This window comes from Streptomyces sp. NPDC044921, assembly GCF_056432865.1.
This window is the reverse complement of record NZ_JBWKIF010000019.1, coordinates 1-57,671: the sequence shown is the minus strand read 5'-3', so window position 1 is coordinate 57,671 and position 57,671 is coordinate 1. Positions and strand designations below refer to the sequence as shown.

At 72.5% G+C, this 57,671-nt stretch carries 46 protein-coding genes, 2 tRNA genes and 2 pseudogenes (1 of these 50 running past the window's edge); 44 read left to right on the top strand and 6 right to left on the bottom strand.

Going from position 1 to position 57,671, the window contains the following annotated elements; genetic code table 11:
• The 7 genes from AC07DA_RS26880 to AC07DA_RS26850 form a co-directional block, all read left to right on the top strand.
• On the top strand, nucleotides 1–469 hold the final stretch of the coding sequence (locus tag AC07DA_RS26880; RefSeq protein WP_006133575.1) for a rod shape-determining protein. 551 nt of this gene lie to the left of the window's left edge; only the last 469 of its 1,020 coding nucleotides appear in the window; the start codon falls outside the window, past its left edge; it ends in the stop codon at nucleotides 467–469.
• Between the two features lie 144 nt (nucleotides 470–613).
• Complete coding sequence (gene mreC / locus AC07DA_RS26875) at nucleotides 614–1,561, top strand: rod shape-determining protein MreC (RefSeq protein ID WP_479130765.1); 948 nt, start codon at nucleotides 614–616, stop codon at nucleotides 1,559–1,561.
• Nucleotides 1,562–1,574: 13 nt separating this feature from the next.
• Nucleotides 1,575–2,249, top strand: coding sequence for a rod shape-determining protein MreD (gene mreD / locus AC07DA_RS26870; protein WP_479130764.1), 675 nt, complete (start codon nucleotides 1,575–1,577; stop codon nucleotides 2,247–2,249).
• A gap of 148 nt (nucleotides 2,250–2,397) precedes the next feature.
• A complete protein-coding gene (gene mrdA, locus AC07DA_RS26865) occupies nucleotides 2,398–4,644 on the top strand; it encodes a penicillin-binding protein 2 (RefSeq protein ID WP_479130763.1) in 2,247 nt (748 codons plus the stop codon).
• Nucleotides 4,641–5,843, top strand: coding sequence for a rod shape-determining protein RodA (rodA, locus tag AC07DA_RS26860; RefSeq protein ID WP_479130762.1), 1,203 nt, complete (start codon nucleotides 4,641–4,643; stop codon nucleotides 5,841–5,843). Before mrdA ends, rodA begins: the two co-directional genes overlap by 4 nt.
• Nucleotides 5,844–5,898: 55 nt before the next feature.
• A complete protein-coding gene (locus tag AC07DA_RS26855; RefSeq protein ID WP_479130761.1) occupies nucleotides 5,899–7,407 on the top strand; it encodes a CYTH and CHAD domain-containing protein in 1,509 nt (502 codons plus the stop codon).
• 88 nt (nucleotides 7,408–7,495) lie between these two features.
• Nucleotides 7,496–9,460, top strand: coding sequence for a TIGR03960 family B12-binding radical SAM protein (locus tag AC07DA_RS26850; protein ID WP_479130760.1), 1,965 nt, complete (start codon nucleotides 7,496–7,498; stop codon nucleotides 9,458–9,460).
• Between the two features lie 139 nt (nucleotides 9,461–9,599).
• Here the strand turns inward: AC07DA_RS26850 and AC07DA_RS26845 are convergent, their stop codons facing one another.
• Complete coding sequence (locus AC07DA_RS26845; RefSeq protein WP_479130759.1) at nucleotides 9,600–10,289, bottom strand: GAF and ANTAR domain-containing protein; 690 nt, start codon at nucleotides 10,287–10,289, stop codon at nucleotides 9,600–9,602.
• Between the two features lie 148 nt (nucleotides 10,290–10,437).
• On the opposite strand from AC07DA_RS26845, the gene AC07DA_RS26840 reads away from it, so the two are divergent.
• The 13 genes from AC07DA_RS26840 (at nucleotide 10,438) to AC07DA_RS26780 (ending at nucleotide 28,092) form a co-directional block, all read left to right on the top strand.
• Nucleotides 10,438–10,935, top strand: a complete 498-nt coding sequence (locus tag AC07DA_RS26840; protein ID WP_479130757.1) for a DUF2975 domain-containing protein — start codon at nucleotides 10,438–10,440, stop codon at nucleotides 10,933–10,935.
• Entirely contained in the window at nucleotides 10,935–11,165 is a 231-nt protein-coding gene (locus AC07DA_RS26835; protein WP_479130756.1) for a helix-turn-helix domain-containing protein, read from the top strand. The genes AC07DA_RS26840 and AC07DA_RS26835 overlap by 1 nt, the downstream gene beginning before the upstream one ends.
• Nucleotides 11,165–11,641, top strand: a complete 477-nt coding sequence (locus tag AC07DA_RS26830) for a GNAT family N-acetyltransferase (RefSeq protein WP_479130755.1) — start codon at nucleotides 11,165–11,167, stop codon at nucleotides 11,639–11,641. The genes AC07DA_RS26835 and AC07DA_RS26830 overlap by 1 nt, the downstream gene beginning before the upstream one ends.
• Nucleotides 11,642–11,731: 90 nt before the next feature.
• The gene (locus AC07DA_RS26825; protein WP_479130754.1) at nucleotides 11,732–12,907 is read left to right on the top strand and encodes a hypothetical protein; all 1,176 of its coding nucleotides are present in this window, start codon (nucleotides 11,732–11,734) and stop codon (nucleotides 12,905–12,907) included.
• Between the two features lie 48 nt (nucleotides 12,908–12,955).
• Complete coding sequence (locus AC07DA_RS26820; protein WP_479130753.1) at nucleotides 12,956–13,738, top strand: TIGR03936 family radical SAM-associated protein; 783 nt, start codon at nucleotides 12,956–12,958, stop codon at nucleotides 13,736–13,738.
• Between the two features lie 259 nt (nucleotides 13,739–13,997).
• On the top strand, nucleotides 13,998–18,362 hold the full coding sequence (locus tag AC07DA_RS26815) for an Rne/Rng family ribonuclease (RefSeq protein WP_479130752.1): 4,365 nt from the start codon (nucleotides 13,998–14,000) through the stop codon (nucleotides 18,360–18,362).
• Between the two features lie 267 nt (nucleotides 18,363–18,629).
• A complete protein-coding gene (rplU, locus tag AC07DA_RS26810) occupies nucleotides 18,630–18,950 on the top strand; it encodes a 50S ribosomal protein L21 (RefSeq protein ID WP_003990208.1) in 321 nt (106 codons plus the stop codon).
• A 14-nt stretch (nucleotides 18,951–18,964) separates the two neighbouring features.
• Nucleotides 18,965–19,219 (top strand): 50S ribosomal protein L27, encoded by a 255-nt coding sequence (gene rpmA, locus AC07DA_RS26805; RefSeq protein WP_010041940.1) that lies wholly within the window; start codon nucleotides 18,965–18,967, stop codon nucleotides 19,217–19,219.
• 124 nt (nucleotides 19,220–19,343) lie between these two features.
• Nucleotides 19,344–20,777: a GTPase ObgE gene (obgE, locus tag AC07DA_RS26800; RefSeq protein ID WP_479130751.1), complete on the top strand. Its 1,434-nt coding sequence runs from the start codon at nucleotides 19,344–19,346 to the stop codon at nucleotides 20,775–20,777.
• Nucleotides 20,778–21,052: 275 nt separating this feature from the next.
• A complete protein-coding gene (locus AC07DA_RS26795) occupies nucleotides 21,053–22,603 on the top strand; it encodes an alkaline phosphatase D family protein (protein ID WP_479130750.1) in 1,551 nt (516 codons plus the stop codon).
• A 331-nt stretch (nucleotides 22,604–22,934) separates the two neighbouring features.
• Entirely contained in the window at nucleotides 22,935–24,431 is a 1,497-nt protein-coding gene (locus tag AC07DA_RS26790; RefSeq protein WP_479130749.1) for a D-ribitol-5-phosphate cytidylyltransferase, read from the top strand.
• Nucleotides 24,432–24,635: 204 nt separating this feature from the next.
• Nucleotides 24,636–26,720, top strand: a complete 2,085-nt coding sequence (locus AC07DA_RS26785; RefSeq protein ID WP_479130844.1) for a hypothetical protein — start codon at nucleotides 24,636–24,638, stop codon at nucleotides 26,718–26,720.
• A 163-nt stretch (nucleotides 26,721–26,883) separates the two neighbouring features.
• The gene (locus AC07DA_RS26780; RefSeq protein ID WP_479130748.1) at nucleotides 26,884–28,092 is read left to right on the top strand and encodes a glycosyltransferase family 2 protein; all 1,209 of its coding nucleotides are present in this window, start codon (nucleotides 26,884–26,886) and stop codon (nucleotides 28,090–28,092) included.
• Nucleotides 28,093–28,210: 118 nt separating this feature from the next.
• Here the strand turns inward: AC07DA_RS26780 and AC07DA_RS26775 are convergent, their stop codons facing one another.
• Nucleotides 28,211–30,247, bottom strand: a complete 2,037-nt coding sequence (locus tag AC07DA_RS26775) for a hypothetical protein (RefSeq protein ID WP_479130843.1) — start codon at nucleotides 30,245–30,247, stop codon at nucleotides 28,211–28,213.
• Between the two features lie 294 nt (nucleotides 30,248–30,541).
• On the opposite strand from AC07DA_RS26775, the gene proB reads away from it, so the two are divergent.
• The 5 genes from proB to AC07DA_RS26750 all read left to right on the top strand — a co-directional run bounded on the left by proB (nucleotide 30,542) and on the right by AC07DA_RS26750 (nucleotide 35,631).
• The gene (gene proB, locus AC07DA_RS26770) at nucleotides 30,542–31,723 is read left to right on the top strand and encodes a glutamate 5-kinase (protein ID WP_479130747.1); all 1,182 of its coding nucleotides are present in this window, start codon (nucleotides 30,542–30,544) and stop codon (nucleotides 31,721–31,723) included.
• 147 nt (nucleotides 31,724–31,870) lie between these two features.
• Nucleotides 31,871–32,329, top strand: a complete 459-nt coding sequence (locus AC07DA_RS26765; RefSeq protein WP_479130842.1) for a hypothetical protein — start codon at nucleotides 31,871–31,873, stop codon at nucleotides 32,327–32,329.
• Between the two features lie 106 nt (nucleotides 32,330–32,435).
• Nucleotides 32,436–33,722: a glutamate-5-semialdehyde dehydrogenase gene (locus AC07DA_RS26760; protein ID WP_479130746.1), complete on the top strand. Its 1,287-nt coding sequence runs from the start codon at nucleotides 32,436–32,438 to the stop codon at nucleotides 33,720–33,722.
• A gap of 171 nt (nucleotides 33,723–33,893) precedes the next feature.
• On the top strand, nucleotides 33,894–34,472 hold the full coding sequence (locus AC07DA_RS26755; protein WP_479130745.1) for an SCO2584 family spore wall biosynthesis protein: 579 nt from the start codon (nucleotides 33,894–33,896) through the stop codon (nucleotides 34,470–34,472).
• An 88-nt stretch (nucleotides 34,473–34,560) separates the two neighbouring features.
• Nucleotides 34,561–35,631 carry an SCO2583 family membrane protein gene (locus AC07DA_RS26750; RefSeq protein ID WP_479130744.1) on the top strand — a complete coding sequence of 357 codons (1,071 nt, stop codon included), beginning with the start codon at nucleotides 34,561–34,563 and terminating at the stop codon, nucleotides 35,629–35,631.
• A gap of 97 nt (nucleotides 35,632–35,728) precedes the next feature.
• On the opposite strand, the gene AC07DA_RS26745 is transcribed toward AC07DA_RS26750, so the two are convergent.
• Nucleotides 35,729–36,865, bottom strand: coding sequence for a M48 family metallopeptidase (locus tag AC07DA_RS26745; RefSeq protein ID WP_479130743.1), 1,137 nt, complete (start codon nucleotides 36,863–36,865; stop codon nucleotides 35,729–35,731).
• Nucleotides 36,866–36,978: 113 nt separating this feature from the next.
• Between AC07DA_RS26745 and AC07DA_RS26740 the strand changes: the two genes are divergently transcribed.
• The 10 genes from AC07DA_RS26740 (at nucleotide 36,979) to AC07DA_RS26695 (ending at nucleotide 42,178) form a co-directional block, all read left to right on the top strand.
• Nucleotides 36,979–37,137, top strand: coding sequence for a hypothetical protein (locus tag AC07DA_RS26740; protein WP_094057639.1), 159 nt, complete (start codon nucleotides 36,979–36,981; stop codon nucleotides 37,135–37,137).
• Nucleotides 37,138–37,286: 149 nt separating this feature from the next.
• A complete protein-coding gene (locus AC07DA_RS26735) occupies nucleotides 37,287–37,451 on the top strand; it encodes a hypothetical protein (RefSeq protein WP_479130742.1) in 165 nt (54 codons plus the stop codon).
• Between the two features lie 85 nt (nucleotides 37,452–37,536).
• On the top strand, nucleotides 37,537–38,274 hold the full coding sequence (gene nadD, locus AC07DA_RS26730; RefSeq protein ID WP_479130741.1) for a nicotinate-nucleotide adenylyltransferase: 738 nt from the start codon (nucleotides 37,537–37,539) through the stop codon (nucleotides 38,272–38,274).
• A gap of 16 nt (nucleotides 38,275–38,290) precedes the next feature.
• Nucleotides 38,291–40,018: an LCP family protein gene (locus AC07DA_RS26725; RefSeq protein WP_479130740.1), complete on the top strand. Its 1,728-nt coding sequence runs from the start codon at nucleotides 38,291–38,293 to the stop codon at nucleotides 40,016–40,018.
• Between the two features lie 104 nt (nucleotides 40,019–40,122).
• Nucleotides 40,123–40,569: a ribosome silencing factor gene (gene rsfS / locus AC07DA_RS26720; RefSeq protein ID WP_094057635.1), complete on the top strand. Its 447-nt coding sequence runs from the start codon at nucleotides 40,123–40,125 to the stop codon at nucleotides 40,567–40,569.
• Nucleotides 40,560–41,231 (top strand): histidine phosphatase family protein, encoded by a 672-nt coding sequence (locus AC07DA_RS26715; RefSeq protein WP_479130841.1) that lies wholly within the window; start codon nucleotides 40,560–40,562, stop codon nucleotides 41,229–41,231. Before rsfS ends, AC07DA_RS26715 begins: the two co-directional genes overlap by 10 nt.
• A gap of 75 nt (nucleotides 41,232–41,306) precedes the next feature.
• Nucleotides 41,307–41,379, top strand: a tRNA-Ala gene (locus AC07DA_RS26710).
• A 198-nt stretch (nucleotides 41,380–41,577) separates the two neighbouring features.
• A complete protein-coding gene (locus tag AC07DA_RS26705; protein WP_479130739.1) occupies nucleotides 41,578–41,751 on the top strand; it encodes a hypothetical protein in 174 nt (57 codons plus the stop codon).
• 3 nt (nucleotides 41,752–41,754) lie between these two features.
• A complete protein-coding gene (locus AC07DA_RS26700; protein ID WP_006136074.1) occupies nucleotides 41,755–41,988 on the top strand; it encodes a hypothetical protein in 234 nt (77 codons plus the stop codon).
• A 117-nt stretch (nucleotides 41,989–42,105) separates the two neighbouring features.
• Nucleotides 42,106–42,178 (top strand) — tRNA-Ala (locus AC07DA_RS26695).
• A gap of 106 nt (nucleotides 42,179–42,284) precedes the next feature.
• On the opposite strand, the gene AC07DA_RS26690 is transcribed toward AC07DA_RS26695, so the two are convergent.
• Together AC07DA_RS26690 and AC07DA_RS26685 are read right to left on the bottom strand one after the other, a co-directional pair.
• Nucleotides 42,285–43,898, bottom strand: a complete 1,614-nt coding sequence (locus AC07DA_RS26690) for an NADH-ubiquinone oxidoreductase-F iron-sulfur binding region domain-containing protein (RefSeq protein ID WP_479130737.1) — start codon at nucleotides 43,896–43,898, stop codon at nucleotides 42,285–42,287.
• On the bottom strand, nucleotides 43,895–45,157 hold the full coding sequence (locus AC07DA_RS26685; RefSeq protein ID WP_479130736.1) for a ferric reductase-like transmembrane domain-containing protein: 1,263 nt from the start codon (nucleotides 45,155–45,157) through the stop codon (nucleotides 43,895–43,897). Before AC07DA_RS26685 ends, AC07DA_RS26690 begins: the two co-directional genes overlap by 4 nt.
• A 485-nt stretch (nucleotides 45,158–45,642) precedes the next feature.
• Here AC07DA_RS26685 and leuS point away from each other — a divergent pair, with 485 nt between their 5' ends.
• The 8 genes from leuS (at nucleotide 45,643) to holA (ending at nucleotide 56,994) form a co-directional block, all read left to right on the top strand.
• Complete coding sequence (leuS, locus tag AC07DA_RS26680; RefSeq protein WP_479130734.1) at nucleotides 45,643–48,516, top strand: leucine--tRNA ligase; 2,874 nt, start codon at nucleotides 45,643–45,645, stop codon at nucleotides 48,514–48,516.
• Nucleotides 48,517–48,775: 259 nt separating this feature from the next.
• A complete protein-coding gene (locus tag AC07DA_RS26675) occupies nucleotides 48,776–49,522 on the top strand; it encodes a hypothetical protein (protein ID WP_479130733.1) in 747 nt (248 codons plus the stop codon).
• A gap of 72 nt (nucleotides 49,523–49,594) precedes the next feature.
• Nucleotides 49,595–50,440, top strand: coding sequence for a DegV family protein (locus tag AC07DA_RS26670; RefSeq protein WP_479130732.1), 846 nt, complete (start codon nucleotides 49,595–49,597; stop codon nucleotides 50,438–50,440).
• A 143-nt stretch (nucleotides 50,441–50,583) separates the two neighbouring features.
• Nucleotides 50,584–51,786: a ComEA family DNA-binding protein gene (locus AC07DA_RS26665; protein WP_479130731.1), complete on the top strand. Its 1,203-nt coding sequence runs from the start codon at nucleotides 50,584–50,586 to the stop codon at nucleotides 51,784–51,786.
• Nucleotides 51,787–52,010: 224 nt separating this feature from the next.
• Nucleotides 52,011–54,590 carry a ComEC/Rec2 family competence protein gene (locus tag AC07DA_RS26660; RefSeq protein ID WP_479130729.1) on the top strand — a complete coding sequence of 860 codons (2,580 nt, stop codon included), beginning with the start codon at nucleotides 52,011–52,013 and terminating at the stop codon, nucleotides 54,588–54,590.
• 4 nt (nucleotides 54,591–54,594) lie between these two features.
• Entirely contained in the window at nucleotides 54,595–55,437 is an 843-nt protein-coding gene (locus AC07DA_RS26655) for an arylamine N-acetyltransferase family protein (protein WP_479130727.1), read from the top strand.
• 179 nt (nucleotides 55,438–55,616) lie between these two features.
• A complete protein-coding gene (locus AC07DA_RS26650) occupies nucleotides 55,617–55,862 on the top strand; it encodes a hypothetical protein (protein WP_479130726.1) in 246 nt (81 codons plus the stop codon).
• Between the two features lie 142 nt (nucleotides 55,863–56,004).
• Nucleotides 56,005–56,994 (top strand): DNA polymerase III subunit delta, encoded by a 990-nt coding sequence (gene holA, locus AC07DA_RS26645; RefSeq protein WP_479130725.1) that lies wholly within the window; start codon nucleotides 56,005–56,007, stop codon nucleotides 56,992–56,994.
• A gap of 86 nt (nucleotides 56,995–57,080) precedes the next feature.
• Here holA and AC07DA_RS26640 read toward each other — a convergent pair.
• A pseudogene (locus AC07DA_RS26640) lies at nucleotides 57,081–57,353 on the bottom strand (VOC family protein); the annotation flags it as partial.
• 139 nt (nucleotides 57,354–57,492) lie between these two features.
• Between AC07DA_RS26640 and AC07DA_RS26635 the strand changes: the two are divergent.
• Nucleotides 57,493–57,576: pseudogene (locus tag AC07DA_RS26635) on the top strand (nuclear transport factor 2 family protein); the annotation flags it as partial.
• Between the last annotated feature and the right edge of the window lie 95 nt (nucleotides 57,577–57,671).

Genomic DNA, 57,671 nt, shown 5'->3' with positions numbered 1-57,671 from the left:
GGACAACGCGATCATCCAGCACATCAAGAAGGAGTACTCCCTCCTGCTGGGTGAGCGGACGGCCGAACAGATCAAGATCACGATCGGTTCGGCGTACGACCTCGACACCGACGAGCACACCGAAATCCGCGGCCGGGACCTGGTCTCCGGCCTGCCGAAGACCGTCGTCATCTCCGCAGCGGAGGTCCGCAAGGCGATCGAGGAACCGGTCAACGCCATCGTCGACGCCGTCAAGACGACCCTCGACAAGTGCCCGCCGGAGCTGTCCGGCGACATCATGGACCGAGGAATCGTTCTGACCGGCGGCGGAGCGCTGCTGCGGGGCCTGGACGAGCGGCTGCGCCGCGAGACCGGCATGCCGATCCACATCGCCGAGGACCCGCTGGACAGCGTGGCGCTCGGATCCGGAAAGTGCGTCGAGGAGTTCGAGGCACTGCAGCAGGTGCTGGACGCCCAGCCGCGCAGATGACATAACTCTTCGATTCCGCCGTACGGGACGATCTCCTCTCGTACGGCGGATCGTTGATATAGAGGCATAAGCTCCCACAAAGCAGCCCCTCGGTATTCCCTGGGGCTTCCCGAATTCCTATGAGGAAGGGCACGGCCGCCGCACGTGAGGGACACACGAGAGAGCCGGCTGCTCCTGGTGCTGCTGATCGCCGTCGCGTTCGCGTTGATCACGGTGGACATCCGCGGTGGGGAGGACTCGCCCGTCGACGGTGCCCGGCAGGCCGCGGCGACGGTGTTCGGCCCGATCGAGAGCGGCGTGTCGTCCGCGGTCGACCCGGTCGGCAACGCGGTCTCCGCCATCCGCGACTCCGGCGAACGGCACGACCGGCTCGCCATGCTGGAGAAGGAGAACGCGGCCCTGAAGGCGCGCCTCGGCAGCGACGACCGCGCCCGCAGCCGCCTCAAGCAGCTCGACAAGATGCTGAAGGTCGCCGGTCAGGGCCAGTACGGCATCAAGGGCGCCGAGGTCATCGCCATCGGGGCGGCGCAGGGCTTCTCCTGGACCATCACCATCGACATCGGCGCCGACGACGGCATCAAGCGCGACATGACCGTCCTCAACGGCGACGGGCTCGTCGGCCGCGTCACAACCGTCGGGCCGAACACCGCCACGGTCCTGCTCGCCAGCGACCCCGACTTCACCGTCGGCACCCGCATGGAGTCCGGCGACGAGCTCGGCTTCGCCTCCGGGCAGGGCGACCGCCCGCTGCGCGTGGAACTCCTCAACGGCAAGGCCGAGGTGAAGAAGGGCGACCGCCTCGTCACCTTCGGCTCGCAGGCCGACCGGCCGTTCGTGCCCGGCGTCCCGGTCGGCGTGGTCTCCCGCGTCGACCCCTCCGGCGGCGGCCTGACCCGCACGCTGTACGTCACGCCGTACGCCAGCTTCACCAAGCTCGACATCGTCGGTGTCGTGGTCGAGGCCCCGAAGAAGGACCCGCGTGACACGGTGCTCCCGCCCAAGCCCAAGCCGACCCCGAGGCCGACGGTGACGGTGACCGTGACGCCGTCCCCCGAGGCCCCCGTGGACGGCCAGAACCAGCAAGAGCAGTAGGAGCTGTCACCCCATGCGCGTCAACCGGATCCTGCTCTCCTCCGCCCTGGTCGTCGTCGCCCTGGTCATCCAGGTGAGCGTCCTCGCCCGCCTCCACCTGCCGGGGGCGGTGCCCGACCTGATGCTGCTCACCGTCCTGGGCCTGGCGCTGGTGTACGGGCACGTCGGCGGCGCCCTCGTCGGCTTCGGCGCGGGCCTGCTCGCCGACCTGGCCCCGCCCGCCGACCACGCCGCCGGGCGGTACGCCCTGGTGCTGTGCGTCATCGGCTACCTGGCGGGCCTGGTGAAGCCCGAGACGGGCCAGCTGAAGTCCGCGACCGGCCCGATGGTCGTGGTGGTCGCCGCCGCGGTCGGCTCGACCCTGCTGTACGCCGGGGTCGGGGCCCTCGTCGGGGACACCGCCGCCCGCCACGTGGGCCTCGGCAGCCTGCTGTTCACGGCCGCCCTGTACGACCTGCTGCTCGCCCCGTTCGTGGTGCCGGGGGTGATGGCCCTGGCCCGGCGCGCCGAGAACGATCCGCTCGCCGAGTCCACCTCGGCCGCCGCCAAGGCCACGGACATCTCCTCCGGCTGGCTCTCCGGCGGGACGGGCCTGCGGATCGGCAGCCAGCGCAACGGACTGCGGGTGAAGGCGGCCCGGGCCCGCATGGCGCGGGCCGGACGCATCAAGGGGGTCAAGCGGCTGTGACCCGGGGGAAGTTCACCCGAACGGTGCGGTCCGGTAGGAACGCCGGGGCCTGGGCCCGTCGTTCCCCACTCGACACCGCGCACACCTGTCCGGACAGACCGTCGTACTCGCACACCCGTACACGCAGGGAGAGGGGGAGGCAGCCGCAGTGACCAACATTCCCGAGACCGGGCGCAACCCACGGGTCCAGATCCGGCTCGTCGTCATCCAGGTCCTGGTCCTCTCCCTCCTGCTCACCCTCGGCGGACGCCTGTGGTACCTGCAGATCCGTGAGGGCGCGGCCTACGCCAAGGAGGCGTCCGGCAACCACGTCCAGCAGGTGGTCCAGCCCGCCGTCCGCGGCTCCATCCTGGACGCCCGCGGCGTGGCCCTCGCCGACAACGAGACGCGCCTGGTGGTCTCCGCCTCCCGCACGGACCTGCTGAAGATGAAGGACGACGGCAAGGAGGTCCTCACCAAGCTCGCCGGTGTCCTCGGCATGACCCCCAAGGAGGTCATGGAGAAGGTCCGGCTGTGCGACGCCAAGACGCCCCAGCCCTGCTGGAACGGCTCGCCGTACCAGCCCATCCCCATCACCGACGAGGCCACCCCCAAGCAGGCCCTGCAGATCCGCGAGCGCGCCGAGGACTTCCCCGGCATCACCGCCGAGCCGCAGGCCGTGCGCCGCTACCCGAGCCCCGGCAAGGCCAACACCGCCCAGGTCCTCGGCTACCTCTCCCCGGTCACCGACGAGGAGATCAAGAAGGCACAGAACACCAACTCGCCCTATCTGCGCTCCGACCAGGTCGGCCGCTCCGGACTGGAGCGCCAGTACGACAAGCAGCTGCGCGGCAAGGCCGGCGTCACGCGCTACGAGGTCGACAACCTCGGCCGCGTCATCGGCCAGGCCGAGGCCGACCCCGCCCAGCCCGGGGACAACCTCGTCACCAGCATCGACGCCCGCGTCCAGCGGATCGCCGAGTACGAGCTGAACGAGGCCATGAAGCAGGCCCGCAAGGAGCACGACCGCAACACGGGCACGAACTACAAGGCCGACTCCGGCGCCGTCGTCGTCATGGAGGCCAAGACCGGCCGCGTCGTCGCGATGGCGTCCAACCCGACCTACGACCCGAACGCCTGGGTGGGCGGCATCTCCGCCAAGGACTACGCCCGCCTCACCGGCAAGAAGTCCAACTACCCGCTGCTCAACCGCGCGATCCAGGGCCAGTCGGCGCCCGGCTCCATCTTCAAGGTCATCCCGACGGCCGCCGCGGTCAACGCCGGCTACTCCTTCAACGGCCCCTACGAGTGCTCCAGCTCGTACTCCATCGGCGGCCAGGTCTTCAAGAACTTCGAGTCCAAGGGCTACGGGGCGATCAGCCTCGGCCGCGCCCTGGAGGTCTCCTGCGACACGGTCTTCTACCGCCTCTCCCACGAGGAGTGGAAGCGCGACGGCGGCACCAAGCCGAAGAAGAACGCCAACGACTGGTTCTACAAGACCGCCCACCAGTTCGGCCTCGGCAAGGAGACCGGCATCGACCTGCCCAACGAGGTCACCGGCCGCGTCCCCGACCGCCAGTGGAAGCTCGACTACTGGAAGGCCAACAAGGACGTCTGGTGCCGCACCGGCAAGCGCGACGGCAGCTACGCCGAGAAGATCGCCTACGAGAACTGCCTCGAGGGCAACCGCCTGCGCGCCGGTGACTCCGTCAACTACTCCATCGGACAGGGCGACACGCTCGTCACTCCCATCCAGATGGCCACCATCTACGCCGCCATCTCCAACGGCGGCACGATGTACACGCCGTCCGTCGGCAAGGCCGTCATCAGCGCCGACGGCAAGACCGTCACGCCGATCAAGCCGAAGGCCCACGGCAAGCTGCCGATGACGCAGAAGCTGCGCAGCGAGATAAGCGATGCCCTCGCGGGAGTCGCCACCCGCGGTACGGCCGCCTGGCGGTTCGGCGGCTGGCCGCAGGACAAGATCCCGATGCACGCCAAGACGGGTACGGCGGAGGTCTACGGCAAGCAGACGACCTCCTGGTTCGCCACGTACACCAAGGACTACTCGATCGTCATGACGATCTCCCAGGGCGGTACGGGCTCCGGCGCCTCCGGTCCGGCCGTGCGCAACATCTACAACGCGCTCTACGGCGTCTCCCCGGACGGCGACATCGACCGCGAGAAGGCGCTGCTGCCCTCCCCGGAGAAGACCCTCCCGAAGGTCAAGACGGACGGCACCATCGCCTCCCCGAAGATCTCCAAGGACCCGGCCAAGGACCAGCAGGCGAACAAGAAGGACCCGAACGCCCCGGCCGACCCGCTCCAGCCGGCGACGGCGGCCCCGCCGACGCCGGAGAACCGTGACACGCGAAGGCGCCGGCGCCGGCGGGGAAGCCGGAGGTTGCCGACATGACCGGCGGTGTGAACAGCTTCCAGGTCTCCGGATACGGGCCCGAGCGCTCCGGCTGGACGCGGCTGCTGGCCCGTGACTCGGTGGCGCGGCGGCTCGACTGGCCGATCCTGCTGTCGGCGCTGGTCCTGTCGCTGCTCGGCACGCTGCTGGTGTACTCGGCCACCCGCAACCGCACGGAGCTCAACCAGGGCGACCCGTACTACTTCCTCGTCCGCCACCTGCTGAACACCGGCATCGGCCTCGCCCTGATGGCCGGCACGATCTGGCTCGGCCACCGCGCCCTGCGCACGGCCGTACCGATCCTGTACGGCGTCTCGGTCCTGCTGATCCTGCTGGTGCTCACCCCGCTCGGCTCGACGATCAACGGCGCCCACTCCTGGATCAAGCTCCCCGGCGGCTTCTCGCTCCAGCCCTCGGAGTTCGTGAAGGTCACGATCATCCTGGGCATGGCGATGCTGCTGGCGGCCCGGGTCGACGCGGGCGACAAGCAGTACCCCGACCACCGCACGGTCGTGCAGGCCCTCGGCCTGGCCGCCGTGCCCATGCTGATCGTGATGCTCATGCCCGACCTCGGGTCGGTCATGGTCATGGTCATCATCGTGCTCGGCGTCCTGCTGGCCTCCGGCGCGACCAACCGGTGGGTGTTCGGCCTGCTGGGCGCGGGCGCCGCCGGCGCGATCACCGTCTGGCAGCTCGGCGTGCTCGACGACTACCAGATCGCCCGCTTCGCCGCCTTCGCCAACCCCGAGCTCGACCCGGCCGGCGTCGGCTACAACACCAACCAGGCCCGCATCGCCATCGGCTCCGGCGGACTGACCGGCTCCGGCCTCTTCCACGGCTCGCAGACCACCGGCCAGTTCGTGCCCGAGCAGCAGACCGACTTCGTCTTCACGGTGGCGGGGGAGGAGCTGGGCTTCCTCGGCGGCGGCCTGATCATCCTGCTGCTCGGCATCGTGCTGTGGCGGGCCTGCCGCATCGCCCGGGAGACGACCGACCTGTACGGCACGATCGTGGCCGCCGGCATCGTCGCCTGGTTCGCCTTCCAGACGTTCGAGAACATCGGCATGACCCTCGGCATCATGCCCGTCACCGGCCTGCCGCTGCCGTTCGTGTCGTACGGCGGCTCCTCGATGTTCGCCGTGTGGATAGCGGTGGGACTGCTGCAGTCGATCCGGGTGCAGCGGCCGATGTCGGCATGACCCCGCGCGGGGTGGCCCTCTGCCGCCCCGCGCCCGAGCCCACTAGATTCAATGCATGACGGACACCAAGCGTGAGATCGAGCGGAAGTACGAGGCCGAGGACGGCGCACCGCTGCCGGACCTGACCGGCGTGGCCGGGGTCGCGAACGTGGTCGACCAGGGGGTCGCCCACCTCGACGCGACCTACTACGACACCGCCGACGAGCGCCTCGCCGCGACGTCCGTCACCCTGCGCCGACGCACCGGCGGCTCGGACGCGGGCTGGCACCTGAAGTTCCCGGTCGGCCCGGACACCCGGGATGAGATCCACGCCCCCCTCTCCGACACCCTCCCCGGCGAACTCGCCGGGCTCGTCCGCTCCCGCGTCCGCGACGGCGAGCTGCTCCCGCTGGTCCGGCTGCGCTCCGAACGGGACGTACGGCACCTCGTCGACGCCGGGGGCCGGCTCCTCGCCGAGGTCAGCGTGGACGCCGTGCACGCCGAGCGGCTCACGGCCGGCGGGGGCGAGGCGCGGTGGACCGAGATGGAGGTCGAGCTCGCCGACGGGTGCGACCCGGCCTTCCTCGACAAGGTGGACAAGCGGCTGCGCAAGGCGGGCGCGCGGCCGTCGACGTCGGCGTCCAAGCTGGCGCGGGCGCTGACCGAGACGGCACCGCGCAAGCGGCACCCGTCGGCGGACGCCGCGGAGCCGGTGACCGCGGCGGACCACGTGCTCGCCTACGTACGCACCCAGCGTGACGCGATCGTCGAGCTCGACCCGGCCGTCCGCCGGGACGCCGAGGACGCCGTGCACAGCATGCGCGTGGCCACCCGGCGGCTGCGCAGCACCTTCAAGTCCTTCGGGGACATCCTCGACCGGGCCGTCACCGACCCGGTCGGCGACGAGCTGAAGTGGCTGGCCGGGGAGCTGGGCCTGGACCGCGACCGCGAGGTCCTGGCCGCACGGCTGACGGCGGACCTCGACGAGGTCCCCGACGACCTGGTCCGCGGCCCCGTGGCCCAGCGCCTGCGCGGCTGGTCGGACGCCGAGCACCACACGGCCCGCGGCCGGCTCCTGGGGATCCTCGACTCCCGCCGCTACCTCAAGCTGCTCGACACCCTGGACGCGCTGATCACCGACCCGCCGCTGCTCAAGGCGGCCGGGAAGAAGCCGGGCAAACCGCTCGCCAAGGCCGTGAAGAAGGACTTCCGCAAGGTGTCCCGGCTGGTCGAGCGGGCGCTGGAGCTGGAGCCGGGCACCGAGCGGGACGTCGCCGTGCACGAGGCCCGCAAGAAGGCCAAGCGCGCCCGCTACGCCGCGGAGGCGGCCGAGCCGGCCCTCGGCAAGCCCGCCAGGACCCTGCTCAAGTCCATGAAGTCGCTGCAGAAACTGCTCGGCGAGCACCAGGACAGCGTGATGGCCCGGCGGACCCTGCGCGAGCTGTCGGCGGTCGCCCACGCCGCGGGGGAGAGCGCCTTCACCTACGGCCTGCTCCACGAGCGCGAGGAGCGGCGGGCCCTGCGCACGGAGGCCGAGCTGCCCGGCCTGTGGAAGGAGATCAAGGGGGCCGCCGCGGGCCTGTGAGGCGCACGGCGTACGGAGGCACCCCGCGGTCGCGTTAGGCTGGATGGTCACCCCTGTCCGTTCAGTCCAGCTCACGAAGGTGCGCGACATGCCTGCCGAAGTCGCTGCGTCGGTGTTCCCGCAGCTCGAAGCTCTGCTCCCGCATGTGCAGAAGCCGATCCAGTACGTCGGCGGAGAACTCAACTCCACGGTCAAGGACTGGGAGTCCTGCGACGTCCGCTGGGCGCTGATGTACCCGGACGCCTACGAGGTCGGCCTGCCCAACCAGGGCGTCCAGATCCTCTACGAGGTCCTGAACGAGCAGCAGGGCGTCCTCGCCGAGCGCACGTACAGCGTGTGGCCGGACCTGGAGGAGCTGATGCGCGAGCACGGCGTCCCGCAGTTCACGGTCGACAGCCACCGGCCGGTGAAGGCGTTCGACGTGCTCGGCCTGTCCTTCTCCACCGAGCTCGGATACACGAACATGCTGGCCGCCCTGGACCTGGCGGGCATCCCGCTGGAGTCGAAGGACCGCGGCCTGGACGACCCGGTCGTCCTGGCCGGCGGCCACGCCGCGTTCAACCCCGAGCCGATCGCCGACTTCATCGACTGCGCCGTGATCGGCGACGGCGAGCAGGCCGTCCTGGAGATCACCGCGATCGTCCGCGCCTGGAAGGCCGAGGGCCGCCCCGGCGGCCGCGAGGAGCTGCTGTTCCGCCTGGCCAGGACGGGCGGGGTGTACGTGCCCGGCTTCTACGACGTCGAGTACCTGCCCGACGGCCGTATCGCCCGGGTCGTGCCCAACCGCAGCGGTGTCCCGTGGCGCGTGTCCAAGCACACCGTCATGGACCTCGACGAGTGGCCCTACCCCAAGCAGCCCCTGGTCCCGCTGGCCGAGACGGTGCACGAGCGCATGTCCGTGGAGATCTTCCGCGGCTGCACCCGGGGCTGCCGCTTCTGCCAGGCCGGCATGATCACGCGCCCGGTCCGGGAGCGTTCCATCACCGGCATCGGCGACATGGTCGAGCAGGGCCTGAAGGCGACCGGCTTCGAGGAGGTCGGCCTGCTGTCGCTGTCCTCGGCCGACCACAGCGAGATCGGCGACATCGCCAAGGGCCTCGCCGACCGCTACGAGGACGACAAGATCGGCCTGTCGCTGCCGTCGACCCGCGTGGACGCGTTCAACATCGACCTGGCGAACGAACTGACCAGGAACGGCCGCCGCTCGGGTCTCACCTTCGCCCCGGAGGGCGGCTCGGAGCGCATCCGCAAGGTCATCAACAAGATGGTCTCGGAAGAGGACCTGATCCGCACGGTCGCGACGGCGTACGGCAACGGCTGGCGCCAGGTGAAGCTGTACTTCATGTGCGGCCTGCCCACCGAGACCGACGACGACGTCCTGCAGATCGCCGACATGGCGACGAAGGTCATCGCCAAGGGCCGCGAGGTCTCCCGCTCGAACGACATCCGCTGCACGGTCTCGATCGGCGGCTTCGTCCCCAAGCCGCACACGCCCTTCCAGTGGGCCCCGCAGCTGTCCGCCGAGGAGACCGACGCCCGCCTGGCCAAGCTCCGCGACAAGATCCGCGCCGACAAGAAGTACGGCCGCTCCATCGGCTTCCGCTACCACGACGGCAAGCCCGGCATCGTCGAGGGCCTGCTCTCCCGCGGCGACCGCCGCATCGGCGCGGTCATCCGCGCGGTGTACGACGACGGCGGCCGCTTCGACGGCTGGCGCGAGCACTTCTCCTACGACCGCTGGATGGCGTGCGCGGACAAGGCGCTGGAGCCGTTCGGCGTGGACGTCGACTGGTACACCACCCGCGAGCGCACCTACGAGGAGGTCCTCCCCTGGGACCACCTCGACTCGGGCCTGGACAAGGACTGGCTCTGGGAGGACTGGCAGGACGCCCTCGACGAGACGGAGGTCGAGGACTGCCGCTGGACGCCGTGCTTCGACTGCGGGGTGTGCCCGCAGATGGACACCCACATCCAGATCGGCCCCACGGGCAAGAAGCTGCTGCCCCTGACGGTCAAGAACGCGGCTCCCGCCCCGAGCGGGCACGCCCACTGAGGTGGGGGCCGGGTGCGCGGAAGCGAGGGGTGAGACACCGGTCCTGGGGGACCCGCTGAAGAAGCGGGGTCGGTGACGCTCCCCCGGGGGACCGGTCCCGCCAGGTTCCCCCAGTTCAGAATGTGTGCTGGGGGAGCCGTCAGTTCAGCCCGCCGTGCTCGCAGACGCGGCGCGCGACCTCCCGGAGTTTGAGGTTGTTCTCCTGGGAGAAGCGGCGCAGGACGTCGAAGGCCTGCTCCTCGGTGAGGCGGTGGCTGCCCATGAGGATGCCCATCGCCTCGCCGATGAGGTGGCGGGTGGCGATGGCCTCCTCCAGCTGGGCGTGGCTGCGGGCGCTGGAGAAGGCGACGGCGGCGTGCGAGGCCAGCAGCCAGCCGGCGGTCTCGCTGTCCGCCGAGAAGGCCCCGGGGCGGCGGCCGTACAGGTTGAGGGCGCTCAGCTCCTCGTCGTCGGTGTAGAGCACGAAGCCCATCAGGCTGCCGATGCCCAGCTCACCGGCTCGTTCGGCGTAGGCCGGCCAGCGGGACCGCCCGTCGGTGAGGTCGCCGATGCGGAACACGCGCTCATGCGTGTCGGCGCGGGCCGCGTCGAAGCACGGGCCCTCGGCGAGGCGCTCCTGGAGCCGGTCGCTCTCCACCACCAGGTCGTGCGTCGGGGCGAGCGACTCGACGCTCTTGCCGTGCAGCAGCAGGACGCCGGCCGCGTCGCACCCCGGGACCAGGTCGACGGCCGCGCGGGTGATGTGCCCGAGCGTGTCCTCGACCGTCCGCTGCGCGAGCAGGTCCCGCGCCATGGAGGCCATCTCCTGTGCGAACGCGCGCCAGTCCACCGTCGTCCTCCTCGGTCGGGTCTCGGCCTTGGATGCCTTGTGCCACGGTGCCACGAGTGGCACGCCCCGCAGGGCGCTTCCGCTTGCCGTCTCTATCGAATTTCGATAGATTTCCATCGTGGTTCGATCGAAGGAATGGGGAGTGGGCATGGGGAAGCTGGCCGTGGCCGCGTTGCGCGCGGTGCTCGTGGTGCTGCTCGCCGGGTCGTTGTTCGTGCAGGGCGTGATGGTCCCGCTGCTGGCCGTCGACATGAACGGGCTCAAGCCCGAGTACGCCCACCTGCGCACGCCGATCCTGGTGATCCTGGTGCTGGGTGTCCTGACGGCTCAGGTCGTGCTGGTCTGCGTGTGGCGGCTGGGGACCATGGTGCGGCGCGGGACGGTGTTCTCCACGGGTGCCTTCCGGTACGTGCACATCGTGATCGGCGCCTTCGTGGCGGCCGCCTGTCTGGTGTTCGCGCTGGGGGTCGTGCTCGCGCCGGGCGAGGCCGTCGCCCCGGGCGTGGTGCTCCTGCTGGGCGGGGTCGGTCTGGCGGTGCTCGGTGTCGCGCTGGTCGTGCTGGTGCTGCGGATGCTGCTGGCGCAGGCGGTCGCCCGCGACATCGAGGCGGCCCGGATGCGGGCCGAGCTGGAAGAGGTCATCTGATGCCGATCGCCGTCGACATCGACGTGATGCTGGCCAAGCGGAAGATGTCCGTGGGCGAACTCGCGGAACGCGTCGGCATCACCCCGGCCAACCTGGCCGTCCTCAAGAACGGCCGCGCCAAGGCGGTCCGCTTCTCCACCCTCGCCGCGCTCTGCGAGGTGCTGGAGTGCCAGCCGGGCGACCTGCTGCGCTTCGAGGCGGACGGGGACGCCTCCGGGACAATGCCCTGATGGAGAACACCGAGATCCGCCCGGCCCGCCCCGGGGACCTGACCGCGGTGGCCGCACTGCGGTGGCAGTGGCTCGTCGAGAACGGCGACGAGGCCGCCGTCGCGCGCGAGGACTTCCTGCGGCACTTCGCCGCCTGGGCGCGGGACAACGCCGCGACGCACCACTGCACGGTGCTCGTCCGGGACGGCGTGGTCATCGGCATGGCCTGGCTGGCCGTCGTGCAGCGCGTGCCCACCCCGCGGGCACCCCACCGGGCCTCCGGTGACCTGCAGTGCGTCTACGTCGTCCCCGGGGCGCGCGGCGGCGGCCTGGGCGGGCGGCTGGTCCGCGCCGTGCTGGACGCAGCCCGGGAGCTCGGCCTGGAGCGGGTGACCGTGCACTCCAGCGAGCGGGCGGTCCCCGCCTACGCCCGCTGCGGTTTCCGGGAGTCGCCCCGGCTGCTGCACGCTCACGTCACCCGGACACGGGCCGTGTGATCACGAGTCGGTGCGGAGGAGCCGCGGGAGAAAGGGACGGGGGTCGTGCGGGGCGAGATCCGGACGGGGCGCTGAGGCGTCCTCGACGGTATGGATCTGGAGAAACCGCCCGGTGAGAGTACCGGGCCACGGGCCGGCGCGGACAGCCGTCCGCCGGCCGGGCCGCCCGTCCGGCGGCAAGCGGAGGCGGCGGAGGGATGCCTCGCCGTCGCGATCCGGATCCCCGTGCGGATCGTCGTGCTGGTGCTGGTCGTCCCGGTGCGGATGCTCTGGGACGCGCTCGCCGTCACCGGCCGCTTCCTGAACGACACCCTGCTCCGGCCGCTCGGCCGCGCCCTGCTGTGGCTGGGGCGGGCGGTGTTCGTCTGGCCGTTCGTGGGGCTGTGGCGGTACGTCGCGGTGCCGCTGGGCACGGCCCTCGCCCGGCTCGGGCACGTCCTCGTCGTCGTACCGCTCGTGTGGCTCCACCGGTACGCGCTGACGCCGGTGGGGCACGCCCTCGCCTGGGCCGGGCGCCGGGTCGGCACCGCGCTCGGCTGGGTGTACGCGCACCTGCTCACCCCCGTCGGGCATGCCGTGACGTGGGCGGTGCGGGGCGCCGGCGCGGTGCTCGCCGCGATCGGGCTCGGCGGGTACACGGCTGTGGCGTGGCTCGCCCGGTACCTCGTCGTCGTGCCGGCCGTCCGGCTGTACACCTGGGTGCTGGCGCCCGTCGGACGCGCCCTGCTGTGGTGCGGCAAGGGGCTCCTGTGGCTGCTGAGCACGATCGTCACCGGCGTCGGAACGGCCCTGTACTGGATCGCGCGGGTCGTGTTCGTCCTGCCGGCGCTCGCCCTCTGGCGCTGGGTCCTCACCCCCGTCGGCCGCGTCCTCGCCGTCGCCGGACGGGAGGTGCTCGACGCCCTCGGCCACGCCTGGCGCATCGCCGGGCACGTCTCGCTCGCCGTGGGGCGGTTCCTCGGGACGCTCTTGCGGTGGATCGTCGTCGAGCCGGTGCGGTGGGTCTGCCGCAGCGTGCTCACGCCCGTCGGGCACGTCCTGCGCGACACCGTCCTGCGGCCCGCCGCCGAGGCCGCCCGCAGCGCCGGACGGGCCACCCGGCAGGCACTGGCCGCCGCCCGCGAGACCGTGCGCCAGGCCCGCGCCGACGTCCGCCGGACGCTCTTCGGGGAGCCGCGGCGGCCCGAGCCGGTCGCCCGGAGGGAACCTTCCCGCCGCGGGGCACGTACTCTTGATGGCAGTACGACCGCTCTCACGAAGGACTGAACGACACTGGGCAAGCGACAGCCCGAAGGCCCGCCGCCCGCACCCGCGGTGCAGCGCATCCGACTGCGCTACACCAAGCGCGGCCGCCTCCGGTTCACCAGCCACCGTGACTTCCAGCGCGCCTTCGAACGCGCGTTGCGCCGTGCCGAGGTGCCGATGGCCTACTCGGCAGGGTTCACGCCGCACCCGAAGGTGTCGTACGCCAATGCCGCACCCACCGGCACGGGCAGTGAGGCGGAGTACCTGGAGATCGCGCTCACCGCGCGCCGCGACCCGGAGCAGCTCAGGGTCCTCCTCGACGAGTCGCTGCCCGCCGGGCTCGACATCGTCGAGGCGGTCGAGGCCCGCACCTCGGGCCTCGCCGACCGGCTGACCGCTTCTGTGTGGGAGCTGCGGCTGGACGGCGTGTCGCCGGAGGAGGCCCGCCGGGCGGCGGACGCCTTCACCGCGGCCGAGACCGTCGAGGTCCAGCGCCTCGCCAAGAACGGGGTCCGCACCTTCGACGCCCGCTCCGCCGTCGTCAGCCTGGAGAGCCGCGACCCCGCGGAAACGCAGAGTGAGCTGGCTGATAGGCCGACCGACCAGCCCTGTGCGATACTGCGGCTGGTTGTTCGGCACGTGACGCCTGCCGTACGACCCGACGACGTCCTGTCCGGTCTCCGCGCCGTGGCCGACCTGGCGCCGCCGGTCCCCGCAGCGGTGACCAGGCTGGCGCAGGGGCTGTTCGATGAAGAGACCGGCACGGTGACCGACCCGCTCGCGCCCGACCGCGAGGCAGCGCAGGCCCACCCAACGGCCGAATCGCCTGCCGCCGCGACGGCGCCGGCGTAAGGAAGGTCCCGCGTAGGGACGGACGTCGTAGCGCCGCCCTCGGACTCGGGAGCCACCTGGGTCGGGCAGCGTACCGACCAGAAGACTTTCGCCAGGCCGTACGCATTCGGCGTACGGAACCGGCGAGACAGGACACGGAGAGCTCCCGTGCGGCGCCCGCGCCCCGGACGGCGGCGACGCGCACAGCGCGAGCCGCGGACGTCACCGGCATCGCCGGACCAGGCGCGGCGCCCGGGAGCCTGACGGGAGAAAAGCCCGCATGCTCGAACCGACCGAACCCACAGAGTCCTCCCAGGGCTCCGACGAGAACACCCCGAGCGACACCCTGCCGCCCCGCCGGCGGCGCCGTGCCGCGTCCCGCCCGGCCGGTCCGCCCGCCGGTGCCACCGACGCGCCGGCGGAGACCGTCGCCCCGGCCGTACCGGCCGCCGAGGCCGAGGAGCTCACGGCGATCGACGCCGAGGAGACCGCCGCCGAGACCGAGGGGACCGCCGAGACCGAGGAGTCCGCCGCCGAGGCCGCCACCGGCGTGACGGAGCCCGCCGAGACGGCCGGGACCTCCGCGGCGGAGGACAGCGCGCCCGCCGGGCGCAAGCGGCGCCGTGTGGTGCGCCGCGCCTCCGCGCCGGCCGGGGCACCGGCCTCCGATGCCGCCGCCGAGACGGTGCTGCCCGCGACCGCCGCCGCTCCCGCCGCCCCCGAGGCGCCGCAGCAGGCCGAGGTCCCCGCCCCCGCCGAGGACCCCGCTCCCCGGCGCACCCGGCGCCGCGCGACCCGCAGCGTCACCTCGCCCGCCGCCGCCTCCGCCGAGGCCGACGCTCCGGCGCAGAGCGAGCAGCCGGACCGGACCGCGCGCACCGAGCGGACGGACCAGGCCGCGAGCGCGGCGGTCGACGCCGAGCCGGCCGAGGCCCAGCCGGGCGCCGCCCAGACCGGCACCGCAGGTGCCGACGCACCCGACGAGGGCGCTGCGCGCCGTACCCGCCGACGTGCCTCCCGGCGCGTGTCCGCGCCCGCCGGAGCGCCCGTGGCCGCCGAAGCGGCCGGCTCCGGCCCGGACGCCGGCGCCGACGCGTCCGCCTCCACCGCCCAGCCCGCCGAGGCGTCCGCGGACTCGCCCGAGGAGGCGCAGGCCCCCGTGACCGACAGCCCCGCCGAACCGGTCCGCAGGTCGCGGTCCCGGTCCCGCGCCAAGGCCGCCGCCGAGCCGGCCCCCGCCTCCGAGGCTCTCGACGCCGCCGCCGAGGCCGCTCCCGCCGCGCAGGCTCCCGGCCAGACCCCCGCCGCGTCCGAAGCGCCCGCAGCCGCCGCCGAGTCCGCCGAGGACGCCGCACCGCGGCGCCGTCGCCGGGTCGTGCGCCGCGCCGCCGGCGGGTTCGCCGAGCCCGCCCAGCCCGCCCGGCGTGCCGCCGGTGCCGCCGCCGGTGAGAGCGAGGGGCCGGCGCGCCCCGCACGGCCCGCCGTCGCCCTCTTCCAGCCGCCCGTCTTCACCGAGCCCCAGTTCCAGACCCCGGAGCGGGCCGCCGCCGCGGCCGCCGCCGAGGCGGCCGGAGCCGAGGAGCCCGAGGACCTCACGCAGGACACGCCGGACGCACACGACGACCGGTCCGACCGGGACGAGCAGGCCTCCGGATCCCGCCGCCGCCGCAGGCGCCGGGGCGGCGAGGAGCCCGAGGCCCAGGCCGCCGAGACCGCCGTCGAGGAGCCGGAGGAGGCCGAGGAGTCCGTCGAGGACGAGGCCGAGGGCGACGACCAGGACGACGCCGAGGAGCCCGGCTCGCGCCGGCGCCGCCGCCGGGGCGGTCGCCGCCGCCGGCGCGGCGAGTCCGCCGAGAACGACGGCGACGCCGAGTCCGGCGACTCCGACGAGATCGCCGCCGCCCAGGCCGCGCAGGACGCCGAGGACACCGCCGAGCAGGCCGAGGAGGACCGCGAGGACGCCGACGAGGCCTCTGACCGGGACGACTCGTCCGGCGGGAACGGCTCCAGCAGCAGCCGCAGGCGTCGTCGCCGCCGTCGTCGCGCCGGTGACTCCGGCCTCGACGCCGAGCCCTCCGACGACGACCCCGAGCGCACGGTCGTCAAGGTCCGCGAGCCCCGCCCCGCCCGGGAGAAGGGCGAGCCCTCCGACGAGGTGCAATCCATCAAGGGCTCGACCCGGCTGGAGGCCAAGAAGCAGCGCCGCCGCGAAGGGCGCGAGCAGGGCCGCCGGCGCGTGCCGATCATCACCGAGGCCGAGTTCCTGGCCCGCCGCGAGGCCGTCGAGCGGGTGATGGTCGTCCGCCAGCACGGCGACCGCACGCAGATCGGTGTCCTGGAGGACGGCGTGCTCGTCGAGCACTACGTCAACAAGGAGCAGTCGACCTCGTACGTCGGCAACGTCTACCTCGGCAAGGTGCAGAACGTGCTGCCGTCGATGGAGGCCGCCTTCATCGACATCGGCAAGGGCCGCAACGCCGTGCTGTACGCCGGTGAGGTCAACTTCGAGGCGCTCGGCATGGCCAACGGGCCGCGCCGCATCGAGACCGCCCTGAAGTCCGGGCAGTCCGTGCTGGTCCAGGTGACCAAGGACCCGATCGGGCACAAGGGCGCGCGTCTGACCAGCCAGGTCTCCCTGCCCGGCCGCTACCTGGTCTATGTCCCCGAGGGGTCGATGACCGGCATCAGCCGCAAGCTGCCCGACACCGAGCGGGCCCGGCTGAAGACCATCCTCAAGAAGATCGTCCCCGAGGACGCGGGCGTCATCGTGCGCACCGCCGCCGAGGGCGCGAGCGAGGACGAGCTGCGCCGGGACGTCGAGCGGCTGCAGCAGCAGTGGGAGGACATCCAGAAGAAGGCCAAGAACGGCAACGCGCCGACGCTGCTGTACGGCGAGCCGGACATGACCGTCCGGGTCGTGCGCGACATCTTCAACGAGGACTTCTCCAAGGTCGTCGTCAGCGGCGACGAGGCCTGGTCGACGATCCACGGGTACGTCTCGCACGTCGCGCCCGACCTCGCCGAGCGGCTGCAGAAGTGGACCTCCGAGGTCGACGTCTTCGCCACGTACCGGATCGACGAGCAGCTCGCCAAGGCCCTCGACCGCAAGGTCTGGCTGCCCAGCGGCGGCTCGCTGGTGATCGACCGGACCGAGGCGATGGTCGTGGTCGACGTCAACACCGGGAAGTTCACCGGCCAGGGCGGCAACCTCGAGGAGACCGTCACCCGCAACAACCTGGAGGCGGCCGAGGAGATCGTCCGCCAGCTGCGCCTGCGCGACCTCGGCGGCATCATCGTCATCGACTTCATCGACATGGTGCTGGAGTCCAACCGGGACCTGGTGCTGCGGCGCCTGCTGGAGTGCCTGGGCCGGGACCGTACGAAGCACCAGGTCGCCGAGGTGACCTCGCTGGGCCTGGTGCAGATGACCCGCAAGCGGGTGGGCCAGGGCCTGCTGGAGTCCTTCTCCGAGACCTGCGTCCACTGCAACGGCCGCGGTGTCATCGTGCACATGGAGCAGCCGACCTCCACCGGGGGCGGCGGCAAGCGCAAGAAGCGTGCCCGCGCCGGTGCCGCCGACCAGCCGCACGTCCACGAGGCGGCCGTCGAGACCGCCGAGCAGGAGGCGGAGGCCGAGACCGAGGCCGAGGTCGTCGCCGAGGCCGCCGAGCCGATCGCGCTGTCCGAGCCGGCCTTCGAGCCGGACGAGGAGCTGTACAGCAGCGCCGCCGAGGCGGAGGCCGCGGCCACCCGCGGCCGGTCGCGGCGCCGGGCGAGCCGGCGCGCGTCGGCCCCGGCGGGCGCGCCGCGCGGCGAGTCCGCGAGGGCGCAGCGCGGGACGGCCGAGCCGGTCGCGGACCGGGCCGAGCGGGCCGTGGTCCCCACGGCGCAGGACGTGACCGCGGCGGAGGAGGCCGCCCGCCCCGTGCAGCCGGAGCCGGCCGCCGAGGCGCAGGCCGAGCCGGTGGCCGTGGAGGACCCGGTGGTCGAGGCGGCACCGGCCGCTCCGGCCGAGCAGCCGGAGCAGTCCGCTCCGGCCGAGCAGTCCGCTCCGGCCGAGGAGGCCGCGCCGAAGGGCCGCACCCGGCGGCGGGCCACCCGCAAGGTCTCCGCTCCGGCCGGTTCGCCGGCGGGCGCCGAGGCGGCCGTGGTGACGGTGGCCGAGACCGCGCCCGCCGCCTCCGGGGCCCCGGAGGCGGACGAGCAGGCCGAGCAGGCCGAGCAGGCAGGACAGCAGGCCGGAACGGTCGCCGAGGCGCCCGCCGAGAGCGCTGCCCCGGCCCGTCCGCGACGCCGTGCGGTGCGCAAGTCCACGGCGCCGACCGCGTCCGAGGAGGCGGCCGTGCTGGTCGTCCCGTCGGCCGCTTCCGAGGAGGCCCCGCAGGCCGCCGAGGACGGCGCGCAGGAGGGTGCCGCGGAGTCCGCCCCGGCCAAGAAGACGGCCCGCAAGACGGCCAAGAAGGCCACGGCGAAGAAGGCCGCCACCAAGAAGACCGCGGCGAAGAAGACCGCGGCCAAGAAGACGACGGCCAAGAAGGCGGCGAAGACCACCAAGACGGCCGCCAAGAAGGCCACGTCGAAGAAGACGGTCGCGGCGGAGCAGTCCTCCGGGGCCTCCGTCACGGCCTCCACCGACGAGGCCTGACCGGCCCGTACGTCCCCGGGGCGTGCGTGATCCACGCGCGCGCCCCGGCGGGCGTGACCGGCGTGACCGGTCGCACAGGGGGCGGGCCCGGCTCGGTTTGACCCCTTCGGCCGCGGCCCCGTAACCTTGACCGTCGGCGTGTCGACTGACGCGTCACATCCCCGTAAACCTCATCCTCCGGGCGCCGGGCGCCCAGGAGAGGCCGCCCGCGTGTCGGGCGGCTGGCCTGCGGGGGTGCCGTTTCCCGAGCGAGAGAGTGAGTTCCGCGTGTACGCCATCGTGCGCAGCGGTGGTCGCCAGCACAAGGTTGCTGTCGGCGACATCGTTGAGGTTGACAAGATTTCCACTGCCAAGGTTGGCGACACGGTCGAGCTCTCGACCCTGCTCGTTGTCGACGGCGACGCCGTGACCAGCGACCCGTGGGTGCTGGCCGGCATCAAGGTCCAGGCCGAGGTCGTGGACCACCACAAGGGGCAGAAGATCGACATTCTGCGCTACAAGAACAAGACCGGTTACCGCCGTCGCCAGGGCCACCGCCAGCAGTACACGGCGATCAAGGTCACCGAGATCCCCACGGCTGCGAAGTAAGGGACTGAGGAGAAATGGCACACAAGAAGGGCGCATCGTCCACTCGGAACGGTCGCGACTCCAATGCCCAGCGGCTCGGCGTGAAGCGCTTCGGCGGTCAGGTCGTCAACGCTGGTGAGATCCTGGTCCGTCAGCGCGGCACCCACTTCCACCCGGGTGCGGGCGTCGGCCGTGGCGGCGACGACACGCTGTTCGCGCTGCAGGCCGGTTCGGTGCAGTTCGGCACGCACCGTGGCCGCAAGGTCGTGAACATCGTTCCGGTCGCCTGATCGGACACCCTCGCGAGGCGGACCTCACTTCCCGTTGCGGGAAGGCGGGTCCGCCTTTCGCTTGTTGAACAAGTACAACTCGTTGAACAAGTAAATCTCGCACGTACTTCTGGAGGCACCCACCATGACCACCTTCGTGGACCGCGTCGAGCTGCACGTCGCCGCGGGTAACGGAGGCCACGGCTGTGCCTCCGTCCACCGTGAAAAGTTCAAGCCGCTGGGCGGCCCGGACGGCGGCAACGGCGGTCGCGGCGGGGACGTGATCCTCACCGTCGACCAGTCCGTCACCACGCTGCTCGACTACCACCACTCCCCGCACCGCAAGGCCACCAACGGCAAGCCCGGCGAGGGCGGCAACCGTTCCGGCAAGGACGGGCAGGACCTCGTCCTGCCGGTGCCGGACGGCACGGTCGTGCTGGACAAGGCGGGCAACGTCCTCGCGGACCTCGTCGGACAGGGCACCTCGTACGTCGCCGCGCAGGGCGGCCGGGGCGGGCTCGGCAACGCGGCCCTGGCCTCGGCCCGGCGCAAGGCGCCCGGGTTCGCGCTGCTCGGCGAGCCGGGGGACGTGCAGGACATCGTCCTGGAGCTGAAGACGGTCGCCGACGTGGCGCTCGTGGGCTACCCGAGCGCGGGCAAGTCGTCGCTGATCTCGGTGCTGAGCGCCGCCAAGCCGAAGATCGCCGACTACCCCTTCACCACGCTGGTGCCGAACCTCGGCGTCGTCACGGCCGGTTCGACGGTCTACACGATCGCCGACGTGCCCGGGCTGATCCCCGGGGCCAGCCAGGGCAAGGGCCTGGGGCTCGAGTTCCTGCGGCACGTGGAGCGGTGCAGCGTGCTCGTGCACGTCCTGGACACCGCCACGCTGGAGTCGGACCGCGACCCGCTCTCCGACCTCGACATCATCGAGGAGGAGCTGCGCCAGTACGGCGGGCTGGACGACCGGCCGCGCATGGTCGTGCTGAACAAGATCGACGTACCGGACGGCAAGGACCTGGCCGAGATGGTGCGGCCCGACCTGGAGGCGCGCGGCTACCGCGTGTTCGAGGTGTCGGCCGTGGCGCACCTGGGGCTGAAGGAGCTGTCGTTCGCGCTCGCCGAGCTCGTGGCGCAGGCGCGCGCCGCGAAGCCGAAGGAAGAGGCCACGCGGATCGTCATCCGGCCCAAGGCCGTGGACGACACCGGCTTCACCGTGACCCGCGAGGACGACGTCTTCCGGGTGCGCGGCGAGAAGCCCGAGCGGTGGGTGCGGCAGACCGACTTCAACAACGACGAGGCGGTCGGCTACCTGGCGGACCGGCTCAACCGGCTCGGCGTCGAGGAGGCGCTGATGAAGGCCGGCGCCCGGGGTGGCGACGGCGTCGCCATCGGCCCCGAGGAGAACGCGGTCGTCTTCGACTGGGAGCCGTCCGTGACGGCCGGTGCGGAGATGCTCGGCCGGCGCGGCGAGGACCACCGCTTCGAGGAGTCGCGTCCTGCCGCGCAGCGCCGCAGGGACCGGCAGGCCGAGCGGGACGAGGCGCAGCAGGAGTTCGACGACTTCGAGCCGTTCTGAGCCGAGCCCTTTCCCCCGACGGGTCGTACGGGGCCGCGCGGCTGAGGATTACGGACCCTCCCGCGCGGCCACCGCCCCCGGGGTTTCGCTCACCCACCTCTAACTGAACACCTGTCAGACTCGCCCCGGCAACGGCTTGTTCCAGCGCTGGCGGCGGGTCTTCTTTTGTCTGCTTAGTTGTCATGTACGTGAACCCCGGCGTTCAGCGGGTGGACCGCCCGCGAGCGTGAAGCTTCCCCGTGTCCATGTGGCCAGCGAGGTAAGGGAGTCAGCCGATGACCGGAGCAGTATCCCCCGACCGACGCCGCTTTCTGACCGCCGGCGCCGCGGTGCTCGGTGCCGCGGCCTCCGCCCAGCTGTGGCTCCCGGCCGCCGCGCACGCAGCCGAAACGCCGCTGCCCGACGGAGTGTTCAGCCTCGGCGTCGCCTCCGGGGACCCGCTCCCGGACGGCATCGTGCTGTGGACCAGGCTCGCCCCCGACCCGCTGAACGGCGGCGGCATGCCGGACCGCGTGGTGCCCGTGGAGTGGCAGGTCGCCGAGGACCACCGGTTCAGAAAGGTCGTCCGCAGGGGTACCGCCCAGGCCCGTCCCGCGTACGGGCACAGCGTTCACGTGGACGTACGCGGGCTGCGCGCGGACCGCGCCCACTGGTACCGCTTCCGCGCCGGCGGCCGGCTCTCGCCCGTGGGCCGCACCCGCACCGCGCCCCACCCCTACTCCGCCGGCGGCTCCCTGCGCATGGCCCTCGCCTCCTGCCAGAACTGGCAGCACGGCTACTTCACGCCCTACGCGGACATGCTCGACCAGGACCCGGACGTCGTGGTGTTCGTCGGCGACTACATCTACGAGTCCACGCCCTCGGCGACGGCCCTGCGCCGGCACGAGGGCACCGGCGAGCCGTTCAGCCTCGTCCAGTACCGCAACCGGTACGCCCAGTACCGCACCGACCCGGACCTCGCGGCGATGCACGCCAACGCGCCCTTCGTGGTGAGCTTCGACGACCACGAGGTGGACAACGACTTCGCCGGCGAGATCCCGCAGGACCCGGACAAGCAGCCGCACGACGCGTTCGTGGCCCGCCTGACCGCGGCCTACCAGGCGTTCTACGAGCACATGCCGGTCCGCGCCACCGCCGTGCCGAACGGCCCCCACATCCGGATGTACCGCCGCCTGGAGTTCGGCCGCCTGGCCCGGCTCAACGTCCTGGACACCCGCCAGTACCGCAGCGACCAGGCCACCAGTCAGGAGGGCGCCCAGGGCCCGTCGCTGACCATGCTGGGCGCGCGGCAGAGGCAGTGGCTGCTGAACGGCCTCCAAAACTCGCCTGCCCGCTGGAACCTCATCGCCTCGCAGATCATGATGGCCGAGACGGACCTCAAGGTCGGCGAGGGCAAGCTCTGGTTCTACGACGCCTGGGACGGCTACCAGGCCGAACGCAACCGGTTCCTCAAGGAGTTCAAGCAGGTCCGCAATCCGGTGGTGCTCTCCGGCGACCGGCACCTGACGATGATCAGCGACCTCAAGGAGGACTACGCCGACCCCGACTCCGCGGTCGTCGGCGCCGAGTTCGTCGGCACCTCCGTCTCCAGCAACGGCGACCAGGACCAGGAGGCGTTCCGCAGGGAGTGGGACCCGCGGCGGCCGGACAACCCGCACTGGAAACTGCTCGACGCGCACCGCGGCTACCACCTGTTCGACATCCGCCGCGCGGGCATCGACGCGCAGGTGCGGGTGGTCGACACCGTGCGGCAGCCGCGGGCGACGCCGAGCACACTGGCCCGGCTCCGCGTCGAGGCGGGCCGGCCGGGCGTGGAGGTCGTCTGACCGCCACACCCGTACGCCGGGGCACACGGGAGCCCGGGACTCTTCGGAGTCCCGGGCTCCCGCCGTACGGGCGCGGCCCGGCCTGCGGGCGCCACCTTGCCCGCACCGAGACCGAATTGCCGCGGAATCTTGATCCGCAACTCCTTGTGGAGTTACTCACAGCAAATAGAGGGACCCTCGCGACCCCCTGGAACCGTCTCTCCAATCACCAGCAGTACCAGGTGAATGACAGGTTGCGCGCACATATGCGGTGGAGGGCGCTCACCTTGCACTGCGGTAACCAAGAGTGGGACCATTTCCAAGTTCCCTGTCGCCCCAAGGTAGGTCACCTGTGTCCCAGCACATAGCCAAGCCCCGTACCACCGCAGTGATCCTGGCCGGTGGCACCGGTCAGCGGGTGGGTCTGTCGATCCCCAAGCAGCTGCTGAAGATCGCCGGCAAGGCAGTCATCGAGCACACGCTGACCACCTTCGAGAACGCCGACTCGATCGACGACATCATCGTGCTGATGGCGCAGGGCTACGTGCCCGACGTCGAGAAGATCGTCGCGAAGGCCGGTTTCAAGAAGGTCTCGAAGATCATCGAGGGCGGTTCCACGCGGAACGAGACCACCGAGCGCGCCATCGCGGCCCTCGGTGAGGGTCTCGCCGAGGGCGAGGACCTCAACGTCCTCTTCCACGACGCCGTGCGCCCCCTGCTGTCGCAGCGCGTCATCGACGACTGCGTCACCGCGCTGGAGCGCTACCAGGCCGTCGACGTGGCCATCCCGTCCGCGGACACCATCATCGTCACGCGCACGCACGGCCAGGACGGCGAGTTCATCACCGAGATCCCGGACCGCTCCCGGCTGCGCCGCGGCCAGACGCCGCAGGCCTTCAAGCTGTCCACGATCAAGCGGGCCTACGAGGTCGCCGCCGGCGACCCCAACTTCCAGGCCACCGACGACTGCTCGGTCGTGCTCAAGTACCTGCCCGACGTGCCGATCCACGTCGTCGCGGGTGACGAGTACAACATGAAGGTCACCCAGCCCGTCGACGTCTTCATCGCCGACAAGCTCTTCCAGCTCGCCTCCACGGCCGCGCCCGAGCAGGTCTCCGAGGAGGCCTACCGCAAGCTGCTGACCGGCAAGACGGTCGTGGTCTTCGGCGGCTCCTACGGCATCGGCAAGGACATCGCCGAGCTCGCCGGGTCCTACGGCGCCTCGGTCTACGCCCTCGGCCGCTCCACCACCGGCACCCACGTGGAGAACCCGGAGGAGGTCGACGACGCGCTGTCCAAGGCGTACGCCGAGACCGGCCGGATCGACTACGTGGTCAACACCGCGGGCGTGCTGCGCATCGGCAAGCTCGCCGAGACCGACAACGCCACCATCGAGGAGGCGCTGAAGGTCAACTACCTGGCCCCGGTGCAGATCGCGCGCTCGTCCTACAAGTACCTGTCGGAGACCAAGGGCCAGCTGCTGCTGTACACCTCCAGCAGCTACACCCGCGGCCGCGCCGAGTACAGCCTGTACTCCTCGACCAAGGCCGCGATGGTGAACCTCACCCAGGCCCTGTCCGACGAGTGGGCCGGTGACGGCGTCCGCGTCAACTGCATCAACCCCGAGCGCACCGCGACCCCCATGCGCACCAAGGCCTTCGGCCAGGAGCCCGCGGGTTCCCTGCTGTCCTCCGAGGCGGTCGCCCGTACGTCGCTCGACGTGCTGCTGTCCGAGCTGACCGGGCACGTCATCGACGTCCGCCAGCAGGACCCGACGGCCGGCGCGGCCCGCGCGTCCGGCTTCGAGCAGGCCCTGGCCTCGGTGCTGGACCGGCAGGACGGCGTGTAATAATTGGCGGCAATTGGACTTCAGTAATTCAGGCCTCTGCGCCCTCCTGTTAACGGGGATCCGTCATCAGGAGTGTTCGCAGGGGCCTGAATCCATACAGTCCCCGCGAATATTCACAGACCAGCCGCATTCAGAACCAAGACCGGCACACCCCTCCCAAGAGCAGGTTTCTCCGTGATATCCACCGCTATTCGCGTCGCCCGGGTGGGCAGCGCGGCCGAGCTGGCCGCGGCGGTCCTCATGGTGGCGGGCTTCCCCGCCCTCATGCTGGCCGCGCTCGTCCCGAGCGTTCCCGCCTTCGCGGCAGCGGCCGCCGTGACGTACCTGGCGGACCACTATCTGCACCGCAAGGGCAGCTACCTGATCAACCGCCTCGGCAAGGTCCGGGCCGGCCTGTCGATCCGCTTCCTGATCCGGCAGCTGCTCCTGGTCCTGCTGCTGGCCCGGCTGTCCCTCGCGGACAACCTGATCTACTACGGCGCGATCGCCTGCTTCATCGCCTTCTACGGTCTGCAGGCCCCGCACGGCGCGTTGGTGCAGCTCATCCGCAACCGCCGCCGCATGCCGGTCGCCACGCGCAACGTCGACCTGAAGTCCCGCATCCGCATCCCGGACGCCCCGCCGCGCGGGCTGCTGCACCGCTCCGCCGAGAAGATGCTGCACCTCGACCTCGCGGCGGTCGTCGGCATCCTGCTCGCCGCGCAGCTGAAGTCGTCCCTGATCGGTTTCGCCGGCATCGGCGTCACGGTGGCCCTCGCCACCCTGTACGTCCTCGCCCTGGTGCCGTACGTGCGCGGCCGGAGGATCCCGCCGAACGCCGAGCGCGTGCTGGCCGCCGTCGACGACTGGCTGGGCGAGTACAAGCCGGAGACGGTGCTGTACTTCTCCGGTTCCAAGGACTCCGCGTACCAGGTCAACATGTGGCTGGACACCATGGAGAAGCTGGACTCCAAGCCGCTGATCATCCTGCGCGAGCGGGTCATCCTGAACAACCTGGCGCCCACCACGGTCCCCGTCATCTGCGTGCCCGGAGGGGTGCACCTGATGAACCTGGACCTGTCCACGGTGCGCGTCGCGCTCTACGCGGCCAACGTCGGCAAGAACATCCACCTGCTGCGCGTGCCCACCATGAAGCACGTCTTCATCGGCCACGGCGACAGCGACAAGCTCGCCAGCGTCAACCCGTTCAGCAAGGTCTACGACGAGGTGTGGACGGCCGGCCGCGCGGGCCGCGACCGCTACGCCATCGCCGACGTAGGCGTCCGCGACGAGGACATCGTCGAGGTCGGCCGCCCCCAGCTCGCCCCCATCCAGCCGTGGCGGGGCGTGCCCGAGGGCCGCGTCCCGACCGTGCTGTACGCCCCCACCTGGGAGGGCTGGGACGGCAACCCGGGCAACACCTCGCTCGTGCTGGCCGGCGAGAACATCGTGCGCAAGCTGGTCGCCGCCGACCCGCCCGTGCGTGTGCTGTACAAGCCGCACCCGTTCACCGGCACGGTCAGCAAGGAGGCCGGCGCCGCCCACCAGCGCGTCACCGCCCTGGTCCGCAAGGCCGCCGCGGAGCGTGCCATGGACCCGCGTTTCGTCGCCGACACCGCCGCCCAGGCGCAGGCCAAGGCCGAGCTGGACCGGATCGAGGCCCGGCTGGCCCAGCTGTCCGGCGCCGGCAACGACCGCGGCGACGAGGCCGAGGCCACCCGTGACGGGCTGCTCGACGCCGCCCGGCACGAGGAGGTCGCCCGGCTGCGCGCCGAGTGGAACGACGCCTACTGGCGTTCCTTCCCGAGCTGGGAGCACCGGGTCATCACCGGCGCCGAGCCGCGGCTGTACGACTGCTTCAACGTCTCGGACGCGATGGTCTCCGACATCTCCAGCGTGGTCTCCGACTTCATCGCCAGCGGCAAGCCGTACGCGGTGACGGACTCCGCCGAGGTGGGGGTCGAGGAGTTCAAGCGGAACAACACGGCGGTGCGTGCCGCGGTCATCCTCTCCAACAGCGCGAACGAGCTGGGCGAGCTGCTGAGCGCGGTGCGCGACCCGGCCGCCGACCCGCTCGCGGAGGACCGCAAGGAGCTCAAGCAGTACCTGCTGGGCCCGGATGAGCCGACCTCCCTGGAGCAGTTCAACACCGCTGTCGCGAACCTCGCGCTGAAGGCCGAGACGCGCAACGTCGGCCAGCAGTCACGGGACGCGGCCGCCCTGGCCGAGGCCGAGGCCGAGCTGGCGAACGCCGTGCCCGGGCAGCGGGTGTCCACGGCCGGTGACACGGACGGAGTCGGCGCGGGCTGAACCGCCGCCCACCGCCGAACCCTTTTTCCCGTTTCCTGTCCGTTCACCACGTGATGTGTCCCACTCATACCGGTGTGCGAGGCAACCGCTTGCCTCGATCACCCGTCTATCAAGTAGCGAATGAGGCGATACGGGGGGAATATCCCATTGACTAGGGGGAAACGTGACCGTGACGCAGCCTGATGTGAGCGTGATCATCGGGGCGTACGAAGCGATGCCGTACCTGATCGAGTGCCTTTCGTCCGTCGAGGCGCAGACCATCGATCCGGAGCGCGTCGAGGTCATCGCGGTGGACGACGGGTCGACGGACGGCACGGGGGAGTACCTGGAGGAGTTCGCCGGGCGGACCGCCCTGCGGGTCACGGTGGTCCGGCAGAAGAACTCCGGCGGTCCCAGCGGCCCGCGCAACGTGGGCCTGGGCAAGGCGAGCGGGCGCTACGTCTTCTTCCTGGACGCCGACGACCGGCTGGGCCCCGAGGCGCTGGAGCGGATGGTGGCGATGGCCGACCGCGCCGGCACCGACGTCGTCCTCGGCAAGGTCGAGGGCGTCAACCGCTCGGCCCCGAAGTCCATGTGGGGCCAGACGGTGGAGCGGACGGACGTCTACTCCTCCAACATCAAGTTCACGCTGAGCGCGCAGAAGCTGTTCCGGCGCGAGCTGCTGGACCGGCACGGCATGCGGTTCGACGAGTCGCTGTTCACCGGCGAGGACGCGCTGTTCACGATGGAGGCCTACCTCCGGGCGAACGGCGTCTCGGTGGTCGCCGACCACACCTGCTACTACCTGGTCGGCCGCGACGACGGCAAGCACGTGACCAAGAGCGGCGGTTACACGCTGCGTTTCGACTCCGCGCGCGCCCTGATGAAGCTCATCGCCGAGCTCGTCCCCGCGGGCGGCCGGCGCGACCAGCTGATGGTCCGGCCCTTCCTGGTCACGCTGCTGCCGCAGTTCGGCCCGAAGTACGCCACCGACAGCGAGGAGGTCCGCCGGCACAAGCTGGAGCTGGCCAAGCCCCTGATGGACGCCTACTGGACCGAGGGCGTCGCCCAGCGCCTGAAGGTCCACGAGCGGCTGCGCCTGCACCTGGTCGCCGAGCAGCGCGCGGACCTGCTCCTCGACGTGGTGAAGTTCGTCAAGGCCAAGAAGCAGGCGGCGGCCCTCCTGGAGCGGAAGGGCCGCCGCGTCTACCTGGTCTATCCGCACTTCCGCGACCGCGCCGCGGGCATCCCCGACGCCGTCTACCTCGCCGAGCCCCGCGAGGCCCGGGCGTTCCCGGGCTACCGGGAGGGTGGCGTCGACACGTTCGTACGGCGCGCGGCGCGCAAGGCGCGGCGCGCGCTGACGTCCCGGCAGGTGCGGCCGGCGGCCTGAACGGGAGCGGGGCCGGGGGGTTTCCCCCCGGCCCCGTCGTCGTGCTGCCGCTGCGTCGTCGTCTCGTTCCTCGTGCCGCCGGCCAGGGCCGTGCGGTGACGTCGGCGCGGCCGGCGTGTCAGCGCGGTGCGGTCGGAACCGCCGTTTCCGTGCGCTGGCCGGGCAGCTCCGCGGCCAGTCGCTCCGCCACCCGCGCCCGGTGGTCCCGGGCCCTCGCGCACAGCGCCCGCACGGCCTGGTTGAAGCGCTCCTGCGACGACGGCTCGTCCGGGCCCAGCAGCCGCCGCTTCAGCTCGGCGCGCGCCTCGGCCAGTTCGTCCTTCTCCGGGTGCCGCACCGCCTCCAGCAGACCCGGCACCCCGGCCGCGTCCGGCGTCAGCACGGTCGCCGCCGCCACCGTCGGGAACGCCGCGCGGAAGGCGTCCTCGTCCAGCCCGCTGGTGTTGGCCACCGCGTACGGCTTCCCGCTGGCCAGGAAGTCGCTGATGACGCTGGACACGTCGCTGATCAGCAGGTCGGCCGCGTTGAAGCAGGAGTACAGCGCGGGCCTGGCGTCCGTGACGATCTGGTGCTCGCCCTCCGGCAGCGAGGCCCAGTAGGCCTCCTCCCACGCGGCGGTCGCCCGCGTCACCGCCTCCGCGCGGCCCGGCTCCGGTGCCGACTGCACCAGCATCCGCTCCACCGTGTCGGCTCCCGGGCGGAAGTCGGACGTGGTGAGCCGGTCCAGCTCGGCGGTGCGGCGCGCCAGTTCCGCCCCGGCCGGCGGACGCGTCGCCGCCCGCTCCCGGTTCGCCGCCCGGATCAGCTCCCGGACGCGCAGGTCGGCCGCGCCCGCGCGCGGGTCCACCGACCCCGTCAGCGGATGCGGCTTGTACAGCACCCGCACGCCCGGGTCGGCGAGCAGCGCCCGCACCAGGTTCTCGCCGGCGGCGATCAGCGAGGTGTTGCCGGGGTTGCCGTCCCAGCCCTCCCAGGTCGGCGCGTACAGGACGGTCGTGTACGCCCCGGCCGGCGGACCCGCGTGGGGCAGCACTCCGTCCAGCTGCGGACGGCCCGTCTCCACCACGTCCTTGTCCTCGACGCCGACCTCGGCCAGCGCGTACCGCTCGCGCGCGGCCGGACCGGCCACCCACACCTCGTCGTACGCCTTCGCGTACGGGTTGCACGAGGACAGCTTGTCGCTCTCGCCGTGGTTGACGAAGGTGTGCTTGATCGTGGGGATGCGCAGCACCTGGGAGGTCTTGCCGGAGTTCGAGGGGTGGATGAGGACCTGGAGCGTGGAGTGCTCCAGCCGCATCAGCGTGGACACCTTCGGCAGGCACACGACCGGGATGTCCGTCGCCGCGATCTTCTGCACCATGAAGCGCTCGCGCAGCACGATGACCGGCCGGCCGTCCAGCTTCGCGAGCGGCTCCAGCCACATGTTCGCCTGGTAGGCCGAGGAGATGCCGCCGGAGAAGTACAGGCCGACCGTCGGCCGGTAGGAGGCCAGCCACGCGTCGAACCACTCCAGGACCCGCTGCTCGCCGGCCGGCCGGCGCCCCGGCAGCAGCCGCAGCAGCAGCGCGCCCAGTCCGGTCAGGGCGAGCAGCAGGGACAGCGCGACACCCCCGGCCGCGAGGAGCGGCCGGTCGCCCGCCGCGCCGGCCAGCAGACCGGCCGTCGCCGGCAGGCCGAACAGCAGCAGCCGCGGGCCGGGACGGCGCAGCAGCACGGCCGGGGCCGGGGACAGCCGCAGCGCCGAGGCGTCGATGTTGCGCGTCACCACCGGCAGGGTGCGGGTGCGGCGCACCAGCACCGAGGCCGCCTGGATCGCGCAGTGCAGCGCGTAGAACGCGAGCAGGCCGCCCACCAGCGGGGCGTACACCGTCTCCCGGTCCTGCTCGCCGATCCGCAGCAGCGCCACGACCAGCAGCAGGTCCCGCAGGACGTGGCGCACGGTGATGTCCGCGTGCGCCTTGGCGAACAGCGCCAGCACACCGCGCTGCCAGCGGTACAGGACGCCCTCGACGGCCAGGGACACGGCGGTCGCCGCGAGCAGCAGGGGCACGTGGGGCAGCAGCGCCGCGACCGCCTGGGCGGCGAACGCGGCGGCCAGGACGACGGTGACCAGCCCCTTCAGAAGGGCCGGCGGGCGGGGAAGAGGTACGGGCACTGCGGTCACTCCAGGAGCGTCGGTTCGGCGCAGGTCGGCCGTCCGGGTTAACGCGCGGCGACCTCCCGACGACACGCGCGTGTCCTCGTGCCGAGTCGGCGACTGCGCCGTGCCGCGCGGACGGACCGTAGCGGAACTTCGCACTCCTGTCGTGGGCCGGGCCGGATCACCGCGTCCGGCCCCGGGTGACACCGCCCGTACCGTCCGCAGCGTGGACCGGATCCGCGCCGCGTGCGCGCGTCCCGTAGATTTCCCGGTGAGGGACCGGAACGCAGCGAGGGGACGGACGGCGACGTGGCAGGGGCAAGGCAGGCCGTGGGCGAGGCCCGCAGGATCGTCGTCAAGGTCGGGTCCTCCTCGCTGACCACCGCCTCGGGCGGCCTGGACGCGGACCGCGTGGACGCGCTGGTCGACGTGCTCGCCAAGGTACGAAACCAGGGGGCGGCCCGTAGGGCCTCGGTTGAGGGTGGTGGCGGGAGACGGGAGGGCGGCGGGGAGCGCGAGATCGTCCTGGTCTCCTCGGGCGCCATCGCCGCCGGCCTCGCCCCGCTCGGCCTGCGCCGCCGCCCCAAGGACCTCGCCCGCCAGCAGGCCGCCGCCAGCGTCGGCCAGGGCCTGCTGGTCGCCCGCTACACCGCCTCCTTCGCCCGCTACGGCGTCCGCGTCGGCCAGGTGCTGCTGACCAGCGACGACATGAGCCGCCGCGCGCACCACCGCAACGCCTCGCGCACCCTCGACAAGCTGCTCGCGATGGGCGCCTTCCCGATCGTCAACGAGAACGACACCGTCGCCACCGACGAGATCCGTTTCGGCGACAACGACCGCCTGGCCGCCCTGGTCGCCCATCTCGTCCACGCCGACCTGCTGGTCCTGCTCTCCGACGTGGACGGCGTCTACGACGGCGATCCCGGCAGGCCCGGCACCTCCCGCATCGCCGAGGTGCGCGACCCCGCCGACCTCGCCCACGTCGAGATCGGCAGCGCGGGCAAGGCCGGCGTCGGCACCGGCGGCATGGTGACCAAGGTGGAGGCCGCCCGGATCGCGGCCGCCGCCGGCGTGCCCGTCGTCCTCACCAGCGCCGTCCACGCCGCCGACGCCCTGACCGGCCAGGACACCGGCACCTTCTTCCACCCCACCGGCCGGCGCTCCGCCGACCGGCTGCTGTGGCTCCAGCACGCCTCCACCCCGCAGGGCGCCCTGACCCTCGACGACGGCGCCGTCCAGGCGGTCGTGGAGCGCCGCAAGTCGCTGCTGCCGGCCGGCATCGCCGCCGTCGAGGGCGACTTCGCCGCCGGCGACCCGGTCGAGCTGCGGGACGGCACCGGGCACGCGGTCGCCCGCGGGCTGGTCAACTTCGACGCCAAGGAGATCCCGCGGCTGATCGGCCGCTCCACCCGGGAACTCGCCCGCGAACTCGGACCCGCCTACGAACGCGAGGTCGTACACAGGGACGACCTGGTGGTCCTGCACCCGTAATGTGTCGAAACGTCCGCCCCCGGTGGTGGACGTTCCGCAAAACCGCCACGCAAACCCTTGCGGCCTGCTCAACTTTGTCTCGGGGGAACTGTTCCGCAGCAGCGCCACAAGCGGCGCCACTGAGCGAAGGAGGCCGTCGTGAGACGAGTGCGCCCTGGGACGCCGGCGTCCCGTGGTGGTACCGGCTCCCGCGCGGCCGGTGAGGAGCGCGCCCTGGCCAGTGTGGCGGCCGGAGACCGGTTCGGCGGCGAGGAACCCGCCGACATCCCGCGCCTGTGGCACGTCACGCTCAGCGTCTCCGGCAAGGAGGCCCCGCTGCCCGAGGTCCGGCGCGCCCTGGAGCAGCTCGCCCACGACCACCCCTTCCTGCTGACCAGCCGCTACGCCGTCGACCACGCCGAGATCCGGTACTGGGAGGAGGCCCGCGACCTGCACGACGCGGCCGCCGTCGCGCTGCGGCTGTGGGGCGAGCACCGCCAGACCGCCGGACTGCCGCCCTGGGAGATCGTCGGCCTGGAGGTCATCGACCGCGCGACCTACCACCAGCGCATCGCCGAAGGGTACGGACCGCCCCCGGCCTCGCCCGTCGGGGTCCACCCCTTCTGACCCGGCCCCGGGAGACCCGCCCGGACCGCCCGGGGGAGTCTCGCGGAGTGTCTCGGGGTGTGGAACAGACGAGGAACGCCGCCGCCCGGCGCACTACCCTTCCCTCATGACCACGCTCTCGCCGTACGACTCCATGTCCCCGGTCACCGAGGCCGCCTACCGCGCCAAGGCCGCCGCCGCGAGCCTCGCGCCTCTGCCGCGGGCCGAGAAGGACGACGCGCTGCTCGCCATCGCGGACGCGCTGGAGGTCCGCACGAGCGAGATCGTCGAGGCCAACGCCGAGGACGTCGCCAAGGCCCGCGAGGCCGGCACCAGCGAGGGCATGATCGACCGGCTCACGCTCACCCCCGAGCGGGTCCGCGCCATCGCCTCCGACGTGCGCGACGTCGCCGCCCTGCCCGACCCGGTCGGCGAGGTCGTCCGCGGCTCCACGCTGCCCAACGGCATCGACCTGCGCCAGGTCCGCGTCCCGCTCGGCGTCGTCGGCATCATCTACGAGGGCCGCCCGAACGTCACCGTGGACGCCGCCGCCCTCTGCCTGAAGTCCGGCAACGCCGTCCTGCTGCGCGGCTCCTCCTCGGCGTACCAGTCCAACACCGCCCTCGTGCGCGTCCTGCGCGACGCCGTGGGCGGGGCCGGGCTGCCCGCCGACGCCATCCAGCTCGTCCCCGGCGAGAGCCGCGACAGCGTGCGCGAGCTGATGCGCGCCCGGGGCCTGGTCGACGTGCTCATCCCGCGCGGCGGCGCCTCCCTGATCAACACGGTCGTCCAGGAGTCCGTCGTCCCCGTCATCGAGACCGGCACCGGCAACTGCCACGTCTACGTCGACGCGCAGGCCGACCTCGACACGGCCGTGGAGATCCTGATCAACTCCAAGGCCCAGCGGGTCGGCGTCTGCAACGCCGCCGAGACGCTCCTGGTCCACCAGGACATCGCCGCCGACTTCCTGCCCCGCGCCCTGGACGCCCTCGCGGAGGCCGGCGTCACCGTCCACGCCGACGAGCGCGTACAGGCCTACGCCAAGGACTCCAAGGCCACCGTCGTCGAGGCCACGGCCGAGGACTGGGAGACCGAGTACCTGTCGCACGACATCGCCGCCGCCGTGGTCGACTCGCTGGACAAGGCCGTCGAGCACATCCGGCTGTGGACGTCCGGCCACACCGAGGCCATCGTGACGACCTCCCAGCAGGCGGCCCGCCGCTTCACCCAGCTGGTCGATTCCACGACCGTCGCCGTCAACGCCTCCACCCGCTTCACCGACGGCGGCCAGTTCGGCTTCGGCGCGGAGATCGGCATCTCCACGCAGAAGCTGCACGCCCGCGGCCCCATGGGCCTGCCGGAGCTGACCAGCACGAAATACATCGTGACCGGGGACGGGCACGTCCGCCGCTGACCGCCCGCCCGAGCGCCCGGGACACCCGGACGGCGGAGCGGGCGCAGGCGCGTGCGGCAGGGGCGGACCGCCGGATCGTGCGCCGTGCGCGGCCCCGTGAAGCCGTCTCGACCGGCGGACGAATTTCCATACCGTCTGCCCAAAATGACCCCCCAGGTCTACTCTGGAACGGTGCCGGAGGACGTGGGGGGCACGCCGTTTCCGGACGGCCGGGAGCCCGACGACGACCACGACCGCGGGGTGTCGGACGAAGAGTTCGCCTCCGTGGTCTTCGACGAGGCCTTCGTACGTGCGGCCGCGGTGCACGAGCCGACCGCCGTCGAACGCCTCCTTGCCGCCGCGCAGGCCAGAGCCGAGGCCTCCGAGGCGGAGGCCGCCCGCCGCGCCCACCTCAGAGGCGAGCGGTACGACGACGGGTACGGCCCGGACGGCCCCCGCGGCTACGGCCGTGATCCGGACCTGGACGACCTGGACGAGCCCGACCTCCTGGAGGACCACTACGGCGACACGGGGCCGTACTCCAAGCAGGTGCGCTGGCACCGCCCGGTCGCCTGGCTGCTCGCCCTGGTGATGGGGATCGGCATGGTCGCGCTCGCCTTCACGGCGGTCTACCGCGGGGCCTCCTCGAACCGCGAGGGCCCCGTGCCGCCGCCCGCCTCGACCGGGCCGGAACAGGGCGGCGGGGTGGCTCCCTCGGCTTCCGCCGACTACTCCCAGCCGGCCGTCTCGGTGATCCCGCGCACCCCCTGACCGGAAGCCGCCGCCCTGGTGAGAACATGTCAGAACTTGTGGAGTAGCCCGGCGTTTACCCGGGGCCGCGGCGACCTACCCTGAAGATATGGGCGGGCCTGGAGACCCACCCGAGGGGACACCCGAGGGCGCTCCCGGAGGTGGCGAGGACGAGTACCGATCCGTCGTCTTCGACGAGTCGTTCGTCCGTGCTGCCCGCCTCCAGGAGTACTCCGCGCAGGAGCGCATGGCCGACCACGCGCCCGCCGTACGCCGCCGCCCGCCCCTGCGCCGGGGCCTGTCCCGGCAGGCACTGATCCTGGTCCTGCTGATCACCCTCGCCTTCGGCACCGCGATCTACATGGGAGTGCGCCACCCCTACCAGACCCCCGCCGCCCGTGAGCCGGCCGAACCGCTGCGCATGACCGTCATCCCGCTCGCCCCCGAGGGCAGGGTGCCCGGCGCGGGCGACACGGCGTTCCTGTACGCGCACAGCCCCGCCGCGCAGTTCAAGACCGGCGCGGAGGGCGTGCCGCTGCCCCCCTCGCGGCGCACCGCGCACTTCTCGGACAGCCAGGTCGTGACCGCGCTGTCCACGGCCAAGGACTACGTCGTCCGGTCCGCCCTCGACCCGGAGGTGATCACGGGCGGCGAGATCCGCGCCGTGCGGGTCCTGCTCGACCCCGACCAGCTGGACCAGTTCGACCAGAGCTTCACCCGCCCCACCGCGGACGGACGCCACGCGCCCACCGGCTGGCTGGTCCGCTTCGACCCCACCCGGGCCGAGCTGGCCGACCGGCGGGTGCGCGTCCAGGGCACACTCCAGGCCGCCGAGGCCGACGCGTCCACCCTGGAGGTCACCGCCGATCACACGTTCGTGTACGCGCTGCGGCCCGCCGGGGCCGGAGCCGGGGCCGAGGTGTCCCTGTTCACCGTCCGGCGCGAGCTGCAGTTCCGCTTCGACCGCGACGACCTGCGCCTGCACCAGGCCCAGCTGGTCGTCTCCTACGTCCAGGCCGGGCCGCTGTCCTGTGCCGAGGACTCCACGCACCACCTCCGCCCCCTCCTCGCCGGCCAGACCGCCAAGGAGGGCGGCCCCGCCGGCACCGACCCCTATGCGACGGGCAGCGCCACGGCCCTGTGCGGCTCCCTGGCGACGAGCGCGCAGCCGAAGGTGTGAGGAGCGGGTCCCCGGCTCCTGCGAAGGGCACGCGGACCCCCTGCGGCCCCGGTGGCCCCGGTGAGCCCCCCAGCCTTCCCGGTCCGGGTGGGACGGGTCACCGGTCGTCGCGCGGCGGCCGGTCCTCCCCCGGGGTGTCCGGCCCGTCCGCCGCCGGACCGCCCCCGGGCGGCTTCGGGGAGGAGCCCGTGAAGCCGCCGAAGCCCCGGCGCACCCGGTCTCCCAGGTCGCCGGCGCCGCCGGCGAGGTCCGTGACCAGCTTCATCAGCGGGTCCTTCGAGTTCTTCGCCTGCGTGCCGTAATGGTTCGCCGACTCGCGCCAGGAGTCCCGCACCGAGGTGTCCTTGTCCTCCTCGCGCCGCGGGTAGTGGCCGTCCATGATGCGCTGGTAGTCCCGCGACTCGGCCCACTTCTTCAGCTCGGCCGCCCGGACGGTCGTGAACGGGTGGGAGCGGGGCAGCACGTTCAGGATCTTCAGCACCGAATCGCGCAGGTCGCCGCCCGCCTCGTACTCCTCGGCCTGGGCGAGGAACGCGTCCACGTTCATCTCGTGCAGGTGGTTGCCACCGGCGATCTTCATCAGCCCCCGCATGGACGCCCGCAGGTCCTGCCCGACCAGCAGTCCCGCCCGGTCCGCGGACAGCTCCGACTTGCGGAACCACTCCCGCAGCCCGGTGACGATCGCCATGACCGCGAGGTTGCCCAGCGGGATCCAGGCCACCCGGACGGCCAGGCTGGTCAGGAACAGCAGGACGGTGCGGTACACCGAGTGGCCGGACAGCGCGTGCCCCACCTCGTGGCCGACGACCGCCCGCATCTCCTCCTCGTCGAGCAGCTCCACCAGGCCCGTCGTCACGACGATGATCGGCTCGTCCAGGCCGATGCACATCGCGTTGGGCTGCGGGTCCTGGGTCACGTACATCGGCGGGACCTTCTCCAGGTCCAGGATGTAGCAGGCGTCGCGCAGCATCACGTACAGGTGCGAGAACTGCTGGTCCGAGACCCGTACCGAGTCGGACAGGAACAGCAGCCGCAGACTGCGCTCGGGGAGCAGGCCGCTGAGCGCCTTGAACACCGTGTCGAAACCGCTCAGCTTGCGCAGCGCCACCAGGGCGGAGCGGTCGGCCGGGTGCTCGTACGTCCGCGAGGAGATCCCGGGGAAGCGCCTGCGCTGCCGGCTCGGTACGTGCTCGTGCCCGTCCTGGTCGTGGCCGTCGGACATGTCTTCCCCCATGTGCGTCTGGGTGGCCTTTGCGGCCCCTTGTGCGGCCCTTTGCTTCCCCGAGGCTGGGGCCAGCCTAGGCGGAGTTACGGTGGTCGGGCAGTACAGCGAAGGGAACCACCGTCATGGAGCACCACCCCGCCGCCTGGCTCGCCGAGGCCGCGAGCGCCGCAGACCGGCAAGGGGGGCCGGGGATCCTCCGGATCGTCCTGCTCGTGATGATCGTGGGCTGTGCGGTGACCGCGTGGTTCCTGCTGCGCGGCTACAGACGGAAGGACGACTGAGGCAGCGCGAAGGTTCCCCGGGCGCGCTCCCGGGCCCCGGGTGGCTCCCGCGGGGCGAACAGGCGGAGTCGGGGTGATCGCGGCGGAGGCGCCCGCTTACGATGAGCCGACGTCTTTATCCCGCCCACACGCGATAGGTCCTGCCGAAGATGAGCTTCCACAGCACCGCTGCCCAGTTGGTCACCCTCGCCGCCGAGGGCGGGGAACACGCCGGAAACCACGAGAGCCTCAGCCCTTACCTCACCGGTGGCGCCGCCCTCTTCATCCTGCTGCTCCTGCTGTGGATCACCACCCGCTTCAACCGCGACCGCTGAGCCCGGCGGGGCACCCCGCGCGGGATGCCCCGGGGACCACGGGGGCGGCCGGAGCCCTCGGGCGGGGCCGGTAGGGTCTGCACGCATGGGAGAGCAGGACATGCCTACCGGTCCGGCGAACGAGACGCCGCACGACCCGGCACCGGACACGGCGAGCGGCGCCGAGCGACACTCGGCGCCCCGCCGTGCCGCCGCCCGCCAGATCGACGGCCCCGGCAAGAGCCCGTCGGAGCCGGGCAAGCGCCGCCTGGGCGTCATGGGCGGCACCTTCGACCCGATCCACCACGGGCACCTGGTGGCCGCCAGTGAGGTCGCCGCGGCGTTCCACCTCGACGAGGTGGTCTTCGTGCCGACCGGCCAGCCCTGGCAGAAGAGCCACCGCAGCGTCTCCCCGGCCGAGGACCGTTACCTCATGACGGTCATCGCGACCGCCGAGAACCCGCAGTTCTCCGTCAGCCGCATCGACATCGACCGCGGCGGCCCCACCTACACCGTGGACACCCTGCGCGACCTGCGCGCGCTCAACCCCGACACGGACCTGTTCTTCATCACCGGCGCCGACGCCCTCGCCCAGATCCTCACCTGGCGGGACTCCGCGGAGCTGTTCTCCCTCGCGCACTTCATCGGGGTGACCCGGCCCGGCCACCACCTCGACGACACCGGACTTCCCGAGGGCGGCGTCTCGCTCGTGGAGGTCCCCGCCCTGGCCATCTCCTCCACCGACTGCCGTGCGAGAGTCGCCAAGGGCGACCCCATCTGGTACCTGGTGCCGGACGGAGTCGTGCGCTATATCGACAAGCGCGAGCTGTACCGCGGCGAGTGAGCCGAGAGGGGCACCGGTGAACGACCGATACGACGCGGGGGCCGCGGGCTACGGCGCCGACGCGTACGAGCTCGTCGGCTACGACGAGTACGGACAGCCGGTCTACCGGCAGGTCCAGACCCAGCAGACCCAGCAGCAGGCCTACGACCCGTACGCCCAGCAGCACCAGCAGGGATACGGCTACGACCCCTACGCCACGGGCGGGCAGCAGCAGCCGCCCGCGTACGACTACGGGGCCGGGCAGCAGCAGCCCACCGCCCCGTACGGCTACGACCCGTACGCCTCCGGGCCCCACCAGGGCGGCCAGGCGCAGGGCACTGCCCACGACTCCTACGGGCAGGCCCCGGCGGGCGGCACGGCCGGGCAGGCGCGGGTCGCCGAGCAGACCTCCCCGCAGACGGCGCACATCCCGCAGCAGGCCGGTCCCGCCGCCGGGGAGCGGGACGCCGACCGGGACGACCCCGACCGGGAGTACCACACCGAGCAGTTCGCCTTCGTCGAGGAACCGGACGACAACTCCGAAGACGTCATCGACTGGCTGAAGTTCACCGAGAACCGCACCGAGCGCCGTGAGGAGGCCCGGCGCCGCGCCCGCAGCCGGATCGTCGCCCTGGCCGTCGTCCTCGCGCTCGTGGCGGCCGGCGGCGTCGGCTACCTCTGGTACGCGGGGAAGCTGCCCGGCCTGTCCTCCGACGGCTCCGGCACGGGCACCACCACCGCCGCCGGCGCCCAGAAGCGGGACGTCATCGTCGTCCACCTGCACGACACCAAGGGCGGCGGCACCGCCACGGCCCTCCTCGTCGACAACACCACCACCAAGCGCGGCACCACCGTGCTGCTGCCCAACTCGCTCGCCCTGACCAGCGACGACGGCACGACGACGACCCTCGCCAAGTCGGTCGAGGACGACGGCTCCGACGGCACCCGCGCCGCGCTCGACTCGGTCCTCGGCACCGACATCCAGGGCACCTGGCGTCTGGACACCCCCTACCTGCAGAACCTCGTCGACCTCGTCGGCAACATCGACGTCGACACGAACACGGACGTTCCCGACCCCGCCGCCAGGAAGAAGGGCGAGGCCCCCCTGGTCAACAAGGGCAGCGACCAGACGCTCAGCGGCAAGATGGCCGTCGCCTACGCCACCTACCGCGCCCCGGGCGAGAGCCAGAACGCCCAGCTGGAGCGGTTCGGGCAGGTCATGCAGGGCGTGCTGCGCAAGCTGTCGTCCGACCCGGGGGCCGCGACCACCACCATCCAGACCCTGGCGCAGATCCTCGACCCGTCCCTGACGGACAGGGACCTCGGCACCTTCCTGGCCGGGCTCTCCGACCTCGCCAAGGGCGGCGACTACCGGACGGACCTGCTGCCGGTGCGAAGCGACGGCACGCTCAGCGCCCAGACCGGCGCCGGGATCGTGCGCGACGTCCTCGGCGGCACCGCCAAGAGCCCCGACAAGGACGCCGCCGTCAGCGTCTCCGTCCAGAACGCCACCGGCGCCAGGGACAACACCGAGAAGGCCCGCGTGGTCCTCCTCAACGGCGGCTTCACGTTCCTGGACGGCGGCACGGCGGACGCCCGGTCCGCCTCGAAGGTCGTCTACGCCGACGCCGCCGGCAAGACGAACGCCACCGAGGTCGCCAAGACCCTCGGCCTGCCCGCGAGCTCCGTCGCCCAGGGCACGGTCCCGGCGAGCGCCGACGTCGCGGTGGTCCTCGGCCAGGACTACGAGCCCTCCTCCGGCTAGGCGCCGGAAGCCCGTCCCCCACGTGATCCCCGTCATCGCGTGGGGGGCGCACGGCGGTCCGTGAGACCCTTGAGGACAAACGACCGCCGACCGAAAGCCTCGTAGTGACCGTGACCGACCGCTCCCAGGAGCTCATCACCACCGCCGCCCAGGCGGCCGCCGACAAGCTGGCGCACGACATCGTCGCCTACGACGTCAGTGACGTGCTGTCCATCACGGACGCCTTCCTGCTGGCCTCCGCGCCCAACGACCGCCAGGTCAAGTCGATCGTCGACGAGATCGAGGAGCGCCTGCAGAAGGAGCTCGGCGCGAAGCCCGTGCGCCGCGAGGGCGACCGCGACGCCCGCTGGATCCTGCTCGACTACGTCGACATCGTCGTCCACGTCCAGCACAGCGAGGAGCGCGTCTTCTACGCCCTGGAGCGGCTGTGGAAGGACTGCCCCGAGCTCGACCTGCCCGAGGACGCCAAGGCCACGCGCGGCAAGGCCGAGGAGCACGCCAAGCTCCAGGCGGCCGAGGAGGCGGCGGAGCTGGACGGAGACTGGCGGTGAACGCCTTCAGCGAGGCCGCCGCGCCGGGCCGGGGCCGCCGCATCATCCTGTGGCGGCACGGCCAGACCTCGTGGAACGTGGAGCGCCGCTTCCAGGGCACCACGGACGTCGAACTCACCGAGACCGGTGTCGCCCAGGCCCGCCGCGCCGCCCGGCTGCTGGTGGCGCTGAAGCCGGACGCGATCATCGCCTCCGATCTCCAGCGGGCCGCGCGCACGGCCGCCGAGCTCGCCGCCCTCACCGGCCTCGACGTCACCCACGACGAGGCCCTGCGGGAGACCTACGCGGGCGTCTGGCAGGGCCTGACGCACGAGGAGATCATCGCCCGGCACGGCGAGGAGTACGCCGCCTGGAAGCGCGGCGAGCCCGTGCGCCGCGGCGGTGGCGAACTGGAGACCGAGGTGGCCGACCGCGCCGCCCCCGTGGTGCTCCGGCACGCCGAGAAGCTCCCCGAGGACGGCACGCTCGTCGTGGTCAGCCACGGCGGCACCATCCGCACCACCATCGGCCGGCTGCTCGGCCTGCAGCCGCACAACTGGGAGAGCCTCGGCGGACTCTCCAACTGCTGCTGGTCCGTGCTCGGCGAAGGCGCCCGCGGCTGGCGGCTGCTGGAGCACAACGCCGGCACGCTGCCGGAACCGGTGCTGGGCGACGACGACTGACCCCGGATTTCACTTTCCGGCAGGTCGCAGGCTAAAGTTCTTCTTGTTCGCCCGGCCCGCCGGGAAGGAACAAGAGGGGCTATAGCTCAGTTGGTAGAGCGCCTGCATGGCATGCAGGAGGTCAGGAGTTCAATTCTCCTTAGCTCCACGTCAAGATCCCGTTCCCGTCAGGGGGCGGGATTTTTCGTGCCCGGGGTTGAGTCACCCGGCCCGCTGAGGCGTATACCTCTACGGTCGCGACGTGTGCCGTGTCCGGACTGGTACTGAGGCGTCGCTGACCGTATTGGCCCGGCCGTGGCAGAATCAAACGGCCGGAAGGGGGCGCGGCCCGACGGGAGGAGCACCGATGCCTGCGAGCATCCTCGAGGAGGTCGACCACCTCCTCGGAGCAGCGTTGACACGGGACATGTCCACCCGCCTCAACTGCCCTTCCTGCGGATCCGCGCACGTGGCCCAGATGCTCGGCGACAACGGCGGCATCTCCTACGTGTGCACGGCCTGCGGCCACAGCTGGAGCTGATCGATGGGTGCCCACAGGCGGAAGTGCGACTGGTGCGGCAGCGGGACTCCGATCGTCCGTGACATGGAGCCGATCAATCCCGACTACCAGTACTGGTGCGAGGAGTGCGCGCGGGCGCTGATCATAAAAGGCGACCCGATCGAGACGTACCGCGAGCTGGAGGGAGAGCCGATCTACGGCCGGCTCCTGGAGGAGCACTGCACGCTCAAGCGGTTCTACTCGTTCGTGACGGCCTGAGACGCGCGGCCCGGCGAAAAGGTCATATCGGGCACCGCGAAACCGATTTGGCGTTGGGCCCGCAGGACCAGTAATGTTGGCGTCGCCGCCGGGGAGACCCGGAGGGCGACACCGCAAGGGGCTATAGCTCAGTTGGTAGAGCGCCTGCATGGCATGCAGGAGGTCAGGAGTTCAATTCTCCTTAGCTCCACAGCAGATGAGAAGGCGGGCCATCCGATCCGGATGGCCCGCCTTCTTGTCGTGCGCGGGGACGCGTACGGCGGGCTCCCCCGGGGGGAAGCCCGCCGTACGCCCGCTCAGCGGCCGAGGGCGCGGCGGCCGCGGCCCTGGGAGAGCACCGGGAGGTTGCGGGAGGGGGCGCCCTGCCCGCGGGTGTCCTCCTCGATGCGCAGGGCCAGGGCGGGGCAGCGGCGCACCGCCCGCAGCGCCTTGGCCTCGGCGTACCGCGGCACCTGCGCCTGGGCCACCGTCGGGAAGCCGTCGGCGCCCAGCTGGAACACCTCGGGGAGGATGTCCGCGCACAGGCCGTGGCCCCGGCACAGCGTCCAGTCGACGTAGATCTTCTGCCGGCTCGGGCCGTTCTCCTCCGACTCGCCGCCGCCCGGGATGCCCGTCGGGGCCCTGCCGCCCTCGAAGAGCGGCAGGACGCCCTCCACGCGCCGTCCGCAGCCGTTGCCGAGGACGTGGGCCGCCAGGTCGTCCGTGAACGCCTTGATGGTCGACTCCAGGAACATCGCGGAGCCGTCCGGGTGGGAGCAGGCGCCGCGCCGCTTGACGTTCTTGGCGACCTGCTTGAGCGCCTCCAGGGCGGCCGGTCCGCCGCCGTTGAGGATGTCCTCCATGCCGCGCGCGGCGGCCGGCAGGCCGAGGTAGCAGGGGCCGCACTGGCCCGCGCTCTCCTCGGCCAGCCACTGGGCGACCCGCAGCGACTCGCCCAGCGGGCAGGTGTCCTGACTGATCGGCAGGATCGCGCCGGCGCCCAGGGAACCGCCCACCGCGTCCAGGGAGTTGCGGGAGACGATCGCCTCGTTGACCGTGGCCGCGTCGATCCACTTGCCGTGGTAGCCGCCGGTGAGCACGCCCTGCGGGACCGGCGGCGCGCCGGCCAACTGCAGCACGTAGCGCAGCGGCACGCCCGTGGGGACCTCGATCACCATCGGCCGCGCGACAGCGCCGGAGACCGTGAGCATGACCGTGCCCGGCTCGTCGTACAGGCCGGTGTTGCCGTAGCGCTCCGGGCCGATGCGGGCGGCGATCGCCAGCTGGGCGAAGGTCTCGGCGTTGGACAGCAGGGTGGGCGCGCCGCCGACGCCGTTCTGCGAGGCGCTGACCTTGCGGCCGGGCGGGATGGCCGGGCCGCCGTCGATCGAGCGGATCAGGGAGGCGGCGGCGCCGGTGACCATGCGCACCGGGTTGCGCTGCACACGGGCCCGCAGGGCGGAGCGGCGGCCGTTGCTCAGGCCGCGTTCGGCGAGCGCGGCCTCCATGGAGCGCTGGGTGGACTCCCGCGTGACCCCCACCACGAGCGTGCGGGCACCCAGGGCCTCGGCGCACAGCAGCGCCCCGTCCAGGATGAGGTGCGGGGCACGGTTGATCAGCACCGTGTCCTTGCGGCAGGCCGGTTCGTCCTCGCTGCCGTTGACGACGACGACCGGCCGGACGCCGCGCTTGATCGCCGCTTCGGCGACCGAACGCAGCTTCTTGTGGAAGGGGAAGCCCGCGCCGCCGCGGCCCCTCAGGTTGATGCGTTCGGCGAGTTGCGCGAGCTGCTCGCCGCCCATCGGCTCGAGCGGCCCGTGCACCTTCAGGTGCATGGGCAGATCGAGCCGATCGACAAGGTCGAAGCCCGACGTGAGCTGGGGAAGACCGACCACGCGGACTTCGGGTACGTCGGGCAGGGCCTCGTTCACTTAAAGCCTCCGGAAGGCGTGTTCCAAGGTTCGCCCGATCCCGGTGCGTCGAAGTCGTAGGACGCACCGGGCAGTGTTTCAGTGGCGGGACCGCTGTTGTACGTGTCGTTCGGGTAGTACGTGTCGCGGACGGCGTTCGTCTCACCCGTGTCGTACACGTCACTCGATCCGTAGCCGGAGGCGCCTGGATTGCCATAGGCCGGGATGCTTTGCCCGGTGTCCCGCAGGGGGTCGTAGGGCGGGATGTTGAAGCCGGTGTCCTGGAGCGGGTCGTAGGCCGACGGCGGGGCCTCGCCGACCGGGGGCGGGGACGGGATCGGCCAGTTGCCGGAGGTGCTGGAGGGGCCGTCCACGGCCGGGATGGCCTCGGTCGGCTGCAGGTCGAGCGGCAGTTCCATGCTGGTGGTCGGCCCCGGCGCGTAGGCCTGGTCCATCGGGGGTCCCGAGACGGCCCGGTAGGCCGCGGCGAAGCCGCTGGTGGACTCCTGCGGCGAGGGGCGCTCGGCCCGCTCGTACCGCGGCCCGGACGCGGTCGCCGCCGCTCCGGCACGGGCCTCGCGGCCCTCGTAGCCGGGCAGCGCGGAGCCGGTTCCCGCCCGGGCGCGGCTCTCCTCCAGGTCGCGGCGGCCCAGGCCCTCGCCGGGGCCGATGAGCGCGGCGACCCGGTCGGCGACCTTGCGCTTGACCGGGCGGGGGGCGGCGCGCAGGGCCAGGGCGGCGGCCACGCCGACCAGGGACAGGCCGTACAGGATGACGAAGATCGGCTTGGCCGCGCGACCCGCGTAGAGCCCGTGCACCAGGGCGGCGCACCAGGCCGGGTAGGCCAGCATGTGCATGGCGCGCCAGCGGGCCGCGACCGGCGCGGGGGAGGCGAAGCGGTTGCGGAGCACGCCGGTGACGCCCACGAAGATCATGAGCATGCCCGCCAGGGTGCCCAGGCCGATCAGGAACGACCTGCCCCCGACCAGTTCCTCGTCGGTGAACACCAGGCCGAAGGGGATGACCGCGGCGATCCACGACGTGTGCGACAGCGCCAGCTTCACGCCGATGTGCACCAGCAGGAAGACGATCGAGGCGACGGCCGTGGTCCGGTGCACGGCCTGCGCCAGGATGCGCCGGCGCGCGTCGAGCAGGATCCGGTCCTGGGCGACCAGGCCCCAGATCACCGAGCAGGTCAGGCACACGAGGGACAGCACACCCGCGCCGAAGTTCAGGAACTCGGCGAAGGAGTCGTCTGCCGTGGAGTCGTGGGGGTTCACGACCTGCCTCCCCACGTCCCGGCGACCGGGGGGAGTGAGGGGGTACTGCGATGAGGGTTCATGGGGGCAACTCCGAGCGGTTCGGGAAAGCGGTCCCGCTGCCGCACTCTAAGCGGAGCCATACCGATGGGTAGGAGGTTTGAGTTATTGCGTTGTTATCAAAGGACAATGTGGTTGTTGTGATGTCCCTTAGCGGCTGTTACGCGAAGTAACTCTTGACCTTGGTTCAGCTTTCGAGTGGCGTCGAACGCCGAGAGGCGTCGAGGGGGCCCGTCCACAGCGCGTCGCGGCGCGCTGGGGGCCTGCGGTACCCTAACGCCATGCGTGCCGTACGCCTTCTGCTTAGCGGGCCGCGCTGATCAGTCCCGGCCACCGGACGAGTCGAGTGGCCGGAATCGGCGCGGCGTCCCCTCCTGTGCGAGGGGATTTTTCGTTTCTCGACGACACAGCCGCAGGCAGAGACGATCGATGGAGCTTTGAGGATCATGAGCGAGACGAACCCCGCCGCCACCTCCGAGGTGGCGGCGCCGCACCGCTACACGGCCGCGATGGCTGCCGAGATCGAAGCACGCTGGCAGGACTTCTGGGACGCGGACGGCACCTACGCCGCGCCCAACCCCAAGGGTGACCTGGCGGGCGACCCGGAGACCGTCGCCCGGCCCAAGAAGTTCATCATGGACATGTTCCCGTACCCCTCGGGCGCGGGCCTGCACGTCGGCCACCCCCTGGGCTACATCGCCACGGACGTCTTCGCCCGCTTCCAGCGGATGACCGGCCACAACGTCCTGCACACCCTGGGCTTCGACGCCTTCGGCCTGCCCGCCGAGCAGTACGCGGTGCAGACCGGCACGCACCCCCGTGTGTCCACCGAAGCCAACATGGAGAACATGAAGGCCCAGCTGCGCCGGCTGGGCCTGGGCCACGACAAGCGCCGGTCGTTCGCCACGATCGACCCGGACTACTACAAGTGGACCCAGTGGATCTTCCTGGAGATCTTCAACTCCTGGTACGACCACGACGCCCGGCGGGCCCGCCCGATCTCCGAGCTGGTCGCCGAGTTCGAGTCCGGTGAGCGGCCCGTCCCGGGGCACACGCGCGCGTGGAGCGAGCTGAGCGCCGCCGAGAAGGCCGACGTCCTGGGCGAGTTCCGGCTGGCCTACGCCTCCGACGCGCCGGTCAACTGGTGCCCCGGGCTGGGCACCGTGCTGGCCAACGAGGAGGTCACCGCCGACGGCCGCTCCGAGCGCGGCAACTTCCCGGTCTTCAAGGCCAAGCTGCGCCAGTGGAACATGCGCATCACCGCCTACGCCGACCGGCTGCTGGAGGACCTGGACGCGCTGGACTGGCCCGAGGCCATCAAGCTGCAGCAGCGCAACTGGATCGGCCGCAGCGAGGGCGCCCGCGTCGACTTCCCCGTCGACGGCGAGCGCATCACCGTCTTCACCACCCGCCCGGACACCCTGTTCGGCGCCACCTACATGGTGCTGGCGCCCGAGCACCCGCTGGTCGAGAAGTTCACCCCGGCCGCCTGGCCGGAGGGCACCCACAAGGCGTGGACCGGCGGCTACGCCACCCCGGCCGAGGCCGTCGCCGCCTACCGCGCCCAGGCCGCCGCCAAGTCCGACGTCGAGCGCCAGGCCGAGGCCAAGGACAAGACCGGCGTCTTCATCGGCGCCTACGCGACCAACCCGGTCAACGGCGAGCAGGTCCCGGTCTTCATCGCCGACTACGTGCTGATGGGCTACGGCACCGGCGCCATCATGGCCGTCCCGGCCCACGACACGCGCGACTTCGCCTTCGCCCGCGCCTTCGAGCTGCCGATCCGCTGCGTGGTCGAGCCCACCGACGGCCGCGGCACGGACCCCTCCGAGTGGGACGACGCCTTCGCCTCCTACGACGCGAGGATCGTGAACTCCTCCGGCACCGGCGTCTCCCTGGACGGCCTGGGCGTCGTGGAGGCCAAGGCCCGCATCACCGAGTGGCTGGAGGCCGAGGGCGTCGGCGAGGGCACCGTCAACTTCCGGCTGCGCGACTGGCTGTTCAGCCGCCAGCGCTACTGGGGCGAGCCCTTCCCGATCGTCTACGACGAGGACGGCATCGCCCACGCGCTGCCCGAGTCGATGCTGCCGCTGGAGCTGCCCGAGGTCGAGGACTACTCGCCGCGCACCTTCGACCCGGACGACGCCGACACCCAGCCCGAGACGCCGCTGTCCCGCAACGAGGACTGGGTCAACGTCACGCTGGACCTGGGCGACGGCCCGAAGAAGTACCGCCGCGAGACCAACACCATGCCCAACTGGGCCGGTTCCTGCTGGTACGAGCTGCGCTACCTGGACCCGCACAACAGCGACAAGCTGGTCGACCCGGAGATCGAGCAGTACTGGATGGGCCCGCGCGAGGGCATGCCGCACGGCGGTGTCGATCTGTACGTCGGCGGCGCCGAGCACGCCGTGCTGCACCTGCTGTACGCGCGCTTCTGGTCCAAGGTGCTGTACGACCTGGGTCACGTCTCCTCCGCGGAGCCGTTCCACAAGCTGTTCAACCAGGGCATGATCCAGGCCTACGTCTACCGCGACAGCCGCGGCATCGCCGTGCCGGCCGCCGAGGTGGAGGAGCGCGACGGCGCCTACTGGTACCAGGGCGAGAAGGTCAGCCGCCTGCTGGGCAAGATGGGCAAGTCCCTGAAGAACGCGGTCACCCCGGACGAGATCTGCGCCGAGTACGGGGCGGACACCCTGCGCCTGTACGAGATGGCGATGGGCCCGCTGGACGTCTCCCGGCCGTGGGACACGCGTGCGGTGGTGGGCCAGTTCCGGCTGCTGCAGCGGCTGTGGCGCAACATCGTCGACGAGGCGACCGGCGAGGTGACCGTCGTCGACGCCGAGCCGGACGAGGAGACGCTGCGCGCCCTGCACAAGGCGATCGACGGGGTGCGCGGGGACCTGGAGGGCATGCGGTTCAACACCGCCATCGCCAAGGTCACCGAGCTGAACAACCACCTGACCAAGGTGGGCGGCCCCGTTCCGCGTTCCGTGGCCGAGCCGCTGGTGCTGATGGTCGCGCCGCTGGCCCCGCACATCGCCGAGGAGCTGTGGCGCAAGCTGGGCCACACCGACTCGGTCGTCCACCAGGACTTCCCGGTGGCCGACCCGGCGTACGTGGTCGACGAGACCGTGACCTGCGTCGTGCAGATCAAGGGCAAGGTCAAGGCGCGGCTGGAGGTGCCGCCGTCGATCTCCGAGGACGAGCTGGAGAAGGCCGCGCTGGCCGACGAGAAGGTCGTCGCCGCGCTGGGCGGGGCCGGGATCCGCAAGGTCGTCGTGCGGGCGCCGAAGCTGGTGAACATCGTCCCGGCGTGAGCGCCGGGGCCTCGGGGGGCGCCGTGGTGACCCCTGGGTGACTCCCTTGTGGTGATCCCGTTGGGGTGACTCCCCTGTGGCGATCCTCTTGCGGGGACTCCTTCGCGGGGACTCTCTTGCGGGGGCTGCTTCGCGGTGGCCCCCTAGTGGTCCCCTACGGGCAGGTTCGGGGTTTTTCTGGAACTCCGGGCCTGCCTGTTGCGTTTACCGTGGAGAGCGATGTGAGGTGTGCCGTGGCGCCCCTGAAGGAGGAGCCCTTGTGGAAGCAGTGATCGCAGTCTTCGCCCTGCTCTTCGTGCTCCTCGTCGCGCTCGGCGCGTACGCCACCGTGAAGGCCGTCGGGGCCGCCAAGCGCAGCGTGGACCGCGGCATCAGCCAGGCCCGCCGCACGGTCGAGGAGCACACCCTGCGGGCCAAGTCCCTGGCCCAGCCCGGCGCCGCGGGAGAGCTCGCCCAGCTGCGGCTGAAGCTGCGCGGCTCCATGCGCGCCACCCAGGACGCGCTGAACGCGGCCGCAGCCGAGGACGAGTCCGTGAAGGAGTCCATCGGCCTCTTCGAACGGCTCAGCGCGCACGGCCACGAGCTGGACGGCGAGTTGAAGCGCCTGGAGTCCGAGCCGGACCGTACCGCCCTGCGCGAGCGCCTGCCCGGGCTGCGCGAGCGCACCGAACGCATCACGCAGTCGGCGGACGCGCTGCGCTGGGCGGCCCGCGACCGCGCCCGGCGCTTCGCGGACGACGACCTGGACACACTCAGCGCGCAGATCGACATGGAGGCCGGTGCCCTGCGGCACTGGACGGCACCGGACTCCCCGGCAGCCCCGGCGGCCGCCTCGAAGCCGTGGCCCGAGGCGCCCGCCGCCGATGCCGCCACGGCCGGACAGACCTGGTCGGAGACCCCGCGGACCAGCCCCGCGCCGGAGCCGGACCGGCCCGCCATCACCCCGCCGGCACCGCGTCCCACCTACCCCTGGCAGAAGAAGCCCCGCCCCGAGAGCACCACTTGATCCGGCCACGCGTGCGGCAGGGCTCGGGGTCCGGGCTGCCACACGGGCACTACGGCAGGTAACCTCCAGCTCATGTCCCGCCATGTCGCGATCGTCACCGATTCAACGGCCTACCTGCCGACCCGGACGATGGAGCGGCATGGCATCTCGGCGGTGCCGCTGACGGTGGTCCTCGGCGACCGGGCCCTGGAGGAGGGCACCGAGATCTCGACGCGCGCCCTCGCCCAGGCTTTGCAGAAGCGGCGCTCGGTGACGACCTCGCGTCCCGGTCCCGCGGTCTTCGAGGAGACCTACCGCAAGGTGGCCGAGTCCGGCGCCACCGGCATCGTCTCCCTGCACCTCTCCGCCGAACTCTCCGGCACGTACGACGCGGCCGTGGTCGCCGCCCGGCGGGCACCCGTGCCGGTGCGGGTCGTGGACACGGGCATGATCGCCATGGCGCTCGGTTTCTGCGCCCTCGCCGCGGCGGAGACCGCCGAGGCGGGCGGCACGGTGGACGAGGCCGTCACCGCTGCGGAGAAGCGGGCCGCCGGCACGTCCGCCTACTTCTACGTCGACACCCTCGACTACCTGCGCCGCGGCGGCCGGATCGGCGCCGCCCAGGCCCTGTTGGGCTCCGCGCTCGCGGTGAAACCACTGCTGCAGCTCGCCGACGGCCGTATCGAACCGCTGGAGAAGGTGCGGACCGCGTCCAAGGCGATCGCGCGGCTGGAGGAGATCGCCGCCGACCGCGCGGGCAGCGCCCAGGTCGATGTCGCCGTCCACCATCTGGCCGCGCCGGACCGGGCGTCGGCGCTCGCCGACCGGCTGCGCGGACGGCTGACCGGGCTGGCCGATCTGCATGTCAGCGAGGTCGGGGCGGTGATCGGGGCACATACGGGGCCCGGATTGCTGGGGGTTGTGGTTTCGCCGCGGTGAACGTTGGGGTGGGAGATGCGGTGGCATGCGGTGGGACGCTCCTCTCACCCGTGTGAGTGGGGGAGTTGTCCACAGGCGGGCGGTTGTCCCCGGGAATCGACCATGATCATCGCGGGTGGGCCGGAGTGTCCGATCCTCGTCGCATGGCACTTCGATCACGTTCACACACAGCGACCGCGACCAGCGGGCCGGGCCGCGGTCCCACGTCCGACGGGCGCGTCCGTCACCGCCGGCACCGGCCTGTGGCGCGTGGCCGGGCCCGGCACCCTTCCGCGGACGAGCTGCGCCGTCGGGCTCAGGCGTTGTTCCAGGAGCGCGCCGAGCCCGTGAGGCGGACTGGTCCGGGAGAACGGGCGGGGGAGCGGGCGGGGGAACGGGCGGGGGAGCGCCGGGAGTCGGGGCAGGGGCCGCCTGGTTCCGGGGGTGACGACGTGACTCGGCCGGGGCCGGGGTTCCAGGCAGCGGTCGCGGAGCCCGTCACCGCTCCGGCGGGGGCGGCCCCCGGTGACGGCCGCCTCGGCGAAGGGGACTGGCGCGAGCGGGCCGGGCTCGCGCTGCGGGAGCGCATGCCGCTGTGGTTGCAGACGAGGTGTGGCCTGGAGCGGCGGAGTGTGGTCGCCCTGGCGGTGGTGCTCGTCGTCGCCGCGGCCTTCGCCGTGCAGCACTTCTGGGCGGGCCGGACCCAGCCCGTGCGGGCTCCCGAGGTGGTGCGCGCCGCCGCACCGTACGGGGAGGAGACGGGGCAGGACGGTCGGACCCAGGGGGAGCGGGGGCCGGGAGCGGCCGCCGGGGCGGCGCGGACCACCGGCGTGGAGGGTGCGGCCGGGACCGCCGGAACCGCTGGGACCGCCGGGACGGCCGGGACGGTGGGTGCCGCGGGAGTCGCCGAGATCGTCGTGGACGTCGGCGGCAAGGTCCATGAGCCCGGGATCCATCGGCTGCCGGCCGGTTCGCGCGTCGCGGACGCGCTGCGCGCGGCGGGCGGGGTGAAGCCCGGCACGAACACCGACGGTCTCAACCGGGCGCGGTTCCTCGTGGACGGTGAGCAGGTGATCGTCGGCGGTCCCGCTCCCGCTCCCGCCGCGGGCACGGGGACGGGCGGTACGGGCCCCGCGGGACCGGTCGGAGGGGCGACGGGCGGGGCGGTGCCGGGCGCTCCGCTCTCCCTCAACACGGCCACCCTGGACCAGCTCGACACGCTGCCCGGTGTCGGACCCGTGCTGGCGCAGCACATCGTCGACTACCGCACGCAGCACGGCGGATTCCGTTCCGTGGACGAGCTGCGCGAGGTGAACGGCATCGGCGACCGCCGCTTCGCCGACCTGCGGAACCTCGTACGGCCATGACGACCGCCTCCGATGCTCCGGCGGACTGGGACGGGACCGTTCCGGGCACACCGGCACCCTTGGACGAGACCGCCTCCGAGTCTTCGGCGTGCCTGGATGAGACCGCCTCCGGCTCGTGCCTGAACGGGCCCGCTTCCGGCGCCGCGATGCCCGCTGGCGGGACCGCTCCGGGGCACCGCGCCGCGATGCCCCCTGGTGGGCCCGCTCCGGGGCACCGCGCCGCGATGCCCCCTGGTGGGCCCGCTCCGGGGCACCGGCCCGCCCGGTCGCCGGTGCACGTCTCCTCCGGCAAGCGGCTCGGGCTCGCCCGGCCACGGCAGGAGGGACCCACCGATCTGCGGCTCGTGCCGCCCGCCCTCGCGGCCTGGGGCACGGCGGCACTGGTGCCGGCCGTGCCCGTGGGCTGGGTCGTGGGCATCGTGACCGTCTGCCTCGGCGCCGTCGCACTGCTGGCACTGGCGGGGCGACGACACGGCCCGGCGTCCTCATGGCCGCGGGTGTCGGCCGCGGCCGTGCTGCTGTGCGTCGCGGCGGCGGCCGCCTCGGCCGCACTGCACGGTGCGGACCTGCGGCGCGGCCCGGTGCCCGGGCTGGCGCGGGAGTACGCGACGGTGACCGCCGAGGTCGACCTCACCTCCGACCCCCGGCTCACCCGGCCCCGTGTCCGGGGCGATCGCCTGGCTCCGGCCGCCGTACTGATCGACGCCGAGGTGCGGCGCGTCCACCGGGCGGGGGCCGCCGCGGTGGAGACGCGCACGCCGGTGCTGATGATCGTCGACGTGGGGCCGGCCGACCGGGGCGACGGGGGCGGGCGGCCGTTCGCCGGTGGGCCGGTGGCGTCGGCGTGGCTCGGGCTGCTGCCCTCGACGCGGCTGCGGGTCGACGCCCGGGCGGCACCGGCGATGGCGGGCGGTGACCGGGTGGCGGCCGTGCTGCGGGTGCGTGGCGAGGCGGGTCCGGAGGTGGTGACGCGGCCCTCGGCGGCGCAGCGGCTCGCCGGGCGGTTGCGGGCGGGTCTGCGGGAGGCGACCGACGGGCTGCCGGCGGACGCCCGGGCGCTGGTGCCGGGGCTGGTCGTCGGGGACACCTCGCGGGTCACTCCGGAGCTGGAGGAGGCCTTCAAGGAGACCGACCTCACACACACCTTGGCCGTGAGCGGCGCCAACTTCACGATCCTGCTCGCGCTGCTGCTCGGTCCGCCCGGGCTGGCCCAGCGGGCCGAGCGGCGGGGGCTCGCGCCCCGCCTCGGCATCTCGCTGCGGGGGACGGCGGTGCTCGGCGGTGCGCTGTCGCTCGGGTTCGTCGTGGTGTGCCGGCCGGACCCGAGCGTGGTGCGGGCCGCGGCCTGTGGAGCCGTCGCGCTGGTCGCCCTCGCGACCGGCCGCCGCAGGTCGATGATCCCGGCGCTGGCGACGGCGGTCCTGCTGCTGGTGCTCTACGACCCGCGGCTGGCGCGGAGTTACGGGTTCCTGCTCTCCGTCGTGGCCACCGGCGCCCTGCTCACCCTCGCGCCGCGCTGGAGCAGGGGGTTGCAGCGGCGCGGGGTGCCGCCCGGGCTCGCCGAGGCGCTGGCCGCCGCCGGTGCCGCGCAGGCCCTGTGCGCGCCCGTCGTCGCCGTGCTGTCGGCGCGGGTGAGCCTGGTGGCGGTGCCGTGCAACCTGCTCGCGGAGGTCGCGGTGGCGCCGGCGACGGTGCTGGGCTTCGCCGCGCTGGCCACGGCCCCGGTGGCGATGCCGGTGGCCGAGGCCCTGGCCTGGTGCGCCCAGTGGCCCGCCGAGTGGATCGCGGGCATCGCCCGGACCGGGTCGGCGCTGCCCGGCGCGGGAGTGGACTGGCCGGGCAGTTGGACGGGCGCGGCGCTGCTCGGCACCGTGACCCTGCTCGTGGTGCTGCTGGGCCGGTGGCTCCTGCGGCATCCCTGGTGGTGCGGGGTCTGCGGAGTGCTGCTCCTGCTGGCCGTGGTGCAGCCGCCGCCGCTGACCCGGACGATCACGGGCTGGCCGCCGCCCGGCTGGCGGCTGGTGATGTGTGACGTGGGGCAGGGGGACGCCCTGGTGCTCGCGGCGGGGGAGGGCGCCGCGGTGGTGGTGGACGCGGGACCCGATCCGCAGCGCGTCGACCACTGCCTGCGGACGCTCGGCGTCACGAGGGTCCCGCTGGTCGTCCTCACCCACTTCCACGCCGATCACGTCGCGGGCCTGCCGGGGGTGCTGCGCGGCAGGGCGGTGGGCGCGATCGAGACGACCGGCCTGGAAGAGCCCGCCGACCAGGCCGCGTTCGTGCGGAGACTGGCGGCGGCCCGGCGGGTTCCCGTGACCCGGGCGGCCGCCGGTGAGGAGCGGCGCGCGGGGGAGCTGTCCTGGCAGGTGGTGTGGCCGCCCCCGAGCCCGCCACCGGGTTCTCCTCCGGGCGTGCTGTGGGCGCACCCGGTGCCCGAGGGGCCGAACGACGCCAGCGTCGCGCTGCTGGTCCGCTCGCACGGACTGCGCCTGCTGCTCCTGGGAGACCTCGAACCCCCGGCGCAGCGGGCGCTGGCGAGATCGCCGGCCGCCGAGTCGCTGCGGGGCGTGGACGTGCTCAAGGTCGCGCACCACGGCTCGGCCTACCAGGACCCCGGACTGCTACGCCGGGCGGCTCCGCGACTGGCCCTCATCAGCTGCGGTGCGGACAACCCGTACGGGCACCCGGCGCCCGGCACGGTCGCGGCGCTGCGGGCCGGCGGCGCCGCGGTGTTGCGGACGGACCGGGACGGCGCGCTGGCCGTGGTCGGAGGGGCCGGCCGGCTGAGGGTGGCGCGAGACTGAGGGCATGAACCCAGCACAGGTTGATGCCTACCTCCACCGCCTGGGGGTCGAGCCGCCGGCGTGGCCCACCGTCGACGCGCTGCGCGAGCTGCATCTGCGTCACCTGCAGACCGTGCCGTTCGAGAACCTCTCGATCCACCTCGGCGAGGAGATCGTGCTGGAGGAGAAGCGGCTGCTGGACAAGGTGGTGGGGGCGCGACGGGGCGGGTTCTGTTACGAACTCAACGGCTCGTTCGGGGCGTTGCTGACCGCGCTGGGGTACGACGTGGCGCTGCTTGCGGGGCGGGTGTACGGGGACGGGGAACGGCTCGGCATCCCGTACGACCACCTGGCGCTGCGGGTGCGGACGGTGGACGGGGGTGACTGGCTGGCCGACGTGGGGTTCGGGGCGCACAGCCACCTGCCGCTGGCGTTCGGGGAGCGAGGGGAGCAGGAGGACCCGGCGGGCACCTTCCGGATCCTGGAGGCGGGGCCGGACGCGGCCGGGGCGCGTGGCGGGCACGGCACGGTGGAGGCGGCGGACCTGGACGTGTACCGGGACGGCGTCGCCCAGTACCGGCTGGAGGTACGGCCCCGGGCGCTCGGCGACTTCGTGGCCGGGGCGTGGTGGCACAGCACGTCACCGGTCTCGCACTTCACGCGCTCGCTGGTCTGCTCGCGGGTCACCCGGGACGGAGGGAGGATCACGCTCGGCGGTCGCCGGTTCACGACGACGGCGGCCGACGGCACGCGGGAGGAGAGGGAACTGGGGACGGACGAGGAGGTGCTCGGCGCCTACCGCGAGCGGTTCGGGATCCGGCTCGACCGGGTGCCGGCGGTGCGGTCCACCGGCCCGGACCGGCCCTAGGGGGCGGTTCCGGCGACTCTTCGCCAATGGTGCGCACCACCAGCGACCCGAATGGGGCAGACCAGGCCGGCCCGCGCCGTCGCGGTGGTGGGGCCGGGCATCGGGGTCGTCCTCGATGGGCGGGTCGTGCGCAAGGGCTGAGCGCCCGGTCCGCACGGCGGTGCCGGACAATGTCCGGCGTGAGTGATGTGCGACATGTGCTGGTGCTGCCCGACCGGGACGCCGCGGACGAGGTGATCGAGGCGCTGCGGGAACGGTTCGGGGTCGCCGAGGAACCGCAGCTGGTGCGGGACGCGCTGGCGGGTGAGGACGACGCCGAGGACGCGCAGTGGCTGGTCGTCCTGCGGGACGAGGAGGAACGGCTGGACGCCGGGGAGCTGGACCGCTTCGCGGGCGAGTGGGAGGGCTGGCGTGAGGAGCCGTAGCCACGCGGCGCCGTAGCCCAGGGATGCCATCGCCAGGGGTCATGGCCCGGGACGTCATGGCCCGGGACGTCATGGTCAGGGACGGCGTGCGCGGGCAGAGCCGTGGGGCCCGCTGTCAGTGGCGCGTGGGATGCTTGGCGCGATGGCCAGGAAGACTGCGAATGACGACCCCCTCGCCCCGGTGACGCTCGCCGTGGGCCAGGAGGAGCTGCTGCTCGACCGTGCCGTGCAGGAGGTGGTGGCCGCCGCCAAGGCCTCCGACGCCGACACGGACGTACGGGACCTCACCCCGGACCAGCTGCAGCCCGGCACGCTCGCCGAGCTGACGAGCCCGTCGCTCTTCGCGGAGCGCAAGGTCGTGGTCGTGCGCAACGCGCAGGATCTGTCGGCCGACACCATCAAGGACGTGAAGGCCTACCTCGGGGCGCCCGCCGAGGAGATCACCCTCGTGCTGCTGCACGCGGGCGGGGCCAAGGGCAAGGGCCTGCTCGACGCGGCGCGCAAGACGGGGGCGCGCGAGGTCGCCTGCCCCAAGATGACGAAGCCGGCGGACCGGCTGGCGTTCGTGCGGCAGGAGTTCCGCGTGGTGGGCAGGTCCGCCACGCCGGAGGCCTGCCAGGCGCTCGTCGACGCGATCGGCAGCGATCTGCGGGAGCTGGCCTCGGCGGTCTCGCAGCTGGTCGCGGACGTCGAGGGGACGATCGACGAGGCGGTCGTCGGGCGGTACTACACGGGCCGGGCCGAGGCGTCGAGCTTCACGGTCGCCGACCGGGCGGTCGAGGGCCGGACGGCCGAGGCGCTGGAGGCGTTGCGCTGGTCGCTGGCGACGGGGGTGGCACCGGTGATGATCACCAGCGCGCTGGCGCAGGGCGTCCGGGCGATCGGCAAGCTGTCGTCGGCGCGCGGGGGCCGGCCGGCCGACCTGGCCAGGGAGCTCGGGATGCCGCCGTGGAAGATCGACCGGGTGCGCCAGCAGATGCGCGGGTGGACGCCGGACGGTGTGTCGGTGGCGCTCCGGGCGGTGGCCGAGGCGGACGCGGGGGTGAAGGGCGGGGGTGACGACCCCGAGTACGCCCTGGAGAAGGCGGTGGTCACGATCGCCCGGGCGGCTCGCTCGCGGGGCCGGGCCTGAGCACGACGGCCTGACGGCCCCGACCGAGGACCCGGCCGACGACTCCGCTGGGGATCGGCCAGTCGTTGTCCTGAGTCCCCTCGACGAAGGCCGACCTCCTCGAACACCACCCCGCGCCGTTTCGGCTCCGCCACGGCGGCGTCGATGCCGTCGACCTCCAACGCCATCCGCGTGAAGGTGCCGGGCGAGGCCCCCGCCGACCGGAACAGCGCGAGGAACAGCGCGAGGAACAGCACGAACTGCCCGCCGCCGCACCGGTACAGCGGCCCGCCGGGCCGTTCGTCGGCCGGTTCCAGGCCGGGCTTCTCGGCGTAGAAGCGCCGTGCCCGGTCCATGCGTGCTGGGATGCGTGCCGGCATGCATGCGCGGATACATGCCGAGACGCGTGCCGAGACGCGTGCCGAGACGCGTGCCCGGGACGTGCCGCCGGAGCCGCCCGGGGGGAGAATCGGAAGCGTCAGCCGTACATCGCCAAGCGACGGAGAGGTGGCGAGGGACATGGCTGAACATCCGCACGCGGCGCTGGTCCGCAAGGGATTCGAGGCCTTCTCACGCGGTGACATGGACACCCTGCGCGGACTTAGACGTCGTCTCATTTGGTGAGTCTGCGGTAGCAGATGAGGCTGCAGGCGATGGCCGTGAAGGCCAGGAAGTGCTCGGCCTTGCGTTCGTAGCGG

What these genes read in the sequence shown, in the direction of transcription:
- AC07DA_RS26670 (WP_479130732.1), top strand. Translation starts at nt 49,595, where the DNA reads ATGTCCCGCCATGTCGCGATCGTCACCGATTCAACGGCCTACCTGCCG.
- AC07DA_RS26840 (WP_479130757.1), top strand. Translation starts at nt 10,438, where the DNA reads ATGGGGAAGCTGGCCGTGGCCGCGTTGCGCGCGGTGCTCGTGGTGCTG.
- AC07DA_RS26700 (WP_006136074.1), top strand. Translation starts at nt 41,755, where the DNA reads ATGGGTGCCCACAGGCGGAAGTGCGACTGGTGCGGCAGCGGGACTCCG.
- AC07DA_RS26850 (WP_479130760.1), top strand. Translation starts at nt 7,496, where the DNA reads ATGCCTGCCGAAGTCGCTGCGTCGGTGTTCCCGCAGCTCGAAGCTCTG.
- AC07DA_RS26760 (WP_479130746.1), top strand. Translation starts at nt 32,436, where the DNA reads ATGACCACGCTCTCGCCGTACGACTCCATGTCCCCGGTCACCGAGGCC.
- rodA (WP_479130762.1), top strand. Translation starts at nt 4,641, where the DNA reads ATGACCGGCGGTGTGAACAGCTTCCAGGTCTCCGGATACGGGCCCGAG.
- AC07DA_RS26745 (WP_479130743.1), bottom strand. Translation starts at nt 36,865, where the DNA reads ATGGGGGAAGACATGTCCGACGGCCACGACCAGGACGGGCACGAGCAC.
- AC07DA_RS26655 (WP_479130727.1), top strand. Translation starts at nt 54,595, where the DNA reads ATGAACCCAGCACAGGTTGATGCCTACCTCCACCGCCTGGGGGTCGAG.
- AC07DA_RS26825 (WP_479130754.1), top strand. Translation starts at nt 11,732, where the DNA reads ATGGATCTGGAGAAACCGCCCGGTGAGAGTACCGGGCCACGGGCCGGC.
- obgE (WP_479130751.1), top strand. Translation starts at nt 19,344, where the DNA reads ATGACCACCTTCGTGGACCGCGTCGAGCTGCACGTCGCCGCGGGTAAC.
- AC07DA_RS26815 (WP_479130752.1), top strand. Translation starts at nt 13,998, where the DNA reads ATGCTCGAACCGACCGAACCCACAGAGTCCTCCCAGGGCTCCGACGAG.
- AC07DA_RS26830 (WP_479130755.1), top strand. Translation starts at nt 11,165, where the DNA reads ATGGAGAACACCGAGATCCGCCCGGCCCGCCCCGGGGACCTGACCGCG.
- AC07DA_RS26740 (WP_094057639.1), top strand. Translation starts at nt 36,979, where the DNA reads ATGGAGCACCACCCCGCCGCCTGGCTCGCCGAGGCCGCGAGCGCCGCA.
- mreD (WP_479130764.1), top strand. Translation starts at nt 1,575, where the DNA reads ATGCGCGTCAACCGGATCCTGCTCTCCTCCGCCCTGGTCGTCGTCGCC.
- AC07DA_RS26660 (WP_479130729.1), top strand. Translation starts at nt 52,011, where the DNA reads ATGCCCCCTGGTGGGCCCGCTCCGGGGCACCGGCCCGCCCGGTCGCCG.
- nadD (WP_479130741.1), top strand. Translation starts at nt 37,537, where the DNA reads ATGGGAGAGCAGGACATGCCTACCGGTCCGGCGAACGAGACGCCGCAC.
- rpmA (WP_010041940.1), top strand. Translation starts at nt 18,965, where the DNA reads ATGGCACACAAGAAGGGCGCATCGTCCACTCGGAACGGTCGCGACTCC.
- AC07DA_RS26665 (WP_479130731.1), top strand. Translation starts at nt 50,584, where the DNA reads ATGGCACTTCGATCACGTTCACACACAGCGACCGCGACCAGCGGGCCG.
- AC07DA_RS26735 (WP_479130742.1), top strand. Translation starts at nt 37,287, where the DNA reads ATGAGCTTCCACAGCACCGCTGCCCAGTTGGTCACCCTCGCCGCCGAG.
- AC07DA_RS26855 (WP_479130761.1), top strand. Translation starts at nt 5,899, where the DNA reads ATGACGGACACCAAGCGTGAGATCGAGCGGAAGTACGAGGCCGAGGAC.
- AC07DA_RS26835 (WP_479130756.1), top strand. Translation starts at nt 10,935, where the DNA reads ATGCCGATCGCCGTCGACATCGACGTGATGCTGGCCAAGCGGAAGATG.
- AC07DA_RS26750 (WP_479130744.1), top strand. Translation starts at nt 34,561, where the DNA reads ATGGGCGGGCCTGGAGACCCACCCGAGGGGACACCCGAGGGCGCTCCC.
- leuS (WP_479130734.1), top strand. Translation starts at nt 45,643, where the DNA reads ATGAGCGAGACGAACCCCGCCGCCACCTCCGAGGTGGCGGCGCCGCAC.
- AC07DA_RS26705 (WP_479130739.1), top strand. Translation starts at nt 41,578, where the DNA reads ATGCCTGCGAGCATCCTCGAGGAGGTCGACCACCTCCTCGGAGCAGCG.
- AC07DA_RS26795 (WP_479130750.1), top strand. Translation starts at nt 21,053, where the DNA reads ATGACCGGAGCAGTATCCCCCGACCGACGCCGCTTTCTGACCGCCGGC.
- holA (WP_479130725.1), top strand. Translation starts at nt 56,005, where the DNA reads ATGGCCAGGAAGACTGCGAATGACGACCCCCTCGCCCCGGTGACGCTC.